Here is a 54,821-nt window from a genome sequence, read left to right as displayed (position 1 = left end):
CGACCAGGTCGAAGACCGGGGCGGGGGTCCAGGTGGAGCGGTCGACGACCGCGTGCAGCCCGTCCGGGATCACGCGCGCCAGGTTGGCGGCCAGGCCGCCGCCGGTGACGTGGCTGAACGCGTGCACGTCCGCGGTGCGGATCAGGGCCAGGCAGTCCAGCGAGTAGATCTTGGTGGGCTCCAGCAGCTCCTCGCCGAGCGTGCGGCCGAGCTCCTCGACGTGCGCGTCCAGCGAGAGTCCGGCCTGGTTCAGCAGCACGTGGCGGACCAGCGAGTACCCGTTCGAGTGAAGCCCGGAGGCCGCCATGGCGATCACCGTGTCACCCTCGCGGATACGGTCCGCGCCGAGGAGCCGGTCGGCCTCCACCACGCCCGTACCGGCGCCGGCGACGTCGAAGTCGTCCTCGCCCAGCAGGCCGGGGTGTTCGGCCGTCTCGCCGCCGATGAGGGCGCAGCCGGCCAGCACGCAGCCCTCCGCGATGCCCTTGACGATGGCGGCGACCCGCTCGGGGTGGACCTTGCCGACGCAGATGTAGTCGGTCATGAACAGCGGCTCGGCGCCGCACACCACGATGTCGTCCATGACCATGGCGACCAGGTCGTGGCCGATGGTGTCGTAGACGCCGAGCTGGCGGGCGATGTCGACCTTCGTGCCGACGCCGTCCGTGGCGGAGGCGAGCAGGGGACGCTCGTAGCGCTTGAGGGCGGAGGCGTCGAAGAGGCCGGCGAAGCCGCCGATGCCGCCGAGGACCTCGGGGCGCCGGGTCTTCTTCACCCACTCCTTCATCAGCTCGACGGCGCGGTCGCCCGCCTCGATGTCGACGCCCGCCGCTGCGTAGCTGGCACCAGTTGTCTCAGACATGGCGATGAGGACTTTCGTGTCGTACGGCAGGTGGAACGGGCCGTCGGTTACGGACGGCGGATCGCGTCGGTGGCCGCCGTGGCGGCGGTCCCGGCGGCCAGCTCGGTCTCCAGCAGCTGCTTGCCGAGCAGCTCCGGGTCCGGAAGGTCCATCGGGTACTCGCCGTCGAAGCAGGCGCGGCACAGGTTCGGCTTGGCGATGGTGGTCGCCTCGATCATGCCGTCGATGGAGATGTAGGCCAGGGAGTCGGCGCCGAGGGAGGTGCCGATCTCGTCGATCGTCATGCCGTTGGCGATGAGCTCGGCGCGGGTGGCGAAGTCGATGCCGAAGAAGCAGGGCCACTTCACGGGCGGCGAGGAGATCCGGATGTGGACCTCGGCGGCGCCCGCCTCGCGGAGCATGCGCACCAGGGCCCGCTGGGTGTTGCCGCGGACGATGGAGTCGTCGACGACGACCATGCGCTTGCCCTTGATGACTTCCTTCAGCGGGTTCAGCTTCAGCCGGATGCCGAGCTGCCGGATGGTCTGCGAGGGCTGGATGAAGGTCCGGCCGACGTAGGCGTTCTTCACCAGGCCGGCGCCGAAGGGGATGCCGGATGCCTCGGCGTAGCCGATGGCGGCCGGGGTGCCGGACTCCGGGGTCGCTATGACCAGATCGGCCTCGACCGGGGCTTCCTTGGCCAGCTTGCGGCCCATCTCGACCCGGGAGAGGTAGACGTTCCGGCCGGCGATGTCGGTGTCCGGGCGGGCCAGGTACACGTACTCGAAGACACAGCCCTTGGGCTTCGCATCCGCGAATCGCGAGGTGCGCAGGCCGTTCTCGTCGACGGCGACGAACTCGCCCGGCTCGATCTCCCGGACGAAGCTGGCGCCGCAGATGTCGAGGGCGGCGGTCTCGGAGGCGACGACCCAGCCGCGCTCCAGCCGGCCGAGGACCAGCGGGCGGATGCCCTGTGGGTCGCGGGCGGCGTAGAGGGTGTGCTCGTCCATGAAGACGAGCGAGAAGGCGCCCTTGACCTGCGGGAGGACGGCGTGGGCCGCCTCCTCGATGGTCAGCGGCTTGCCGTCCTCGTCGACCTGGGCCGCGAGCAGCGCGGTGAGCAGGTCGGTGTCGTTGGTGGCCGCTACCCGGGTCGAACGGCCGCCGGGGTCCTTGGGCAGGTCGGCGACCATCTCGGCGAGCTGCGCCGTGTTGACCAGGTTGCCGTTGTGGCCGAGCGCGATGGAACCGTGCCCGGTGGCGCGGAACGTCGGCTGGGCGTTCTCCCACACGGAGGCCCCGGTGGTCGAGTAGCGGGCGTGTCCGACCGCGATGTGACCCTGGAGCGAACCGAGCGAGGTCTCGTCGAAGACCTGGGACACCAGGCCCATGTCCTTGAAGACGAGGATCTGGGAGCCGTTGCTGACCGCGATTCCCGCGGACTCCTGGCCCCGATGCTGGAGGGCGTAGAGCCCGAAGTACGTGAGCTTTGCGACCTCTTCACCCGGAGCCCAGACACCGAAGACGCCACACGCGTCCTGGGGGCCTTTCTCACCGGGGAGCAGATCGTGATTGAGTCGACCGTCACCACGTGGCACGCCACCGAGTGTAGGCGAGATCGACCACTGGTCCGAATTCGGGTTACTCGCCGGTAGCGGATCAGTCTTCCGCGACGGCCCGGACGGTCGTGCCATTTTCGCTGGTCAGAGTGAGGGTGCCGTGATCCACTCGATAACTCACCGGGCCGCCGAAGAGACGCAGCAGCCTCCGTTCGATGCGCATGAGTGAGGCGTCGCACATCATTCGGGTGCTGACCGGACGACCCAGCGTGACGCGGTCGTCACGAACGGTGGCGGTGGCGCTGAAGCGGTTGCAGCCGAGCCGGCCGCCGACCCTGCCGGTGTGCTGGTCGAGGACGAGGTACGCCCGCCCATGGCTGGGGGGCGAGGTGACGGTCCACCTGGTGCCGTAGAGCGGGGTGGCCGCCGGGCTGCCGCAGGCCATCACGAGCGGGACGAGCGCCGCGACGGCCGCCAGTGTCATGCGCTGCTTGTGCCTGTTCATGCCGGTTTGACGGAACGCGGGAGGGGATCGGTTCCCTCACGACATCAGGGGCAGCAGTCCGCTCAGGTCGGCCCTCTCCCCGCTCGCGCTGAGCTCGGCCGCGTCGAGCGCGTCCCGCCACGCCACCCGGCCGGTGGCGAGCCGGATCCAGGTCAGCGGGTCGGTCTCGACGACGTTGGGCGGGGTGCCGCGGGTGTGCCGGGGCCCCTCGACGCACTGCACGACGGCGTACGGCGGGATGCGCACCTCGGTCGAGCCGCCGGGGGCCTTCGCGGCGAGCGCGTCGGCGAGCAGGCGCGTGCAGGCCGCGAGGGCCTGGCGGTCGTAGGGGATGCCGAGGCCCGGCACGGCGGCGTTCAGGTCGTCGGTGTGGACGACGAGCTCGACGGTGCGGGTGACCAGGTAATCGGCGAGTGTCATGGCGCCCGTCCGGGCGGCGAGCAGGCGGTCGCCGGGGGCGGCGGCGAGGGCCTCGGCGAGGCGCTCGCCGGTGCGGGCGTAGAGGGCGTCCAGGTCGGGGTGGGCGGCGGCCAGCTCGCGGGTGCCGTCGGCGATGTCGGCGGCCCGGGCGGCGGTGGCGAAGGGCCACTCGGTGAGCGTGAGCTCCGCCTTGGCCGGCTCCTCGCGTTCGAGGTTGCGGCTGACCGTCTCCAGCGCCATGGTCAGGTGCGCGGCGAGGTCACGGACGGTCCACCCGCCGAGCCGCGTGGGACCGGCCAACTGCTCGGGGGTGAGGGTGCGCACGGCCTGCCGTACGTTGCCGAACTGGGCGAGGACGGCGGCGCGGATCTTGACGGGGTCGTAGACGCGGGCACGCTTCTTGGCCGGTGACATGTCCGGGAGCCTAGGGCCTGTCCGGCGGATCCTGCCGGACAGGCCCTGGCCGGCGGGCGCGGCCGCCACGCCCGCACGGTGACGGCCGCCGCGCGGGAGACGTGGTGCCAGCCCCGCACCGGAGGGCGACGCGGCAGCGGCAGGCCCGTGCCGGAGAGCGCGGCGGTGGCCCGGTGCCGGGGCGCGTCACATGGCGAAGGCCCCGCCGGAACCTTCGGTCCTGATCGGCGGGGCCTTCGTCCGACGGGCTCAGGCGAGCAGCGCCGGGATGGTGGCCTCGTGGGCCTCGCGCAGCTCGCTCAGGGACAGCTCGAAGGCGCCCTGGAGCTCGACCGTGTCGCCGTCCACGACACCGATGCGGGTGGCCGGCAGGCCGCGCGCGCCGCACATGTCGTTGAAGCGGACCTCTTCCGAGCGCGGCACGGCGACGATCGCGCGCCCCGCCGACTCCGAGAAGCAGAGGGTGAACGCGTCCAGCCCGTCCGGCACGACCAGCCGAGCGCCCTTGCCGCCGAGCAGCGCCGACTCCACGACCGCCTGGATCAGGCCGCCGTCGGACAGGTCGTGCGCGGAGTCGATCATGCCGTCGCGGGAGGCGGAGATCAGGATCTCGGCCAGCAGCTTCTCCCGCTCCAGGTCGACCTTCGGGGGCAGGCCGCCGAGGTGGTCGTGGATGACCTGGGACCAGGCCGAGCCGCTGAACTCCTCGCGGGTGTCGCCGAGGAGGTACAGCAGCTGGCCCTCCTCCTGGAAGGCGACCGGGGTGCGGCGGGCGACGTCGTCGATGACGCCGAGGACCGCGACCACCGGGGTCGGGTGGATGGCGGCCTCGCCGGTCTGGTTGTAGAGCGAGACGTTGCCGCCGGTCACCGGGGTGCCGAGCTGCAGGCAGCCGTCGGCGAGACCGCGCACGGCCTCCGCGAACTGCCACATGACCGCCGGGTCCTCGGGCGAGCCGAAGTTCAGGCAGTCGGAGACCGCGAGGGGCTTGGCGCCGGTCGTCGCCACGTTCCGGTAGGCCTCGGCGAGGGCCAGCTGCGCGCCCGTGTACGGGTCGAGCTTGGCGTACCGGCCGTTGCCGTCGGTCGCGATGGCGACACCGAGGCCGGTGGCCTCGTCGACGCGGATCATGCCGGAGTCCTCGGGCTGGGCGAGGACGGTGTTGCCCTGCACGAAGTGGTCGTACTGCGAGGTGATCCACTTCTTGGAGGCCTGGTTGGGGGAGGACACCAGCTTCAGGACCTGGTCCTTCAGCTCCTCACCGGTCGCCGGCCGCGGCAGCTTGTTCGCGTCGTCGGCCTGGAGCTCGTCCTGCCAGGACGGGCGGGCGTACGGACGCTCGTAGACCGGGCCCTCGTGGGCGACGGTGCGCGGGTCGACGTCGACGATCTTGCCGCCGTGCCAGTAGATCTCCAGGCGGTCGCCGTCGGTCACCTCACCGATGACGGTGGCGATGACGTCCCACTTGTCGCAGATCTCCAGGAACCGGTCGACCTTCTCCGGCTCCACGACCGCGCACATGCGCTCCTGCGACTCGCTCATGAGGATCTCCTCGGGCGAGAGCGTGGAGTCGCGCAGGGGCACGTCGTCCAGGGTGACGCGCATGCCGCCGGAGCCGTTGGAGGCGAGCTCGGAGGTCGCGCAGGACAGGCCGGCCGCGCCGAGGTCCTGGATGCCGACGACCAGCTTCTCGGCGAAGGCCTCCAGGGTGCACTCGATGAGCAGCTTCTCCTGGAAGGGGTCGCCGACCTGGACCGCGGGGCGCTTCGACGGCTTGGCGTCATCGAAGGTCTCGCTGGCCAGGATCGAGGCGCCGCCGATGCCGTCGCCGCCGGTCCGGGCGCCGTACAGGATGACCTTGTTGCCCGCGCCGGACGCCTTCGCGAGGTGGATGTCCTCGTGCCGCATGACGCCGATGGCGCCCGCGTTGACCAGCGGGTTGCCCTGGTAGCAGGCGTCGAAGACGACCTCGCCGCCGATGTTGGGCAGGCCCAGGCAGTTGCCGTAGCCGCCGATGCCGGCGACCACGCCGGGCAGGACGCGCTTGGTGTCGGGGTGGTCCGCGGCGCCGAACCGCAGCGGGTCGACGACCGCGACCGGGCGGGCGCCCATCGCGATGATGTCGCGCACGATGCCGCCGACGCCGGTGGCCGCGCCCTGGTAGGGCTCCACGTAGGAGGGGTGGTTGTGCGACTCGACCTTGAAGGTGACCGCGTAGCCCTGGCCGACGTCGACGACGCCGGCGTTCTCGCCGATGCCGACGAGGAGCGCGTCGGACTGGGGGGCCTTCTCGCCGAACTGGCGGAGGTGCACCTTCGAGGACTTGTAGCTGCAGTGCTCGGACCACATGACGGAGTACATGGCGAGCTCGGCGCCGGTGGGCCGGCGGCCGAGGATCTCCACGATCCGCTCGTACTCGTCCTTCTTCAGACCGAGTTCGGCCCAGGGCAGCTCGACGTCGGGGGTCGCGGCCGCGTGCTCGACCGTGTCCAGAGGCGTCCTGCTCATGCGGTGACCAGCTTCTTGAGGATCGAGGTGAAGAAGGGAAGGCCGTCGGTGCGGCCACTGCCGATCAGCGGCTCGACGGCGTGCTCGGGGTGCGGCATGAGGCCGACGACGTTCCCGGCCTCGTTGCTGATGCCGGCGATGTCCCGGAGCGAGCCGTTCGGGTTGAAGTCGAGGTAGCGGAAGGCGACGCGCCCCTCGGCCTCCAGCTTGTCGAGGGTGTACTCGTCGGCGACGTACCGGCCGTCCATGTTCTTCAGCGGGATGTGGATCTCCTGGCCCTGCTCGTAGTCGCTGGTCCAGGAGGTGCCCGCGTTCTCCACCCGCAGTTTCTGGTCGCGGCAGATGAAGTGCAGGTGGTCGTTGCCGAGCATCGCGCCGGGCAGCAGGTGGGCCTCGGTGAGGATCTGGAAGCCGTTGCAGATGCCGAGGACCGGCAGTCCGGCCTTCGCCTGCTCGACGAGGGGCTCCATCACCGGGGAGAAACGGGCGATCGCGCCGGCCCGCAGATAGTCGCCGTAGGAGAAGCCTCCGCACAGCACGACGGCGTCGACCTGGTGGAGGTTCTTGTCCTTGTGCCACAGGGCCACCGGTTCGGCGCCCGCGAGACGGATCGCGCGCTGCGTGTCCCGGTCGTCGAGGCTGCCCGGGAAAGTGACGACGCCAATACGAGCGGTCACTTCGCGGCCTCCGCGACTTCCTCCACCTTGACGGTGAAGTCCTCGATCACGGTGTTGGCGAGGAAGGATTCCGCAAGATCGTGGATACGGGCGAGCGCGGCCTCGTCGACCGGCCCGTCAACTTCCAGTTCGAATCGCTTTCCCTGACGTACGTCCGAGATGCCGTCGAAACCCAGGCGCGGCAGCGCACGCTGGACCGCCTGGCCCTGGGGGTCGAGGATCTCCGGCTTGAGCATGACGTCGACTACGACGCGTGCCACTGGCACTCCCGGTGTGTGGTGCTGAGCAGGTTCCTTCAGACTACCCGCACAAAATTTCTACGCGGGTAGAGTTGTAGGAAACTACGTGACGGCAGTCACTGCCCCGCCCCTGAGGGGGGGTCCACCGCGAAAAGTTCACGGAAAGATCCCGCATCCTCGCCCGCTTCCCTATTGCGCCGGGACACGCGGGAAGATTTAGTCGGGCTTCACAATGCATTGCCGGGCACTGTACAAATGAAATACCAATAGCCGATACTTTGCCCATTAACTGGCGGACAGTCGGCGCCTTGAGCGACGTCGTGGCACGTCATCGCAGATACAGGTGCCGCACGAAGGGACCGATATTCGTGGCGCAGAAGGTCGTGGTCACTCTCTTTGACGACATCGACGGCTCGGAAGCGGCGGAGACGATCGCCTTCGGACTCGACGGCAAGTCGTACGAGATCGACCTGAACCAAGCCAACGCAGAGAAACTACGCACGGCCCTCGAGCCGTACGTGGCGGCCGGACGCAAGCGGTCGAAGTCCGGCAAGGCGTACCGGGAGACCGAGGTCGCTCCCGACCCGGCGGCCGTCCGGGCCTGGGCCCAGGCCCACAAGATGGACGTCCCGGCCCGCGGCCGCATCCCCAAGAAGGTCTACGAGGCGTTCAGCGCCGCGCAGTGACGCCGGCCGGCGGCCGGCCACCGGCCCCTCGGCGGAACCGACTTGCGCTCCACCCCTCCTGATCAGCTAGAGTCTGGAGCACGCCGAGGGGCGAGGCCGAAAGGCCGGACCCACTCAGTCACGCGGGTGTAGTTCAGTAGCAGAACATCCCCCTTCCAGGGGGAAGGCGCAGTGTGCAATTCCTGTCACCCGCTCTGCACCGCCGGTCCTGAGCACTGTTGTGGATCAGGTAGGCTGGTGCTCGCGCCGATCGGTGGGAGCCGGTCGGAAGCACGCGGACGTAGCTCAGTTGGTAGAGCGCAACCTTGCCAAGGTTGAGGTCGCGAGTTCGAGCCTCGTCGTCCGCTCCAGAGAAACCCCGGTCGTCATGACCGGGGTTTTTTCGTGTGCCGCGATCGCGGACCCGGGCGCCGTCTGACAGAGGCCGATCTCGGCGTGGAACTCCTCGGTGCCCAGGGCGTGTTGACGGCGGCCGGGATCGACTGCCAGGTCACCGCGGACACCGCCGGGCTGCGGGAACGGCTGGCGGCGGTGGACGGGACGCTGGAGGCGGGGCCGGTGGAGGCGGACGGGTTCAGGGTGGTGGCCGAGGTGCCGTTGGCCGCCGTGGATCATGCGGCTTCTGCGGCTGCTTCTGGAGCCGCAGAAGCTTCCGGAGCGCAGGCGAGCGAGGTCGTGTCATGAGTGCTCCGGTACGCCTGTTGCTCGCCGACGACGAGCATCTGATCCGGGGCGCCCTGGCCGCGCTGCTCGCGCTGGAGGACGACCTCCTGGTCGTCGCGGAGGCGGCCACCGGCCCGGAGGCGCTGGCGATGGCGCGGGCCCACGCCCCCGATGTGGCGGTCCTGGATCTGCAGATGCCGGGCGCCGACGGTGTGAAGGTCGCCACAGCTCTGCGTGCCGAACTGCCCGGCTGTCAGGTGCTGATCGTCACCGGTCACGGGCGGCCCGGGCATCTGAAACGGGCCCTTGCGGCGGGTGTGCGGGGATTCGTGCCCAAGACGGTCAGTGCGCAGCGGCTCGCCGAGATCATCCGTACCGTGCACGCCGGGAACCGCTACGTCGACCCGGAGTTGGCCGCCGACGCGATCTCCGCCGGTGACTCGCCGCTGACCGCGCGGGAAGCGGAGGTGCTGGAGCTGGCCGCCGACGGGGCACCGGTCGCGGAGATCGCCGAACGCGCCGCGCTGTCGCCGGGCACCGTGCGGAACTACCTCTCCTCGGCCGCGACGAAGCTGGGGGCGGAGAACCGGCACACGGCGGTGCGTCTCGCCCGGGAGCGAGGTTGGGTATAGTTGCTGTCGCGCCACGGCGCAAGGCGGACGTAGCTCAGTTGGTAGAGCGCAACCTTGCCAAGGTTGAGGTCGCGAGTTCGAGCCTCGTCGTCCGCTCCACGAAAAGGCCCCCGGTTTCCCGGGGGCCTTTCGCGTCATGTCCGGCTCAGCTCCAGGTCATGCCCGTCAGGCGCTCGTACGCCTCGACGTACTTCGCGCGGGTCGCGTCCACGATGTGCTGCGGCAGCGCGGGCGGCGGCTGCTCGCTCCCACGGTCCCAGCCCGACTCCGGCGAGGTCAGCCAGTCACGCACGAACTGCTTGTCGTACGACACCTGCGAGCGTCCCGGCTGCCACTGGTCGGCCGGCCAGAACCGCGACGAGTCCGGGGTGAGCACCTCGTCGGCGATGACGAGGGTCTCGCCCTCGAAGCCGAACTCGAACTTGGTGTCCGCCAGGATGATCCCGCGGTCGCGGGCGATGTCGCGGGCGCGGGAGTACACCGCGAGGGTCACCTGACGCAGCTGCGCGGCGGTGTCCGCGCCGACCTGCCGGGCGACCTCCTCGTAGGAGACGTTCTCGTCGTGGTCGCCGACCGCCGCCTTGGTGGCCGGGGTGAAGATCGGGGCGGGCAACTCGCTGCCGTCGACCAGGCCCTCGGGGAGGGCGAGTCCGCAGACCGTGCGGGACTCGTTGTACTCGGCGAGGCCCGAGCCGGTGAGGTAGCCGCGGGCCACGCACTCCACCGGGACCATCTGGAGCGACTTGCAGACCAGGGTGCGGCCCGCCCAGTCGGCGGGTGCTCCGGCGGGCAGCTCGGTGCTCAGGACGTGGTTGGGGACCAGGTCGGCGAGCTGGTCGAACCACCACAGGGAGAGCTGGGTGAGGATGCGGCCCTTGTCGGGGATCTCCGTGGGCAGCACCCAGTCGTAGGCGGACGTACGGTCGCTGGCGACCATCACGAGGTCGCCGGCCTCGTTCTGGTACAGGTCGCGCACCTTCCCGGTGTGCAAGTGCACCAGGCCCGGCACCTGAAGGGGCTCGGGCTTTTCGACGAATCCGGACACGGTTCCTCCCCGTGGTGATGTCCAAGTGGCTCGATTCTCCCGTATGCCGGAGATCGGTCTTGGCGGGGGTCGGTCGAGCGAGGCTCAGTCACGTTTGCAGATGCGGTCCAGGAGGTTCGCGGTGGCGCGCTGGACGCGCGCGTCGACATGGCCCGGACGGTCCAGGGCCGGGGACCAGGCGTACGTCCCGGACGCGAACACCAGCGCGCCGGACGGTGCCCGGTACAGCGACGTCTCCTGGTGGCGCGGGACGCCGTCGGCGTCGGTGTACGGGGAGTGGGCGAGCAGGATCCGCTCGTCGTGCTCGGGCAGCGGGGTGCGCGGGAAGTAGCGGTCCGCCTCGCCCGCGACCAGGCCGTCGACCGCGTCGCCCTCGCCCGCGCCGGTCGCCTCCCACAGCCAGTGGCGGGCGTTTCGGACGATCAGGGGATGCGGCTCGGGGACCCGGCCCGCGTACTGGATGCCGACGAGTTGCTGCTCCGGGCGGTCGATCTCGCGCCAGAGCGCGGGCCTGCCCGGCCCTCTGCCCTTGCGGCAGGTCAGCAGCCGGTCGGGGACGCCGGACGGGGACGGGCTCAGCTCTGCCTGCCAGTACAGGGTGCCCGCGGAGAGGAAGACGAGCGAGGTGCCGTGGTCACGGGCGCGTTCCACGGTGCGGCGCATGGCGGCCGACCAGTACTCGTCAGGGCCGGGGAAGACCAGGCCGCGGTAGCGGGCCGGGTCGATGTACCCAGAGTGCAGGTCACGGGCGTCGGCGTAGGCCAGGTCGTAGCCGTGGCGCTCGGCGAAGCGGATGACGTCGTAGGCGTGTCCGGCCTGCGGCGGAAGGCCGGCGCCCGCGTACGGGCGGTCGAAGGAGACCGTGGTGGCGGCGTCCTCCTCGCCCAGCAGGCGGCCCTGCCCGTCCCAGGCGTGGTGGAGGCTGGCGCCGGTGCGGCCGTCGTGCGGGTAGAGGTTGTGGGCCTGCCAGGTGATGTCGGGCAGGACCACCAGCAGGTCCGCCGGCTGGTCGTCGCGGACGGTGAAGGGGATGTGCGAGCGGTAGCCGTCGGCGGTGGTGAGCACGGCCACGTACGCGCCGGCGTACCAGTGCGACGGGATCTGCAGGCGCCAGGACAGCCACCAGTGGTGGCAGGAGACCGTGCGGTCCGCGGCCAGCGGCGGGGGCTGGACGATGCCGGACAGCCGGGGACTGGCGGTGACCTTGACGGCGCCGTCGCCGCCGTAGTGACCGATGCGGTAGATGTCGACGCCGAACTCCTGGGGCGGGTAGACGGTCACGTGGAAGTCGACGGCCTCACCGGGGGCGACCGCGCCGGTGGAGGCGAAGCCCTTGATCTGGCCGTGCACGTCGTCGGCGGCGCGAGGGCCGCCGGTGCCCGTCCTCGGCGCGGGGACACGGGGCGTGTCGCCGGGCGGCCGCCGGGCGCCCGGGTCCGCATGCCGGGGCACGAGCTGCGCGGTGGCGTCGGCGTACGTCTCGGTGCCGCACAGCCAGGGGACGGGGGTCGGTCCGAAGGCACCGGTCACGGCGTGCGTCGGCGCTCCGGGCGGCCGACGGCGAATCTGTTTGGACGCCATGGTCGCTCCCCTCCCTCGGGTGTCGGAAGCGCGCGTGTCATGGGCGCGGGCGGTCTCAGCACATCACATTAAGCACGCGGACTGTCACTGTTCGTCGCGAATCGGCCTGAAGTGGAAGCGGGGATCCGGCCGGGACAGCCGCCGGGTGAGGCGCCGGGGGCTCACCGCAGGATTGCGGTGCTCTCACCGCGGGGACAGGACGCCGGGCGCGTGGGCGGGAGGGCGGGGCGTCGGCCGGGAGGGCGGGGGCGTCAGACCAGGCGGACTGGCTTCTCCGGGCGTATGCCGGTCTCCACCAGCCACTCCCGCAGTGGGGCCGGGTCGCCGTCCTCGACGAGACGGAGAACGCGGGGGGTCAGGTCGGCCGCGCGCCGGCCGTGGAGCAGCAGCGAGGGGCCGTCCAGCCAGTCGAGGCCGGGGATGGCGCCCGCGGTGTCCATGGCGGCGCAGCACACCATGGCGGTGACGTGGTCGGCGAGCAGTTCACGGCCGGTGCGCGGTGGCTGGAGGGGGAAGAGGGGCAGCGCGTTCTCGTCCCAGAGCGCGGGCTCGCCTTCCTGCCCGGCGGAGTCCGGCGCGTCGCGTCCCGGCGGGGCCGCCGCCTCTTCGCGGGCCAGTTCGGCGGTGATGCCCGCGGCGAGGGTGGCGGCCGCCTCGCTCACTTCGTCGCCGTCGCCGCCGTCCTCGCCCTCGCCGCCCTCGCCGCCCTCGTCGTACGGCGCGTCGGGGGCTTCCGGGTGGGGAGCGGAGGTCGGCGAGGTGAAGGTGACGGCGGTGTCCTGATCCGGCGAGGCCGGGCTCGGGGGCGTGTGCTGCGGCGGGGTCGTCAGGTGGTCGAGGATGCGGGACAGGGTCGGGCCGTCGGAGGACGGGGCCTCGGGACCACGGGCGGTGAGGCCCTGGGGACGGCCGACGCCGAGTGCGTCGAGGACGCGGTGGAGGCGGGCCGCGTCGACGCGCCACTTGCGGTCGACGACCTCCTCCGGATACTCCCGCCAGTCCACGGGCGCCCAGTCGGGGCCGTTCTCCGCCGGGCCGCCGTGGAAGAGGCGGGCGGCCAGCAGCGAGGCGGCCTCGTCCACCGCCCCGGGCTCCTCGAGCAGGTCGCAGGCGGGGCGCTCGCCGAGGCGGGAGGCGAAACCCTCGGCCAGGCGGTCGCGCCGGGACAGCTCGGTGAGCGCGGCGACGACGCCCGCGTCCAGACGGGAGGGCCAGCGGCCCATGCGCCAGGCGGGCAGCGCCACCCGGGTCAGCAGCCGGTCCCAGCCCGCGTACGCCAGGCCCACCTGCTCCTGCGCGACGATCCGGAGGCCGTAGTCCACGGTCTGTGCGCGCTCCGCGGCGGCGGCCGCGACCCCGCGCTCCATCTCGGCCGCGTGCTCCCGGCAGCTGCGCAGCAGCAGGCGGGCCACCCAGCCGAGTCCCGCGCAGCCCACTCGGGTCAGCGGGCACCGGTCGGGCGCCGCGGAGACGGCGACCGCGGCGTCGAGCCCCCGCACGAAGCGGCGGGCCGCGGCTATGTCCGGGTGCGCCGAAGGTCCCGTACCGGCGACGACGGGGGCGAGGACCGCGCGCAGCTCGCCGACGCGCATCCACCACAGGAAGGGGGAGCCGATGACCAGCACGGGGGCGGCGACGGCGCGGCGGTGGAGGCCGCGTACGCCGGTCATCTCGTCGTGCCCGTCCGGCATCCCGGACGCCCGGCGGCCCGGCCGGACGCCCTCGGGCGGGCCGTGCGCCGGGTGGGTGCGGTCCTCCAGCCAGCTGTCGCAGTCCGGGGTGAGCGCTATCGCCGACGGGGCCGGGACGTCGAGGCGGTCCGCGAGGTCGCGCACCATCCGGTACAGGTCCGGGGCGGACTCCTCGGCGATCGGCACCGTGGGGCTCATGGCGGGGCGGGCCCGGGCCACCACCAGGGCGACGACTCCGGCGGCGAGCAGCGCGAGGGCGGCGAATGGGATCGACACCCAGCGGGCGGCCTGCCAGAAGGGGCCCACCAGGTGCTCCGTGGACACGCCGGCCAGCAGCACGACGGCGACCGCCGCGGGCAGCAGGGCGACGGCCAGCGCCCGGCTGCGCACCCGCAGCACGGCGAGAGCCCTGGCGCGTGCGGCCTGCGCACCCGCTTCCGCACCCGCACCGGTACCGGTCACGAGCGACCTCACCCCCTCCCCGGTTGTCCCGGTCGGCTGGCCTTCCTGGCGTTGCTCATTCCCCCACTGTGGCACTCGGCAGTGACATCGCAATGTCGGCGGGGCCAAGTGCCGGAGCGCTTGCGCGGCACCATAGTTGGGGCCCCGGCCCACGTCAGCCGGATGGGGCATCGGTCACTCGATGGAATGGCTCTGGTCAGAGGTGGGTGACAGAAAGAAAAGATCAGGCCCATGATCGGGGCATGCGACAGGCCCCGTTCCGAAGACGGACACGGGGCCTGCGGGGGTTCATCCGGGCGGCGTCAGATCCCGGCCGCCTTCGCGGCGATGTCCGTGCGGTGCTGGGAGCCGTCGAGGCCGATCCGGGAGACGGCCCGGTAGGCGCGGTCGCGGGCTTCGGCGAGGTCGGCGCCGGTCGCGGTGACGGACAGCACACGGCCGCCGGCGCTGACCACCGCGTCGCCCTGCCGCTTCGTCCCGGCGTGCAGGACGTAGGCGTGCGGGGCATCCTGCGCGGCCACCTGGTCGAGGCCGGTGATGGGGTCTCCGGTGCGCGGGGTGCCGGGGTAGTTGTGCGAGGCGACGACCACGGTGACCGCGGCGTCTCCGCTCCAGCGCAGCGGCTCGAGGTGGGCGAGGGTGCCGTTCGCCGCGGCGAGCAGGACACCGGCCAGCGGGGTCTTGAGGCGGGCCAGCACGACCTGGGTCTCGGGGTCGCCGAAGCGGGCGTTGAACTCGATGACCCGCACCCCGCGGGAGGTGATCGCGAGTCCGGCGTACAGGAGACCGGAGAAGGGGGTGCCGCGACGGCGCATCTCGTCGACCGTCGGCTGCAGAACGGTCTGCAGGACCTCCTCGACCAGCTTCGGCTCGGCCCACGGCAGCGGCGAGTAGGCGCCCATGCCGCCGGTGTTCGGACCCTCGTCGCCGTCCAGCGCCCGCTTGAAGTCCTGGGCGGGCTGGAGCGGGACGACGGTCTCGCCGTCGGTGATCGCGAAGAGGGAGACTTCGGGGCCGTCGAGGTACTCCTCGATGACGACCCTCTCGCAGCCGGCGGCGTGCGCGATGGCCGCGTCGCGGTCCTCGGTGACGACGACGCCCTTGCCCGCGGCGAGACCGTCGTCCTTGACGACGTACGGAGCGCCGAAGGCGTCGAGGGCCTGCCCGACCTCCTCGGGGGTCGTGCAGACGTACGAGCGGGCGGTGGGGACTCCGGCCGCCGCCATCACGTCCTTGGCGAAGGCCTTGGAGCCCTCGAGCTGCGCGGCCTCCCCGGAGGGGCCGAAGACCGGGATGCCGGCCTCGCGCACGGCGTCGGCGACCCCGGCGACGAGCGGCGCCTCCGGGCCGACGACGACGAGCCCGGCCTCCAGCTCGGCGGCCAGCGCGGCAACGGCCTTGCCGTCCAGGGCGTCGACCTGGTGCAGCTCGGCGATCTCGGCGATGCCGGCGTTGCCGGGCGCGCAGTACAGCGCGGTGACGGCGGGGTCGAGGGACAGGGAGCGGCACAGGGCGTGTTCGCGGGCGCCGCTGCCGATGACGAGGACCTTCACGGGGTCAGCCTAACCGGCGGAAGCGTTCTGCTTGTGCGGGCTTCCGAAGGGCGGACGGCGCGCACGTGGTGCGTTCCTCCAAACTGGCGTCCGGCCGGAGGCCGGGGAGGAGGCACGCGGGATCCTCGGCCACCGGTGGCGGACGGCCGGTGGCGGACGGCCGGTGGCGGACGGCCGGTGGCGAACAGGTCCGCGCCCGCGGGCGCCGGGCCGGGCCGAGCGGGGCCGCGGCACCCGTGTCACTCCTGTCCCTATGCCACTCGTTATGTCACTCGTTCGAGAACTCCTCCACGACCGTCGCTCCCAGTTCCCGCACGATGAGTTCGTGGCCCGAGAGGGCCGACTCGTTCAGGTCGGGGTCGTCGTCCTCGGGGATGTCGTCCTCGGGGGCGACCGGAGGCGGCGGCTCGGGGGCGGCCGGCCGGGACATCTGCCCGGGGGCGGCAGGGGACGGTGCGGCAGGGGGCGGGGTGGGGGTGGCCGGCCGGGGTGCCGGGGAGGGCGGTCGTTGCTGCTGGGGAGCGCCGCCGGGGCCGCCGTAGCCGCTGTTGAAGCCGGAGGGGCCGGAGTGGCCGCCGGCGGGGGCGGGGGGCGCGGAGCCGCCGGACGGGTCGACGACCGCCTCGATCTTCCACTGGACGTGGAACTGCTCGGCCAGCGCCTGGCGCAGCACGTCCTCACTGCCGCTGCTGGTGAAGTTGTCCCGGGCGCCCGCGTTGACGAAGCCGATTTGGAGGGTCGCGCCGTCGAAGCCGGCCACCTGGGCGTTCTGGCTGAGCAGGATCCAGGTGAAACGGCGGCGGTTCTTGACCGCTTCCAGGATGTTCGGCCAGAGCGTGCGGGGGTCGAGGCCGCCGCTCGGCGGTGCGTAGGCAGGTGCGGGCGCCGCCGGCGCGGGGGCCGTCGCGGGCACGGGCGCGGCGGCCGCGGGGGCCGGCGCGGGCTGTCCGGCCCCGGCGGGGGTAGCCGTGGGCCAGCCACCGGGGCGACGGCCTCCGCCGGCCGGAGCCGCGGTGGGCCAGGCCCCGGGCGCGGGGGCGGCCGCCGGGGGCGACTGCGGCTGCTGAGGCCGGCCGGGGGGAGGCGTGACGGGCGCGGGCGCAGGCGCGGATGCGGGTGTCGGCGCGGGTGCGGGTGCGGATGCCGCGGCGGGCAGGCCCGCGCCCGCTCCGTGCGCCTCAGCACCGGCTGCCGGCGGGCCACCAGCTGGACCCGCGCCCGGCGCCCCGGAGCCTCGTACGGCAGCCCGGGCCGCGGCGGGGCCCCCGCCGGGCGGGACCGGCGCTCCGGCGCCGCCGGGCACCGCTCCCCCGGGCGCGTGCGCGTCCGGTCCGGGCACGTAGCCCATCGCGGGCGCACCGCCGCCTCCGGAGAAGCTCACCCCGCGCTCGATCCGGTCCAGCCGGGCCATCACGGAACGCTCGTCCCCGTAGGCGGCCGGCAGCAGCACGCGGGCGCAGATCAGTTCCAGCTGCAGGCGGGGAGAGGTCGCGCCCCGCATCTCGGTCAGCCCCTGGTTGACGAGGTCGGCGGCGCGGCTGAGCTCGGCCGCGCCGAAGGTGCCGGCCTGGGCCTGCATCCGCTCGACGACGTCGGCGGGCGCGTCGATGAGGCCCTTCTCGGCCGCGTCGGGCACCGCGGCGAGGATCACGAGGTCGCGCAGCCGTTCCAGGAGGTCGGCGACGAAGCGCCGCGGGTCGTTGCCGCCCTCGATGACACGGTCGACGACCTCGAAGGCGGCGGCGCCGTCACCGGTGGCGAAGGCCTCGACGACGGAGTCGAGCAGCGAACCCTCGGTGTAGCCGAGCAGGGAGGTGGCCATGGCGTACGTCACACCGTCCGCCCCCGCACCGGCGAGCAGCTGGTCCATGACGGACATGGAGTCACGCACGGAACCGGCGCCGGCGCGCACGACGAGCGGCAGCACGCCGTCCTCGACGGGGATGTCCTCCTTCTGGCACACCTCGGCGAGGTAGTCCCGGAGGGTGCCGGGCGGCACGAGCCGGAACGGGTAGTGGTGGGTCCGCGACCGGATGGTCCCGATGACCTTCTCCGGCTCGGTGGTCGCGAAGATGAACTTCAGATGCTCGGGCGGCTCCTCCACCACCTTGAGCAGCGCGTTGAAGCCGGCCGACGTGACCATGTGGGCCTCGTCGATGATGTAGATCTTGTACCGGCTGCTCGCGGGGCCGAAGAAGGCCTTCTCACGCAGCTCACGGGCGTCGTCCACACCACCGTGGGAAGCGGCGTCGATCTCGATGACGTCGATCGATCCGGGCCCGTTCCTCGCCAGGTCACGGCAGGACTGGCACTCCCCGCACGGCGTCGGCGTCGGCCCCTGCTCGCAGTTCAGGCACCGGGCCAGGATCCGCGCGCTGGTCGTCTTGCCGCACCCGCGCGGCCCGCTGAACAGGTACGCGTGATTGACCCGGTTGTTGCGCAGCGCCTGCTGCAGCGGGCCGGTCACATGCTCCTGCCCGATGACCTCGGCGAACGACTCCGGGCGATAGCGGCGGTACAGCGCGAGAGACGACACGCATACGAGGTTATAGGCGCCCACTGACAACCCAACCGCCCCGCCGACGCAAGCGCCCCCCACGCACCCGCCAGAGCCGACCTACCCTTGCTGCCTTCCGGCCCTGGGGGAGTTCAGTCAGATAGCGCCGCGTGAGGGGCTGTGCACAGAGTACCTGATCGCGGCAGCCGGGAACGAGTTCGCGAGCACTCCTCTCGGTCATGTAATGTTTCCGACGGAGGATTCGCCTAGAGGCCTAGGGCGCACGCTTGGAAAGCGTGTTGGGGGCAACCCCTCACGAGTTCGAATCTCGTATCCTCCGCCAGCTCAGAGGGCCGGACCGCGCAAGCGGTCCGGCCCTCTGGCGTTCGCCCGTCTTGTGTTCGCCCGTCTGGTGGGCGGGGTGCACGGTGGGAGATCACCGGGTCGACGACCAGTCAGGAGTGACCGCCACCGCTGGAAGAGTGGTGACTGTGGCCGCTCCCGCCGACGGGTTCGTGGGAGCTCCCTCGGTGGGAGGCGGCGTGCTGGTTCAGGACCTTCATGATCTCCGAGGCCAGCGCATCCGCCAGGGTGGGTGCGAGGGATTCCGCCATTGCGGTCGCCAAGGCCTGCGCGAACAGTACCCTTTCCAGTTCCGAGGAACGGGAAGGCGGCCGGGCAAGGAACTCCACGGCCGCTTCCATCAAAGCTCCAGCCAGTGGGGCTTTTCCATGCTTGACACCGGTGCCGTTGTGCGTAATGCCGGCATCGCGCACCATTTCCTCGAAGACCTCGTCGATGAAGGCCTCCACGGGATCCCGTTCCGATTCTCCGCCGGACTCAGCTGCCATTGTCGTTCCTCAAGTCTTCGATTGCCTTACGGGACCTGCCCCCCCGGCGCCGACCACGCCGACGACCGGAAGGGCAGGGATGTCGCCTTTTCCTGTCAGCGGCGCATGAGCGCGGCCAGCAGCAGCGGGTGCTCGATGCCGGACTCCTCGCCACCGCGCTCCCCACGACGGCGCATCAGCGCGGCGAGCAGCAGCGGGTTCTGGATGATGGACTCGCCGCCCCGCTCCTCACGACGGCGCATCAGCGCCGCGAGCAGCAGCGGGTGCTGGATGATGGACTCCTCGCCACCGCGCTCCTCACGACGGCGCATGAGGGCCGCGAGCAGCAGCGGGTTCTGGATGATGGACTCGCCGCCCCGCTCCTCACGACGGCGCATCAGCGCGGCCAGCAGCAGCGGGTGCTGGATGATGGACTCCTCGCCACCGCGCTCCTCACGACGGCGCATCAGCGCGGCGAGCAGCAGCGGGTGCTGGATGATGGACTCGCCGCCCCGCTCCTCACGCCGACGCATCAGCGCGGCCAGCAGCAGCGGGTGCTCGATGATCTGCTCCTCACCGCGGTCCTCACGGCGGGCCAGCATCGCTGCCAGCAGGAGCGGGCCGAAGGCGGATTCCTCGCCGAACTCTTCCTGGCCGGCCTCGGCCTTTTCACGAGTGGGAGTCTCCGTCGTTGCCGTCATGGTTCCCTCTTTCTTCGACGCATGTTCAGCGGAGTTCTCGGCCTTTACCGGCCCAGCGCTCCGCCCTTCACCGCCATCGTCGAGGCGCACGGCGTCGGCCGCACTTCGATCATGCGCCAGATGGCTGGCGAATTCCCGAAAACGCGCGCACGTCGAATGCGGGAGTTATAGCGGCAGCAAATGCGGGAAGAGTTCTCGTTCCGGCCCGCCCCGCGGGCCTCGGCGCCGCGGGCCCCGGCCCGTACGTCAGCGGACCACCGTCATCACGATGACCACCGCTGACGCCGTGCCCGTCACCTCCACGCCCGCCACACCGGTGCCCGCGGCCGGCGCCGGCGGCGGCTTCCACTGATCACCCGACCGGCCCACCGGGTTCCCGGTGCCCGGGGCGGGCTGTGGTCGTGGGGCTTGAGGCGGAAGGCTGGGGGCACCCGGCGCCCATGAATCGACCGCTCGAACCCAGGCATACGCGTCACCCGGCACATCCCGGTCCACGCGATCCGGATTCCGGCCAGGAGCGGGCGGCGGACACCTCCGAGAAGCCCTCTGAGGAGTCTTCCGAGGAGTCGTTCGGGCCGGCGCCCGAGGTCGAGGAGCGCGCTCCGGACACACCGGTCGACCTGCCCGGACAGCGCTGGGGCGCGGCGGTGAAAGGCACCTTGAAGGAGTTCAAGGACGACGAGCTGACCGACCGGGCGGCCGCGCTGACGTACTACTCGGTGCTCTCGCTCTTCCCGGCCCTGCTGGTGCTGGTGTCGCTGCTCGGTCTGGCCGGCAGGTCGGCCTCCGAAAAGGTGCTGGACAACGTCAACCGGCTCGCGCCCGGCTCGGCCCGGGACATCCTCACCCGCGCCGTCCGCCAGTTGCAGGACAACGGCGGTCTCGGTTCGGTCATGGCCGTCGTCGGTCTGGTGCTGGCGGTGTGGTCCGCCTCCGGGTATGTCGCGGCGTTCATCCGCACCGCCAACGCGGTCTACGACATCCCCGAGGGACGCCCGGTGTGGAAGATCCTGCCGGTGCGGCTCGGGGTGACCGTCACGCTCATGGTGCTGGCCGTCATCAGCGCGCTGATCGTCGTCTTCACCGGCGGCGTCGCCCGGCAGGCGGGGAAGGCGCTCGGCATCGGCAACACGGCGCTGACCGTCTGGTCCATCGCGAAGTGGCCGGTGCTGATCCTGCTGGTCACGATCATGATCGCGATCCTGTACTGGGCGACGCCGAACGCCAAGGTGCGCGGCCTGCGGTGGGTCACGCCGGGCAGCTTCCTGGCCCTGCTGATCTGGCTGGCCGCCTCGGCCGGGTTCGCGGTCTACGTCGCCAACTTCGCGTCGTACAACAAGACGTACGGCACGATGGCGGGGGTGATCGTCTTCCTGATCTGGCTGTGGATCGGCAACCTCGCCATCCTGCTGGGCCTGGAGTTCGACGCGGAGACGGTACGGCAGCGGGCCCTGGCCGGTGGGCATCCGCCGGACGAGGAGCCGTACGCCACGCCGCGCGACACCCGCGCCTGGGACGAGGAGGACCGCCGCCGCCTGCGCGGCACCACGTGACGGCGCCGCCTCCCCGACCGCACCGGTCAGTACTGTCAGCCGACGATGCGTACCGGCTTCGTGACGGTCACCTGGTCGACGTCGGAGACCCGGACCGTGACCCTCATCGTCCAGGTCCCGGCCAGGGGGAGGGTGAGGGAACCGGTGCCCCAGTAGCCGCCCCGGTCGGTGAGCCGGGCGTCGACCGGGCCGATCCCGCGGGCGGGCAGCGTGAGCGACATCCGCAGTTCGGGGACGGTGGAGATACCGCCGTCGGACCCGTAGACCACGGCCTGCACGGAGTTGCCGCCCACCCGGCCGGGGTCGAGGGTGATCTGCACCTTGCCGCGGCCGCCGGGGGTGCCGACGTCGAAGGGGACCGTCGTGACCGAGGCCACCGGCAGACCGCCCGCGGTGGTCGCCGGACCTCGGGCCGCCTCGGCCTCGGCGCGGCCGGGCAGGGTGCCGGTGAGCACGGTGGTGATCACCAGCACCACCAGCCCGACGGCGACCTCGGCCAGCACGCAACGGCGCAGGAGGCGGCGGTCGTCGCCGGACACCTCGCCGTCCGCCTCGCCGGGCACCTCGGCTGCTGCCTCGCCGGCCGCCTCGACCGCATCGGTCACCCCGGCGGGCTCCGGCGGCAGGGACGGCAGCGACGGCGGGCCGCCCACCGGCTCGGAGACCCGCTCGGAGACCCGCTCGGCCACGGCCGCCTCCGCCCGCGCCGCCGGCAGCCGCGCCGTTCCGCGCCGGGACAGCCCGGCCGCCGCCACCAGCAGCACCACCGCCGCCAGCTTCGCGGTCAGCAGGCGGCCGTACGTGGTGCCGGTGACCTGGTCCCAGGAGCCGAGGCCCCGCCAGGACTGGTAGACGCCGGTGACCACGAGGACGGTCACGCAGGCGAAGGCGACGCGGGAGAACCGGGCGACGACGGCCGCCGGGACCCGGTGGTGGCTCAGCGTGCGCAGCAGGGCCGTCAGGCCGCCCAGCCAGACCGCCATGGCCAGCAGGTGCAGCACCGACGACGTCATCGCCGCCGGCACCTGGATCCCGGCCGACGCGTGCTCGGCGGACGCCCAGGTCAGCGCCAGGCCCACGGCGAGCACGGCGCCCGCCGCGAGCGCCCGGCGGGACCACGCCCCGGGCCCGCGCCCGCGCAGCCACCGGGCCCACACAGCCGCCGCCACCAGCAGCAGCGCGAGCCGGGCCAGCAGGGCCAGGCCCGGGCGGCCCGTCAGGGTGCGGGTCAGGGTGGAGGGGTCGAAGGCGGCTGACGGGCCCGCGCCCGTCTCGTAGGGGCCGCGCAGCACCAGCAGGGCGAGCGTGGCGGCGAGCAGCGTCCACCAGCCCGCTGCCAGGGGCCGCCGCAGCGCGCCCCACTCGGGCGGCCGGCACAGCACCACGAACGCGGCCGTGCCGATGAGCAGGGCCGCGGCCAGGTACGCCAGGTAGCGGACGATGGTGAAGAGGCTGCCGGTGACCGGGTCCTCGACCGGGCCGGTGCCCACGGGCGCCGTGGTCGCGGAAGGCCGGCCGATGGAGAAGGTGAAGGCGCCGGACACCGGGTGGCTGTCGGCGGAGACGACCCGCCACGCCACGACGTACGTGCCCTCGGACAGGTCGGCGGGCAGCGGCACCCGCACCGTGTCGGAGCCGCCGGGGCCGTGCTGGGCGCCGCCCGTGCGGATTCGCCGGTTGCCGGGGTCCAGGAGGCGCACCGAGTCGTCGAGCAGTGCGACGGACTCGGTGAAGGTCAGGGTGAGGCGGCGGGGGGCGGAATCGAGGACGGTGCCGTCGGCGGGGTCGCTGGAGCGCAGGGCCGCGTGGGCGGACGCCGGGACCGCGCCGCCGAGGACGAGCAGGATCAGCAGGGCGCCGAGCAGGGCGAGGCGCGGCGGTCGCCGCGGCCCCCGGCGGGCTGATCCGAGGCGCCGGGGCCCCCGGCGGGCCGGCCCGGCACGGTGCGCTGTGTCACCCGTCACGTCGTATGTCGAACTGATCGCCACGCTCCGTCACTCTCCGCCGTCCGGTCGTCCCGTCTTGGCCCTTCCGTAGAGGTACGCACGCGAGTGCCCGCCCGCTCACCACGTCGGCCGCGCCGACACCCCGCCGTCGACGACGAGGTCGTGCCCGGTGATCCAGGAGGCGAGCGGGGAGGCGAGGAACACGCAGGCGTCGCCCACGTCCTCCGGCCGTCCGAGCCGCCCCGCGGGCGCCGCCGCCCGCCATCGCCGCACCCCCTCCGGCCAGTCCTCGGCCAGTCCCGGGCGGTCGATCAGGCCGGGCGAGACCGTGTTGACCCGGATGCCGTGCGGGCCGTACTCCAGGGCGGCGGAGCGGGCGTGCATCACGACCGCCGCCTTGGACGCGCTGTAGTGCGCGTGCAGCGGGGCGGGCTGCCGTCCCTCGATGGAGGCGATGTGCGTCACGGAACCCCCGCCGGCCTGCTTCCGCATGATCTCGGCGGCGGCCTGCGTGCAGGCGAAGACGCTCGACAGGTTGGCGTCGACGACCGACCGCCACTCGGCCGCCGTCATGCCGGGCAGTTCCCGGACCGGCTGCACGCCCGCGTTGTTGACCAGCGCCGTGAGCCGCCCGCCGCCCCACTCGGCCGCCTCCCGCACGACCCGCGCGCACGTCTCCTCGTCGGTGAGGTCGCCCCGCAGTACGACGGCCCGTCCGCCCGACGCCTCGATGCGGCGGGCCACGTCGCGCGCCGCGTCCACCGCCGTACGGCAGTGCACGGCGACCGCCGCGCCCTCCTCCGCCAGCCGCACCGCGATGCCCCGCCCGAGACCGCCGCTCGCGCCCGTGACCAGGGCGACCTGGCCCGCCAGCAGGGAGGTCATGGGCGGCACAGCCGCGCGATCCGCGCCGCCTCGGCGGGATACCGCGCGGTCAGCGCGGCCGCGTCGCCGTGCTCGTAGTCGGCGTAGGTGAAGCCGGGCGCCATCGTGCAGCCGAAGAACGTCCACGCCCCGCCCGCGGCGACCCGTCCGCCCATCCAGGTGCCGGCCGGGACGGTCAGCTGGGGCTGCTGGCCGTTCAGGACGTCCGGCCCGAGGACGGCGCCGGCGGAGGCGCCGTCCGGGGCGAGGAGCAGCAGTTCCAGCGGGTCGCCCAGGTAGAAGTGCCAGATCTCGTCGGTGGGCAGCCGGTGCAGGGCGGAGAAGTCGTCCGCGGTCAGCAGGGCGACGATCGCGGTGCCCTCCGGTCGCCCGTCGGCGCGCTCGGGGCCCGCCCAGGTACGGCGGAACAGGCCGCCCTCACGCGGGATCGGCTCCATCCGGTAGTGGGCGACGAGGTCTTCCGGAGTCATCCGGCGAGGCTACCGCCCGCCCTCGGCCCGCTTGTGGAGGAACGCCAGCCGGGCCGTCTTGGCGGGCAGGTACACGTCCGGGAGGTCGACCTCGGGGAGCACGACCACCGGGCCCGCCGTGAAGCCCTGGCGAAGGAAACGGGCGACCGCCTTCTCGTTGCGCACGTCGGGGTCGACCACGATCCGGCGCCGGTCCGGGCCGGTCAGGAGGTGGGCGGTGACGACGCCGAGCAGCGCCGCCGTCCAGCCGGGACGCGGGCCGCCCGGCCCGGCGGGTGCGAGCAGCAGGTGCAGGCCGACGTCGCCGGGGCGCACCTCGTAGCACTCGCCGACCCGGTCGGCCCGCGGGTCGTACGTCTGCACCAGCGCGGCGGGTTCGCCGTCCTTGACGATCAGGAAGGCGTGGTGGGTGTCGAGGCCGGCCAAGTGGGCGTAGATGTCGGTCACCTGGTCGCGCGTCAGGCCGTTCATGCCCCAGAAGGCGGCGCGTTCCTCGCGGACCCAGCGGTGGACCGTGGCGGCGTCGCCGTACGGGTCGAGGGGCCGGATGCGGACGGTGCCGAAGCCGTCGACGGTCTCCTCGTGGACCGGGGCGGGCGGGATGTCAGGCATGGCTCTCCTTCTCGAGGCGGGCGAAGTCGGTGACGACCGGGACGAGGTCTCCGGTGAGCCACCGGGGGAGCTGGTCGCGGTGGTGGGGCGAGCCGGGGACCCCGGAGGCGCCGAACGGGACCACCCACCGGCTGTCCTCGCGCCGGGCCAGGTCCCACACGTAGCGGGCGGCCGGACCGCGCGCGGCCCGATCGGTCACGCCGGGCACGCCGGAGGTGCACAGCACGCAGTCGTGGTCGCCGGACAGGGCCGGTTCGCCGTACCCGGAGGCGGGAGTGGGCAGCGCCCGCCAGGGGGCGAGGCGGTGGGTGTCGCCCCAGGTGCCTTCCGGACCGGTGGCGGCCACCTCCTCCAGGGCCGCGCGGACCATGGCCGGGCGGTCGACGCCGTACAACTCCTCGGCCCGCAGCAGGTGTTCGAGGGCCAGGCCGATGCGCGGCGGCAGGGCGAGCCAGGGAAGGAAGACCTCCGGGTAGGCGGGCGGCACGCCCAGCGCGGCGAACGCCGGGTGCGCGGCGAGCCGGCGTACGACCGCCCCGCGCACCGCCGCGTAGCCGGCCGCGTCGGCGCTGTCCGCGTCCATCCGGCGGTCCCAGCGCAGCAGGCGGTCGCGCAGGGCGGCGGCCTCGGGGGACAGGCCGTCCAGGGCCGCGAGGAGGTCCAGCAGGGGCGCGGCGGAGGCGAGGTGGGTGTCCATGTGGATCGCCGCCATGTCGCCGGGTGCCCACCGGTCCTTTTCCGCCAGCAGGGCGGTGATGCGGTCGGCGCGGTGCGGCGGGGCGAACTCGACGCCGAGGGCCGCCGCGGGGCCGCGCTGGTTGGCCATCACCGCGACGCCGTCGGTCAGGCCGGCCCGCGGGGGTTGGTGCCAGCCCCGCCACTCGTGACCGGGCTCCCACGCGGGTACGAGCCGGACGCGGTTCGCCGCGGAGCGCACGGGCACCCGGCCCGCCACCCGGTGCAGCACGCCGCCCTCGGTGTCGCCGGCCAGTACGACGTTGACCGGCTCGGCCCACAGGTCGACGGCGCGGTCGACGTCACCGACCCGACGCGCCCTCAGCAACGGGAGCAGGGCGCTGAAGCCGAGGTCACCGGTGACCCGGGGCGGGTAGCGCAGCGCCAGGGCGAGGGGGACGGGGATGCCGGGGGCGCCTGCAGTCGGCGGTGTCCCGGCCTCCGTCCCCCCGCCGTCCTGGCCCTCCGGCACACCGCCGTCCAGGCCCTCCGGGCCGCCGATGATCACCGGTCCGCGGGCGGTTTCGAGGATCTCGATCTCGATCGGTTCCTCCCCGGCCACCTCGACGGTCTCGGTGTGGCGTGAGGCGCGGTGCCAGGCGCCGTCCGGGCCGAGGGCCTGCACGCCCGCGCCGGTGCGTCTGAGGCGCTCCCGGTACAGGTCCTGGTAGTCGGCCATGGCGTTGGTGATCGCCCAGGCGACCGTGCCCGTGTGGCCGAAGTGGGCGATGCCGGGAACGCCGGGGACGGCGAGGCCGACGACGTCGAACTCGGGGCAGGAGAGGTGGATCTGCTGGTAGACGCCCGGGTCCTCGATGAAGCGGTGGGGGTCGCCCGCGAGGACGGCGTGCCCGGTCGCGCTCCGCTCGCCGCTCACCAGCCAGCCGTTGCTGCCCGAGGTGCCCGGCCCGTCGGCGGCGAACAGGCCGACCGCCTCGGGCCCGAGGTGCGCCAGGGCCTGTTCGCGCCAGAGCTTGGCCGGGAAACCCGCGAAGAGGATGTGCGTGGCGAGCCAGACGCCGAGCGGGGTCCACGGCTGCCAGCGGCCGGGGCGCAGGCCGGTCGCGGCGAACTCGGGCGCCGCGGCCCGCGGGAGTTCCGCGTTGACCCCGTCGACGTACGCCAGGACCCACTCGGCGGTCTCCGGGTCCTGTTCCGCCAGGCTCGCCCAGCAGCGGCGGGCGGTGTCGTCGAGGCGGGCGCGGCGGGCGAACACGTCCCAGGGCAGGGCCGCGGCGCCGAGGAAGGACGCCGAGGTGCCCTGGGCGCGGTGCCGCTCGACCTCCAGCTGCCAGGCCCGGTCGCGGGCGGTGACGACGCCCTGGGCGCGGGCGAGTGCGCGGGCGTCGTCGGCGCGCAGATGCGGGATGCCCCAGGCGTCGCGACGGATCTCGGCTGCCATCCGCGACCCCCTTTCACTTAAGTAAGCCTTGCCTAACCAATCGGACGGAATCGTACGTCAGGGGGTGAAGGCGCCATACGGCCGGAGCGTCCTACCGTGCCGGGAAGGCCATACGGCCGGAGCGCCGCACCGTGCCGGGAAGGCCATACGGCCGGAGCGCCGCACCGTGTCGGGAGGGGCACACGGCCAGGAGGGCCGTACGGCCGGAAAGGCGCACCGCGCGCGGCCACGATCGGTCCGCGGGATCATCGACCCATGGACGTCACCCTGCACCTCGCCCAGGACCCCGAGGCCGACGAGCTCCTCGGGCGCTCCCCGCTCGCCGCGCTCGTCGGGATGCTGCTGGACCAGCAGGTCCCCATGGAGTGGGCGTTCAAGGGACCCCGCACGATCGCGGACCGGCTCGGCGCCGACGACCTGGACGCGCACGACATCGCCGTGCAGGACCCGGAGGCGTTCGCGGCCCTGCTGGCCGAGAAGCCGGCCGTGCACCGCTATCCCGGCTCCATGGCCAAGCGCGTCCAGGAGCTGTGCCAGTACCTGGCCGAGCACTACGACGGCAACGCCGAGCTGGTCTGGAAGGGCGTCACCGACGGACGCGAGCTGCTGCGCCGCCTGCAGGAGCTGCCCGGGTTCGGCAGGCAGAAGGCGCAGATCTTCCTGGCCCTGCTGGGCAAGCAGCTCGGCGTGCGCCCGGAGGGCTGGCAGGAGGCCGCCGGCGCGTACGGCGAGCCGGGGTCGTTCCGCTCCGTCGCCGACATCACCGGGCCGGAGTCGCTGGCCAAGGTGCGCGCCCACAAGCAGGAGATGAAGGCGGCCGCAAAGGCGGCGAAGAGCGCCCGCGGCTGAACGGTCGAACGGGACGGTCGGGCGAGCGAGCGGGACAGTGGAGCGAGACTGTCGGGCGAGCTGGACCATCGGGCGGCCGGACGGCCGTAAGCCGACCGGCCCGCCTCCGGTGGCGGCCCGGCCGGGGCCGGTCCCAGCATGGACCATGAACGAGGCACCGACCGGCTCCCCACAGGGCCCTCACTACGACGACCGCAAGGTCCACGCCGCAGGCCACGTACCGGGCCCGCACGAACCCGAGCCGCCCCTCGAAGGACCCCTGCACGCGCTGTCCCATGCCGCCTGGCAGGTCGTCCTGCTCACCGGTGTGGCGTCCCTCGTCCTGGGCGTCCTGCTGCTGGTCTGGCCGGGCCCCTCGCTGCTCGCCGTGGGCATCCTGTTCGCCCTGTACCTGCTGATCAGCGGCGTCTTCCAGCTGGTCGCCGCGTTCGGCACGCACCGGACGACGTCCCTGCGCGTGCTGGCCTTCGTCAGCGGCTCCCTGTCGATCCTGCTGGGTCTGTTCTGCCTGCGCGGGCCCATGCGCTCGATCCTGCTGCTCGCCCTGTGGATCGGGATCGGCTGGCTCATCCGCGGGATCACCCAGACCCTCGCCGCCGCCTCCGACCGGTCCATGCCGGCGCGCGGCTGGCAGATCTTCCTCGGGATCCTCGCCTTCCTGGCCGGGATCGTGCTGATCGTCTCGCCCTTCGCGTCGGTCGCCGTGCTCACCCTGGTCGGCGGGATCTGGCTGGTCGCGGTCGGCGTCGTGGAGATCGTCACCGCGCTGCGCATCCGGGGCGTGGCCCGGCAGGTACCGCGCGCCCTGTGACCGGCCCCCGGTACGCCGAACGGGCGGATTCCGCGTCCGCATGACGCACACCGGGCGTGCCGGGGGAAGCCACCCGGCGTGAGCACCGCACGACGCCTCCCGCGCGGCCGCGCCTGGCCGCGGCTGCTCGTGCTGCTGTTCGTCCTGCTGGTGCCGGCCGCGCACACCGACGTCCTGACCCCACCGGCGATGTCCGTGCAGACCGCCGAGTACGACGCCCCGGACACGGCCGTACGGCCCCCGGCACCCGCCGCTCACCGTCCCGCCGCGCCCCCGCGCCCGGCCCCCGTCCCGGCCGCCGCGCCCGCCGCGCGCGCCGTGCCCGGGGCCCGCCCGGGCGCCGCGCCGCCGCTGCCGCCGTACGCCCTGCGGGCCCGGCGCTCCGTGGTCCTGCGCTGCTGACCGGCCCTCCTCCCCCGGCCCGTCGGCACCAACGCAAGGAGCACTCCCATGCCCACAGACATGCCCACCGACCCGTACGCGGTCCTGCGCGCCCTGCTGCGCGCGGAGGCCGTGCGCAGCGCGTCCCGGCCGCAGCGCACGGAAGCGGAACCGCGGCCGGCCGAGCAGCAGCGGCGCGGCTGACCGCGGGGCCGGGCGCCGCCGGACGGCGCCCGGCCCACCCCGGCGGCTTTCGGTCATCCATGCGGACATGTCCCGGCAAGCCGGTCGCGACCACCCCCTTTGACCGACATGGCCGGAATCTTCGTCTACTTGTCCCGCCCCGCCCCGGCCCGGAGGCTGCGCCCGGCGAGGCTTGCCCGGTAGGCTTTCCGTGTGATCTTCAAGCGCATCGGAAACGGCCGGCCGTACCCCGACCACGGCCGGGAGAGCACCCGGCAGTGGGCGGACGTCGCGCCACGCCCGGTCCGCCTCGATCAGCTCGTGACGACCAAGGGGCAGCTCGACCTGGAGACCCTCCTGGCCGAGGACTCGACCTTCTACGGCGACCTGTTCGCCCACGTCGTCAAGTGGCAGGGCGACCTGTACCTGGAGGACGGACTGCACCGCGCGGTGCGGGCGGCGCTCCAGCAGCGCCAGGTACTGCACGCGCGCGTCCTGGAGCTGGACTGACGCCCTCCCGCGCACCGGGTTGGACCTTTCGGGTTGACTGAGCGGCGTCCAATGATCATCTAGTAGGAATCACCGCCCGGGCGCACTACGCTGCGCCCATGAGCATGCTGACTCCCCCGGGCATGGGCGGGAAGTACCGGATCACGGGGGACACGTACCCGCGGATGCGGCCGCGCCGACGGCACGGAAGGCTCCTGGTCGCCGCGACGGCGTCGGTCGCCGTGCTCGGTCTGCTCGGCTGGGGCACCCTGCAGCTCATCGACGTCTTCACCGGCGGCGGAGAGAAGGACTCGGGGGCCCGCACCAAGGCGGCCTGCGCGGCCCAGGCGCGGCCGTCGGCCACCCCGGCCGCGCTGCCCCGACCCGCGCAGATCACGGTCAACGTGTTCAACGCCACGCCCCGCAGCGGGCTGGCCAAGGAGACCGCCGACGAACTGAAGAAGCGCGGCTTCAAGATCGGCGACATCGGCAACGCGACCAAGGAGTACGACAAGAAGGTCAAGGGCACCGGGCTGCTGCTCGGCCCGGCCGCGTCGCTGAAGACCTCGCTGCCCGTGCTCGCCACCCAGATCGCCTCCGCCGAGCAGCGCGCCGACGCGGCCCGCAAGGGCACCGACGTCGACCTGATCATCGGCAGCGGCTTCAAGGCGCTCACCAAGAAGGCGGACGCCGACAAGGCACTGGCCACGCTGGCCGAGCCCCGGCCGACGCCCGCCCCGAGCAAGAAGAAGGGCTGCTGAGCCCGGCGGACGCGGCGCTGAGCCCGGCGAGGGAGAGCCGCTGAACCCGGTGGGCCCTCCTCCGCCGAACCCGGCAGGCTCCGTGGGCGGGGAGGCCACCCGGGGCCGGGCCCGCCCGGGGACCGGCCCGCCCGGGCCTATTCGGCGGCGCCGTAGAGCCGGTCGCCCGCGTCGCCCAGGCCCGGCACGATGTAGCCCTGCTCGTTGAGGTGGTCGTCGACGGCGGCCGTCACCACCGTCACCGGGGTGCCCGCCAGCTCGCGCTCCATGACCTCGACGCCCTCCGGGGCGGCCAGCAGCACCACGGCGGTCACGTCGTCGGCGCCGCGCCTGATCAGCTCCCGGATCGCGGCGACCAGCGTGCCGCCGGTGGCCAGCATCGGGTCCAGGACGTACATCTGGCGGCCGGAGAGGTCCTCGGGCATGCGCGTGGCGTAGGTGGAGGCCTGCAACGTCTCCTCGTTGCGGATCATGCCCAGGAAGCCCACCTCGGCAGTCGGCAGGAGCCGCATCATGCCGTCCAGCATGCCGAGCCCGGCGCGCAGGATCGGCACGACCATCGGACGCGGGTGGGACAGCTTGACCCCGGTGGTCGCCGCGACCGGCGTGTTGATGTCGACCTGCTCGGTGCGCACGTCGCGCGTGGCCTCGTAGGCGAGCAGGGTGACCAGCTCGTCGGCGAGACGGCGGAAGGTCGCGGAGTCGGTGCGGCGGTCGCGCAGCGTGGTGAGCTTGTGGGCGACCAGAGGGTGGTCGACGACGTGGAGACGCATGACCACACAGTAACCGGGCCCGCCGGGGCCGGCGTCCTCACCAGGCACAAGCCGCCACACCGGCATTCACTCCGGAGCCGGCATCAAACCACTCACCCGAGGGAAAGCGGGAGGGACGGACCAGGGTGGTGAACCGATGCCTGAGCTGTCTGAGCTGTCTGAGCTGCCGGAAAGCGGACCGGAAGCCGAACCGGAGGGCGAACCGGAAACAGAATCCGAGCCGGAGTCCACCGCGCGGGACACCTCCGCACGGGACACCTCCGCACGGGAGACCTCCGAGCGGGAGACCTCCGAGCGCGAAACCGATGCCGAGCGCCGCAGGCGCCGCGCCCAGTTCCTGCGCGACCTCGCCGAGGCCCGTGAGCTGCGCGCCCGGGTCCAGCCCCGGCGCGCCAAGGCGGCCCGGCTGCGCCACGCGCTGCGCATGCGGACGTTCCGCTGGTAGGACCAGCCGCTCCGCCGCGCCGGGAAGATCTTCGGGGCACACGGGTGTTGACCGGGTGGCCGTGCATGGACTCGGGGGAAAGCCGCGTACGATCCGCTGGTGGCGGCAACGAGTGTGCTGGTGAGTGCTTGACCGACGCGCCCGCGGACGCGCGGTCGAAACTGCCGGACACAGGGAGCCGAAGACGTCCCCTGAACGCCTTGTTTCTGCCACGATTCCGAGTGGGTGGGGCTCGGAGCCCGAGCTCTCCCCGCCCGTAGCCTCCGCCGGGGGGATCCCCAACCGGCACGCCTAAGAACAGTGGGAGAGTCACGGTGTACTTCGCCGCACTGCTCGCGCGCACCGAAGACGGGTGGGAAGCGAGCGACACAGAACTCCTCGACAACGTGGAGACCCTGTCGGATCTGGCCGACCTCGCCCGGGAAGCCTCCGCCGACGAGGACACGGTGCTCGTTCTCATCGAGCAGGAGGACGAGTGGTTCGGCGTCGTCCGGATCGACGGCGAGGACGACCCTCGTATCTACGTCTCGGACGCCGCAGCCGCCGCCCGCAGCAGTTACGGCGAGATCCTGCTCACCGACGAACTGCTCGGAAGGGAGCCCGGCGACGACGGCCCCGACCTGGACTCCCTGGACCTCGACGGCACGGAGGACGGAGAGGACGAGGACGGCGACGAGGACGCCCCGTCCGCCGAGTCCGTGCCGCACGGCCCGGTCGGCGACAGCGAGATCCTCGACGACCTCGGCGTCAGCGCGAAGGAGCTGCGGCTGCTCGACGAGGACGCCCTGACCGCGATCGCCGAGGCCCTGGGCGCCTCGGAGGTACTGGAGACCGTCCGCTGACCTCACCGACCGCACCCCGTACGGCCGACCCGGTACGCGATCCCTGGCGGGCCGCGATGCGGCTCGCCCTGGCCGAGGCCGAGCAGGCCGGCCGGGGCGGGGACGTGCCGGTCGGCGCCGTCGTGCTGGCCCCGGACGGTACGACGGTGCTCGCCGCCGGGCACAACGAACGGGAGGCCACCGGCGACCCCACCGCCCACGCGGAGGTGCTGGCGATCCGCCGGGCCGCCGCCGGGCTCGGCGGGTGGCGGCTGACCGGCTGCACGCTCGTCGTCACGCTGGAGCCCTGCACGATGTGCGCGGGCGCGCTCGTGCAGTCCCGCGTGGACCGGGTCGTCTACGGCGCCCGCGACGAGAAGGCCGGCGCGGCCGGTTCCCTGTGGGACGTGGTGCGCGACCGGCGGCTCAACCACCGTCCGGAAGTGATCGAGGGCGTGCTCGCCGACGACTGCGCCCGGCTGCTCACGGACTTCTTCCGGAACCGCTGAATACCGATTTCTGAGCTGGGCCGGTCTTGCTGTAGGGTCTCCCTCGGTAGCGTGTCCGAGCGGCCGAAGGAGCTCGCCTCGAAAGCGAGTGTGGCGCAAGTCACCGAGGGTTCAAATCCCTCCGCTACCGCTTGCGGAAGGGCCCCGTCGTGAGACGGGGCCCTTCGTGTGCTTACGGACGGACCCTCAAGTGCGCGTCGCCGACGGGGGAGAACAGCGGCGCACACCCCGCAGTGGGGTCCGTCCGGGCCCTTGGGACTCCTGCCAGATCCGCCGGGCTTGGTTCCATGGTGGCCCCCGGCGGCGCCGCGCGGACCCGGCGAAAGCCCCTGATACGCGGGCCGTTGGTCCCTAAAGACGATGTGAGGAAGACGACCCGGGGGTTACACTCGCCGCCGGCAACAGGGGGCCCTCGGGGCACAGCAGTCACAGGGGAGGCCGCGGTGGCGGTGAACTTGAAGAAGATCGCCGTCTACCTGCTCGCGGTCTTCGCGCTGTACGTGATCATCACGGACCCGGCCCGGGCGGCCGACTACGTCCAGATAGGCTTCGAGGGCATATCGGACGCCGCCAAGGCTCTCGGCGACTTCGCGACCTGGGTCGTCAACGGAGGTAAGTCATGATCCGCCATCTGGTCCTCTTCAAGCTCGACGAGGGCGTCGAGCGTGACGACCCGCGCGTCGTGGAAGGCTACGACGCCTTCCGCTCGCTGGAGGGAAAGATCCCCGAGATCCGGTTCTGGGAGCTCGGCTGGAACCTCAGCGACCGGCCCATCGCCTACGACTTCGCCATCAACTCCGGCTTCGACGACATCGCCGGCCTGCGTCGCTACGTCGAGCACCCGGAGCACCAGGCGGGGGTCGCACTGTGGAAGCAGTTCTCCACCTGGGTGATCGCCGACTACGAATACTGAGCCCGGCGTCTTCCGAGCCCTCCGCCGCGACGGCGGGGGGCTTTCTCGCGTTCACCGGCCAACTCGTCCCTCAACACGGCGTTATACGGTGCTTGCACACAGTGCACATGTCTTGTGATGCTATGACCGCTTTTGACGGATGAGTTGACCGATGTATGACCGATGAAGAGGTGGCGTTGACCGTGTCGGCCAGTACTGCGCCTCCCCAGGACGTCACCGATCCCGCGCCCGCTCCCGACCCCACTCCCGACCCCGCCCCCGACCCCGCCCCCGACTCCGCGCCCGCCGCCGACCGGCGCAGCCGCGGCGCGGACACCCGGGCCCTCACCCAGGTGCTCTTCGCCGAGCTCAAGCAGTTGCGGCCGGGCACCCCCGAGCACGACCGGGTGCGCGGTGCGCTGATCGAGGCCAACCTCCCGTTGGTGCGCTACGCCGCCGCCCGCTTCCGCTCCCGCAACGAGCCGATGGAGGACGTGGTCCAGGTCGGCACCATCGGGCTGATCAACGCCATCGACCGCTTCGACCCGGACCGGGGCGTGCAGTTCCCGACGTTCGCGATGCCGACGGTCGTCGGCGAGATCAAGCGGTACTTCCGCGACAACGTCCGCACCGTCCACGTACCGCGCCGCCTCCACGAACTGTGGGTGCAGGTCAACAGCGCCACCGAGGACCTGACGACCGCCTTCGGGCGCAGCCCGACGACCGCCGAGATCGCCGAGCGGCTGCGCATCACCGAGGAGGAGGTGCTCTCCTGCATCGAGGCCGGGCGGTCGTACCACGCGACCTCCCTGGAGGCCGCCCAGGAGGGCGACGGGCTGCCGGGGCTGCTGGACCGGCTCGGCTACGAGGACCCGGCGCTGGACGGCGTGGAGCACCGCGATCTGGTCCGGCATCTGCTCGTCCAACTCCCCGAGCGGGAACAGCGAATCCTTCTTCTGCGGTACTACAGCAATCTCACCCAGTCGCAGATCAGCGCGGAACTCGGCGTGTCACAGATGCACGTCTCACGGCTACTCGCGCGTAGCTTTCAGCGGCTGCGGTCCGCGAACCGCATCGAGGCATAAGAGGCGCACGGGAGCACACCGGGAACACGTCAGGAACTCCGCAGTTCGCAAGCAGGATCGACGGGTCACCGATGCGAGCGAATCGCCCACCAGCACTCTTCCCGACAGTTTCGCGCTGAAAAAGCCTCAGACCCCCTCTTTCCAGGGCCGATTCGACTCTTACGTGTCGACATGTCACTACAGCGTGTTGCCGACATGTGACATTCTTCCGGAAGCGCGTTTGCCGCGGCTTCGGCTCCGGTATTCAGGTGAAGGCTGCGTTCCTCGATGGGACGTTCGCCGCGACCGTCCCGCGACCCAGAGGGGGTGGCATGTCCGTAGAACAGGGCAGCTCCAAGGTGCTCACGCTCACGAAGAGCGAGGTGGCGCCCGCAGAGCCCGACGTGCTCGACGACGTGGTGGCTCTCGAGGCCGCGCCGGCCCCGGCCCTCCCGGCCTCGGAGACCATCGACACCCGCACCCTGTCCCGCTCCCTCTTCCTGCGGCTGGCCGCCCTCGACGAGAACAGCCCCGAGCGCGCGTACGTCCGGGACACCCTGATCGAGCTCAACCTCCCGCTGGTGCGCTACGCGGCCGCCCGCTTCCGCTCGCGCAACGAGCCGATGGAGGACATCGTCCAGGTCGGCACCATCGGCCTGATCAAGGCGATCGACCGCTTCGACTGCGAACGCGGCGTGGAGTTCCCGACGTTCGCGATGCCGACGGTCGTCGGCGAGATCAAGCGGTTCTTCCGCGACACCTCGTGGTCGGTGCGCGTGCCGCGCCGCCTCCAGGAACTGCGGCTGGCCCTGACGAAGGCCAGCGACGAGCTCTCGCAGAAGCTGGACCGCTCGCCGACGGTCACCGAACTCGCCGGCGCGCTCGGCGTCTCGGAGGAGGACGTCGTCGACGGCCTCGCGGTCGGCAACGCCTACACCGCCTCCTCGCTGGACTCCCCGGCGCCCGAGGACGACGGCGGCGAGGGCTCCCTCGCGGACCGCCTCGGCTACGAGGACAGCGCCCTGGAGGGCGTCGAGTACCGCGAGTCCCTCAAGCCCCTGCTGGCCAAGCTCCCGCCCCGGGAGCGGCGGATCATCATGCTGCGCTTCTTCGCCAACATGACCCAGTCGCAGATCGGCGAGGAGGTGGGCATCTCCCAGATGCACGTCTCGCGACTGCTGACCCGGACCCTGTCCCAGCTCCGCGAGGGGCTCATCTCCGACTGAGGGGTTCCGTCCAGTTCTCAGACAGGGGTTCCCTTCCGGGGGGTTCTCTTCTGACGGGGCGTCAGCCACACTGGCGCGATGCTTCGCGGGTCTTCTCGGACTACGACGACATGGACACCCGGCCGTCGGCGCGCCCTGATCGGCGCGTCGGCGGCCGTCGTCTGCCTGGGCGGCGTCCTGGGCGCCTGCGCCGGCGACGACGGGGGCGGCGGATACGTCGCGACCGGTGCGGCGGGCGGGCCGCCGGCGGCCTCGGGCGCGGCCGCGGCGCCGACGGGCGGGGTGCGGCTGGTTCCGCTCGACGGGGACGGCGGGAACGGCGGCGCCTCGAGTGACGGTGGCGGCGAGGGTGACCGGCGGGCGGCGGGTGCGAGTCCGGCCGCGGATGCGGGCGGCTCAACGGCTCACGGCGGTGCTCCGGACCCCGGTGGCACTCCCCGGGACACGCCGACGACGGCGTCCGGCACGCACGGCGGTACCGGCGGGCCGGGCGACGGCACGCCCTCCTCCGGGGGTGGGCCGGCCGGCCCGGGCTCTCCGGCGCCGACGCCCGCTCAGCCGACTCCCGGTCAGCCGACGCCCGCCGGCCCCGCCGTGCTGAGCTGGGGCGAGCCGGAGCGGGAGGCGACGGACCGGCGGTGGTGCGAGAAGGTGACCGTCGCCTTCGACAACTCCGGCGGCAGCGCGGTGCGTTCGGGCACCGTCACGTTCGGCACCCATGTCGTCGGCGCGCTCGGCGTCGACTGGGGGACCGTCGAGTCCACTGTGGGACTTCCGGCGCCGATCGGGGCCGGCACTCGGACGGAGCGGACCTGGACGGTGTGCGTGGACTGGTGGCGGGTGCCGCTCGGCATGCACATCGAGACGCGGGACGTCTCCGTCCGGTGGGAGTAGCCGGGCAGCCCGGCCGCCGGGGGCGGCTCGGGCGCGGTCCGTTCTACTTGAACGCCAGCCAGGCCACCGCGGCGACGATCGCGACGGCGACCACGATGCCGACGATCAGGCCGACGCGCGGGCCGGACGACGCGGCCGCCTGCTGCTGGGCCGGCGGCGCCTCGTCGACGAAGGCACGGAACATCTGGGTGCTGCCTGCGGGGTCGTGGTTGCCCTGGGGGCCCTGGGGGTTAGCCATAGCCCGGAACACTAGCGAATACCGGGTGGGGACCCAAGTGCGGGGCGGCCCATCACCACGGACGCCCCCACCTGCGCGTTTACGTCCGCAATACTTGCCTTTGCCAAGTTTTTGGGCCGCGCCCGCCGATTTTGTTTGCCTGCAGCAACCAACAACTCCTATGGTTGCCCTAAGCAACGAACGTGGGAGGTGTCATGGCCGAGCGGGCGCAGTACGAGGAACTGATCCGCCAGTTCAGCGCCTTCGGTGCCGTGAAACGGGAGCTGGGGCGCATCCTGCCGCACGACTGCCCCAGCGGTTCCGCCGCCGTCCTGACGCTCCTCGGACGCCACGGCGACATGCGCATGAGCAAGCTCGCGGAGCTGCTCTCGGTGGACATGTCGGTCACCAGCCGCCACGCCGCGCACCTCGCCGACCAGGGCTGGATCGACCGCTCCCCCGACCCGTCGGACAAGCGGTCCCGGATCCTGCACCTCACACCCGCGGGCCGCGCCCAGCTGGAGGCGCTGTCCGAGCGCACCGCTCAACTGCTCGCCGACCGCCTGAGCGACTGGAGCGACGACGAGGTCGCACAGCTCACCCGGCTCATGGCGCGGCTCAGGTCGAGCTTCGACGACTGCCGCTCCACCGCGCCCCGGCACGCGCCGCCCACACTCGCACCGACCACCCGTACACCCGCAAGCACGTAAGAGAAGGAAGCCCATGGCAACGACCACACCAGCCGGTGTGCGGGCCCACGCCAAGCACGGGGGAGCCTCCTCCGGCGGCGCTCCGATGACGCACCGGCAGATCATGGAGGCGCTCTCCGGGCTGCTGCTCGGGATGTTCGTGGCGATCCTGTCGTCGACGATCGTCTCCAACGCCCTTCCGGAGATCGTCGGCGACCTCGGCGGCGGTCAGTCCGCCTACACCTGGGTCGTCACCGCCAGCCTGCTGGCGATGACGGCGACGACTCCCCTGTGGGGCAAGCTCTCCGACCTGTTCAGCAAGAAGGCTCTCGTCCAGGTCGCCCTGATCGTGTACGTCCTGGGATCGGCCGCCGCGGGTCTGTCGCAGAGCTCGGGGATGCTGATCGCCTGCCGTGTCGTGCAGGGCATCGGCGTCGGCGGTCTGTCGGCCCTGGCCCAGATCGTCATGGCCGCCATGATCTCCCCGCGTGAACGCGGCCGTTACTCCGGCTACCTCGGCGCGACCTTCGCCGTCGCCACCGTCGGCGGCCCGCTGCTCGGCGGTGTCATCACCGACACGTCCTGGCTGGGCTGGCGCTGGTGCTTCTACGTCGGCGTGCCCTTCGCCGTCATCGCGCTGATCGTGCTGCAGAAGACCCTGCACCTGCCCGTCGTCAAGCGGGACGTGAAGGTCGACTGGGCCGGCGCGTTCTTCGTCTCCGCCGCGGTCTCGCTGCTGCTGCTGTGGGTCACCTTCGCCGGTGACAAGTACGACTGGCTGTCGTGGCAGACGTACACGATGATCGCCGGGTCCGTGGTGCTGGGGCTGATCTTCCTGCTGGTCGAGTCGAAGGCCGCCGAGCCGATCATCCCGCTGCGGCTGTTCCGCAACCGCACCATCACCCTGTCGTCGCTCGCCTCGCTGTTCGTGGGTGTGGCGATGTTCTCCGGCACGGTCTTCTTCGCGCAGTACTTCCAGCTGGCCCGGGACGAGTCCCCGACCATGTCCGGCGTCCTGACGATCCCGATGATCGGCGGCCTGTTCGTCTCCTCCACCGTCTCCGGGCAGTTCATCACCCGCACCGGCAAGTGGAAGGCCTGGCTGGTCAGCGGCGGCGTGCTGGTCACCGCGGGGCTGGGCCTGCTGGGCACCATCCGCTACGACACGCAGTACTGGAAGACCGCCGTCTTCATGGCCCTGCTGGGTCTCGGCATCGGCATGATGATGCAGAACCTGGTGCTGTGCACGCAGAACCAGGTCGACCCGCACGACCTCGGCGCGGCCAGCTCCACGGTCACCTTCTTCCGGTCCCTCGGCGGTGCGATGGGCGTCTCCGCGCTCGGCGCCGTCATGGCCAACCGCATCACCGACTACGCCCGGGACGGCATCGCCGGCCTCGGCCCGAAGTACGCCGCGCTGGCGTCCGGCGCCGGCTCCTCCAGCCAGATCCCGGACATGGACAAGCTCCCGGCGCCGCTGCGCACCGTCATGGAGAGCTCCTACGGCCACGGCATCGCGGACGTGTTCCTGATCGCGTCGGGCCTGGCGCTGGTCGCCTTCCTGATCACGCTGTTCATCAAGGAGGTCCCGCTGCGGACCAAGGGCGGACTGGCGCAGGCCGCGGAGAGCGAGACGCCGGCCGGGGCTCCCGCCGAGGCCGCGCCCGCCGTCGAGGCCGCGCCCGCTTCCGTCTCGGCCGTCGAGGCCGGGACTCCCGGCGCCGGGACGGCCGCGGGCCGGGCGGTGTCCGACACGGAGCCGGCGACCGAGGGCGGACGGCAGCTCGCGGCCGTCGCCACGGCGGCCCGCCCCGAGGAGACCTCGGGCGCCCCGGGTGCCCCGGGCCACTCCGACGGCATACCGGTGCGCGGGTTCGTGCGCGGCGCCGAGGGCGTGCCCGTGCCGCAGGCCGCCGTCACGCTGATCTCGCTGACCGGACGGCAGCTGGGCCGGTCGGTCGCGCAGGCCGACGGCTCCTACGCGCTGGACGCGCCGGGCACGGGCTCGTACGTCCTGATCGCCGCCGCCGACGGCTTCCAGCCGCAGGCGTCCACGGTCGTGGTGGGCGGCGAGCCGCTCTCCTACGACGTCCTGCTCAGCGGGACCAGCGGGCTGAACGGTCTGGTGCGGGCCGCGCAGACCGGTGCGCCGGTGAAGGGCGCGATGGTCGTCGTCACCGACGTGCGCGGGGACCTGCTGGCCACCGGGACGACCGGGGAGCAGGGCGAGTTCGGCTTCACGGAGCTGGTGCCGGGTGCCGTGACCGTCGCGGTCAACGCCTCCGGATACCGGCCGCGGGCGCTGCCCGTCGAGGTGGGCGGCACCGGCGTCACCCGGATCGAGGTCGACCTCGACGCGGGCGCCCAGGTCCAGGGCGTCGTACGGTCCCCGCACGGGCCGCTGGCCGACGCCCGGGTGACGCTGGTCGACGCGGCGGGCAACGTGGTCGGCACGGCCACCACCGGGTCGGACGGCGCGTACGCCTTCGCCGACCTGGACGGCGGCGAGTACACGGTGATCGCGACCGGCTACCCCCCGGTGGCCACCGCGCTCACCGTCAGCGGCCGCGGAGTCGACGACCACGACATCGAACTGGCCCACCCGGGCGAGTAGTTCGGAACCGACCCCGGCCCGTGGCGGTGGCGCACTGTGAGCGGCGGTGCGCCCGCCACGGGCCGGTCTCTTTCACGACCACGTGCTGTTGCAGGGAGAAAACGGGATGGGACTGACCGCGAGGATCCGCACGCGGGACGGATGGGCCGTGTCGCACGCGGTCGTCACGGTGACCGACATGACCGGCGCGCAGGTGCTGCGGGCCGAGGCGGACGCCGAGGGAACCGTACGGGACACGACCGGGCTCGCTCCCGGGCCGTACACCGTCATCGTCACGGCCGTCGGGTACGCGCCCGCCGCCGTGACCGCGATCGTCACCGCGAGCAGGCGGGCGGAGGTCGGCACGGTGACGCTGGCCCCGCAGGGCGGCACCGAGCTGCCGGCGCCCGGGCCGTGGACCATCGACCCGGCGCACTCCGCGGTGACCGCCGTCGCCCGGCACCTGGGGATCTCCAGTGTCCGCGGCCGGTTCACCGAGTTCGCCGGACGCGTCGAGATCGCCCCGGACGAGGTGGAGAAGTCGAGCGTCGAGGCCGTCATCCGGGCCGCGTCCATCGACACCGGCAACGGCATGCGCGACGGCCACCTGCGCTCGCCCGACTTCCTGGACGTCGAGAAGTACCCGGAGATCGTCTACCGCTCGACGGGCCTGACGGCGGCCGGGCCGGACCGCTGGACGGTGCACGGCGAGCTGACGCTGCACGGCGTCGTACGGCCCGTCGACCTCGACCTCGCCTACCTCGGCACCGGCGCCGACCCGTGGGGCGGCACCCGCGTCGCGTTCCGCGCGACGACGGAGCTGCGCCGCGAGGACTTCGCCATGCACTACAACCAGGTCGTGCAGGCGGGCATCGCCGCGATCGGCACGACGCTGAAGGTGGAACTGGACATCCAGGCGGTACAGGGCGAGATCCTGCCCCAGCAGTAAGCGGTACGGGGCGAGGCCCTGCCTCAGCCGTACCCCGGCCGCCGCGCGCCGGAGACCCGGCACCACACGGCCCCGCAGCGGCCGCAACCGGCGCGGGGAAGCCGGCACGGGGCCGACCCGACGCAGACCGGCCGGGTGCAAGGCATTCCAGCGCGGGCCGGACCGGCGCGGAGCAGCCCGGCCCGGGGGCAGCCCGGCGCGGCACAGGGCACTCCGCCACAGACCAGCCCGCGTGGCCCGGGGCCGACGCGGACCGGAGCAGGCGGGCGGGGCCATGTGTGCCTCCACGCCGGCCTGCCGGACACGCGGCAATCCGGCGCACGCCGGCCGGCACAGACCGGCCCGACGCACGCCAGCCGACACAGGCCGGCCCGGCACACGCCGGCCCGCGCGGAGCAGCCCGGCGTGGAGGCCCGGCGCAGGGAGCCGGCTGCCGTCGGCTCGACGCGGACCAGACGGGCGCGCACCGGTCCGACCCGCACTGGTCCGACACGGTCCGACCCGGGCCGGCTCGCGCAGACGGGCCCGGTGGGGGCCATGTTCGGCGCCCGCCTGCTGAACGCGGGGCGATCCAACGTCGGCCCCGTACAGGCCGGTGCGGGACACGGCAGCGGGCCCGGTGCGGCCGGGCGCGTGGGGTGGTGTCGGGGTGGGCGTCAGTTGCCCGCGGTGCGGGTGACGAGTTCGGCGCAGAGGTCGCGCAGCTTCATGTTCGCGTTCTGGGAGACGCGGCGCAGGCGCTCCATGGCCGTGGCGGCGTTGATGTGCTCCTGGGCCATGAGGATGCCGATCGCCTGGTCGATGACGCTGCGGGAGAGCAGGGCGGTGCGGACGTCGGCGACGGAGTCCGCCTCGCGTTCCACGCGCAGCGCGAGACTGACGGCGTCCGCGGCCTGCGCGGCGAAGGCGCGGGCGGCCCGCCGGCCGGTGCCCAGGGCGCCCGGCTCGACGCCGTAGAAGTTGACGGCGGCGCCCCCTTCGTCATGCACGACGAGCGGCAGGGCCAAGACGCAGCGGACGCCGACGGAGCGGGCGTAGGCCGTGTAGCGCGGCCAGCGGGTCTCGGCGGCGAGGTCCGGCGCGTACTGTTCCAGGCCGGTGTCGGCGGCCTCGACGCAGGGGCCCGAGCCGTTCTCGTACTGGCGCTGGTCGAGACCGTTGACCAGGTCGCTGCTGCCCGCCAGGGTCAGCAGGCGGTCGCCCCGGCGCACGGTGACGCTGCACGCGGCGGCGCCGGGCACCGCCCGGACCGCTCGGTCGGTCAGGTCCCGCAGCAGCGTGTCGAGTCCGCCGCTGCGGGCGATCGCCATCTCCAACGTGTCGGAGCCGGATGTGCCGGGCGTGTCAGGACTCATGAGAGTACTGATAACCCGGAAGGCCGCGGACAAGCACGGACCGGACCGTGGCGGACGCCGCACCGCCGCCCGCGCTCCCGCACCCTCAGGCCGGCCGGTTGCTCGCGTCGACGATGCGTCGGGCCAGGTCGCGCAGCTTGACGTTCTCCCGCTGCGAGGCCCGCACCAGGCTGTCGAACGCCTCGGCCGCGTCCATGTTCATGCGCTCCATGAGGATGCCGGTGGCCTGGCCGATCAGGTCGCGGGTGCGCATCGCCTCGGTGAGCTGCTCACGCACCGTCGTGGAGTCCAGGGCCAGGCTGACGTGTGCGGTGAACAGGCGGCCGATGCGGGTGGCGGCCTCGTCGAAGGCCCGGGGCCGGCGCGCGTACGCGGTCAGCACGGTCAGCCGCCGCCGGTCGGTGCGCAGCCGCAGCGCGAGCGCGGAGCGCAGCCCCAGGTCCGCCAGCCCGCCGCCGCCCTCCTCGGTCTCGCTGTCGTCCAGGCGGACTACGGGCCGGTGCCAGAGCCCGTCCCAGTACGACTGCTGCCGGTCCCCGTCCGCGCTCGACGCCTCCGCGGCGCGGACGATCTCGTCGGTCCAGGCGACCGTGCGCGGGTGGCTGTCGCCGTCGAGCACGGAGACGCCGGCGTGCTCGGCGCCCGGCAGCAGCCGCACGGCCAGCCGGGCCGCGGTGCGCATGGCGCTGTTGGGGGTGACGGTGTCGTGCAGTTGCTGTGCCGCCACCGTCAGGGCTTCGGCCAGCTCGAAACCCACTGGAAAGGGGGGCAAATCAGAAAATTCAGGCGCAGTCACCACGAACCTCTTCGGCATGCACGGCCGACAAGCCGTGCGCAGGAGAGCTCCGCAGCACATTCCTGACTGCGAGCACAGTACGGACAGCACTTTATCCGTTCTCCCGCACGCCGATCACGTTCTCCCGCACGCCGGTCCCGTCCGCCCGGCCATCGCTACGACCGCCTTTCCAAGGATCCATGAGGCATGGTGGAATGACGGCAGGTCGGGAAGTGGCCTCCCCCGGATTCCGGACGTCCGTCTGCCGTCTGCCAGGTGAGTGCGATGACCTTCCTGCTGGCCCTCTGCCAGGTCGATGACCTGCCCAGATGCACACTGATCACCCTCCCCGACGAGATCGACCTCGCCAACGGGGCCCTGCTGCTCGACGCCGTGGCCGCCGCCGTGGCCCCCCGCCTCGACCGGATGGACCTGCTGGTGCTGGACCTGACCGGCACCGGCTTCATGGACTCCCAGGGCGCCCGCCTCGTCGGGGACGTCCACCGCTTGCTGGCCGGCCGCGCCCCGCTGCGGGTCGTGGCGGCGCCGGGCGGCCTGCCCAGCCGCGTCCTGGAGCTGACCGGCATACGCCGGGACGTGCCCGTCTTCGACAACCTGCCGGAGGCACTCTCGGGGTGAGCGGCGCGGCGCGGAACCGCGCGACACGCCCGGGCCGGCGAGACATCCTAGGCTGACGCCATGGCACCCAACATCGCGACCAACACCCGCGTCTCCCTCGACGAGCTGCTGGACTTCGTACGGCCCCGCCACCGCGCGATCCTGCTGACCCGGCGTGCCGACGGCAGCCCGCAGGGCTCCCCGCTGACCTGCGGCGTCGACGACTCCGGCCGGATCGTCGTCTCCACCTACCCCGAGCGCGCCAAGACACGCAACGCCAAGCGGGACCCGCAGGTCAGCCTGATCGTGCTGAGCGACGACTGGAACGGGCCCTGGGTCCAGGTCGACGGCACCGCCGAGGTGATCGACACCCCCGACTCCGTCGAGCCGCTGGTCGAGTACTACCGCAACATCGCCGGCGAGCACCCGGACTGGGACGAGTACCGGGCGGCCATGCTGAAGCAGGGCAAGTCGATCATCCGGGTCACGCCCGAGAAGTGGGGTCCGGTGGCCACCGGCGGCTTCCCGGCCCGGCTGGCGTCCCAGGAGTAGCGCGGCCGGCGGACGGGCGGTGACGCGGCCGGCGCGCAGGGCAGCGTGGCCGGCGCCCAGGAGCGGTCAGCCCCGGGCGACCATCGCCTCGATGCCCGCCACCAGCAGTTCCAGGGCGTAGGTGAAGTCCCGCTCCCGCATGTCCTGCACCGTGTCGCCGCCGCGGGCCGCCATCAGCTCGGCGGACTCGTGGACGACCTCGGCGGCTTCCGGGGCCCGGGTCGCCGCGCTCATCGCGTGCCGGAAGTACTCGTCCTGGGTCATGCCCGCGGCGGCGGAACGGGCGATGAAGTGGCCCTCGACCGTGCCGTAGCCGTACACGAACTGGAAGACGGCGGAGATGGCGCCGGTCAGACCGTGCACGGGCAGGCCGGTCCCGCGGACGACCTGCTGGACGGCGCGGGAGAACGACAGCGAGTTCGGGCCGATGTTGAGGAACGTGCCGGCCAGCGGGGACAGCCAGGGGTGGCGCACCAGCAGGGCGCGGTACTCCCGGGCCAGCGCCCGCAGCTGGTCGCGCCAGTCCTCGCCGGCGTCCGGGCCGGGCAGGGCCAGCTCGCCGAAGGCCTCGTCGAGGGCGAGTTCGAGCAGGTCGTCCTTGGTGTCGACGTACCAGTAGACGGACATCGCGGTGACGTTCAGCTCGGCGGCCAGGCGGCGCATGGAGAATCCGGCCAGCCCCTCGCCGTCCAGCAGCCGGACCGTCGCCTCGGTGATCCGCTCCCGGTCCAGCCCGGACGGCTGACCGCCGCCGCGCCCGCCCCGGCGGGCCTTGCCCTCCAGCCAGACGCTGGTCCGCCCGGCCCGCTCGGCTGCCCTCACCATGGCGTACCTTCCTCGACGTCGTTCGCCGGCCAGGATGCCAGGTGGCGGCATCCGCCCGCCCGGCTGCGGGCGGCCACCACCCCGAGTCTGCCCGCTCCGCCCCGCGCGCCAACGCGGTGTGAGCCGCGGGACGTTTCCCGCGCTGGACGACAGAACGGAGCAGGGGGGTGGCCGTGGCCACCGCCCTGCTCCGTCCGACGGACCGTCAGTCGCCGGTCTTCTGCGTGAGGTCGTAGAAGGTGGCCGAACCGGCCGTCACCTTCTTGAAGTTGGCCTCCACCCAGGAGGTGATCTGGGAGGACGTGCCGCTGTTGCCGCCCATGCCGCCGCCCATGCCGCCGCTCGCGATGAAGTAGTGGATCTTCCCTTCCGCCACGTACTTCTTGAACTGGGCCAGCGTCGGGGACGGGTCGGTGCCGTTGAAGCCGCCGATCGCCATCACCGGTTCGCCGGTGGAGAGCTGGTAGCTCGCCGCGTTCTGCGAGCCGATGGCCGCGGCGGCCCAGGTGTACTTGTCCGCGTCGGTCTCCAGCAGCTTCTTGGCCTCGGAGCTGACGCTCGCGCCGTTCAGCAGGCCGCCGGCGCCACCGCCGCCGCCCATGCCGCCGCCCTCGCCCATCTGGCCGCCGGGCATGCCGCCCTGCTGGTTCTGGCCCTGGCCCTGGGTGTTGCCGTTGCCGTTCTGCTGGCCCTGCTGGCCGGGCGTGCCGCCCGGGAAGCCGCCGGTGCCGCCGCCGGGGAAGCCGTTGCCCTGCTGCCCCTGCGTGTTGCCGTTGCCGTTCTGCTGGTTCTGCTGCCCCTGCTGGCCCTGCGTGCCGCCCGGGAAGCCGCCCCGCATGCCGCCACCGCCGCCGGGGCCGCCGCCCATGCCGGCGCCCGCCGGACCGGCCGTCACGATGGAGCCGGTGTGCGCGCTGTCGACAGTGCTCAGGGTGTACGCGGTCGGGCCGGCCAGCGCGGCCACCAGGCCCAGGCCCGCCGCCGCGAGGGCGAGCCGCCGGGTGACGCGGCCCGCGAAGATCAGACCGAGCGCGGCGGTCAGACCGCCGATCAGGACCAGCCACTTCAGCCAGGGCAGGTAGTCCGAGGTGCGGTTGAGCAGGACGTAGCCCCAGGCTGCGCTCGCCACGACCGAGGCCGCGAGGGTGAGCGACGCCCACGTCTCGCTCCGCCTCTCCCACAGCAGCGCCGAGCCCATGCCGACCACGACCGCCAGGTAGGGGGCGAGGGCGACCGTGTAGTACTGGTGGAAGATACCCGCCATGTAGCTGAAGACGACCATGGTCGTCAGCAGCGAGCCGCCCCAGACCAGGAACGCGGCGCGGGTCGCGGAGGTGCGCGGCAGCTTGCGGGTGGCCACCAGACCGGCGGCCAGCAGGGTCAGCGCGGCCGGCAGCAGCCAGGAGATCTGGCCGCCGACCTCGGAGCTGAACATCCGGTTCCAGCCGGTCTCGCCCCACATGCCGGTGCCGCCCCCGCCGCCCCCGCCGCCGACGCTGCCGGTCTCGTCGCCGTTCAGGCGGCCGAGGCCGTTGTAGCCGAAGGTCAGCTCCAGGAAGGAGTTGTTCTGCGAGCCGCCGATGTAGGGGCGCGAGGAGGCCGGCCACAGCTCGACGATCGCGACCCACCAGCCACCGGAGACGACCAGCGCGAGCGTCGCCGCCGCCAGTTGTCCGAACCGCTTCTTCAGCGACACCGGCGCGCACACCGCGTACACGATCGCCAGTGGCGGCAGGATCAGGAAGGCCTGCAGGGTCTTGGTGAGGAACGCGAAGCCGATCGCGACCCCGGCCCACAGCAGCCACTTGGTCCGGCCGTCCTCGACCGCGCGGACGACGTAGTAGCAGGCCAGCGACATCAGCAGGGCCAGCATCGCGTCCGGGTTGTTGAACCGGAACATCAGCGCGGCGACGGGAGTGAGCGCGAGCACCGCGCCGGCGATCAGTCCGGCCGCGGGGCTGAACCGGCGGCGCACGGCCGCGTACACGACGGCGACCGTCGCGACGCCCATGAGGACCTCGGGGACCAGGATCGCCCACGAGTTCAGCCCGAAGATCCGCACCGACAGCTCCATCGGCCACAGCGAGGCCGGGGGCTTGTCGACGGTGATGGCGTTGCCCGCGTCCAGCGAGCCGAAGAAGAACGCCTTCCAGCTCTTGCTGCCGGCCTGGACGGCCGCCGAGTAGAAGGAGTTGGCGTAGCCGGAGGCGCTGAGGTTGTAGAGGTAGAGCAGGCCGGTGGCCAGCAGCAGGCCGAGGAGGGCCGGGCGCGCCCAGCGGGGGTCCTCGGGCCGGCCGCGCCACAGTCCGCGGCCGAGCGGCTGCTTCGGTTCGCCCGCCGCGGGGGCGGGCGGGAGCGGCGGCGCCACGGGCTCCTGGGAAGCAGGGGTGAGCGTGTCCGTCACCGGCGCGCTCACCGGCGATGCGCTCGTCGTCGGTGGTCCCCAGGAGGAGGGACCCGGTCCGCCCTCGTGGCTGGTCCGGTCGTAGTCGGTGGTCATCGGAAGTCCCTCGGGTCGGTGTCGGTGGGGCGCACCGGCTGAAGCCGGACGGTGGCGTCCCCCCAGGTGCGGGTGCGGTCCGCGGCTTCACCGGCGCGGACCGGGGCCGGCGTCGGCTGCCGGTACGGCAGCGGCGGGCGCTGGGGCTCGGGCCGCGGCTGCTGAGCGTGGGCCGGCGCGGACGGGGTGTGCGAGGCGATCACGGCCGAGTGCCGCTCCTCCTGGCGGTCGGGGAACACCCACGCCCGGAACAGCAGGAACCGCAGCACCGTCGCCGCGAGGTTGGCGGCGATCAGGACGGCCAGCTCGGTGGAGTGGGCCGGGTCGGACGTCGCCGCGTTGAGAGCGGCGAGCGAACCGCTGGTGAGCGCGAGGCCGATGCCGAAGACGACCAGGCCCTGCGCCTGGTGCCGGACCGCGCCGCCGCGCCCGCGCACCCCGAAGGTCAGGCGGCGGTTGGCCGCGGTGTTGGCGACCGCCGAGACCAGCAGGGCGAGCGCGTTGGCCACCTGGGAGCCGGAGAACATGCGGAAGCCGCTGTAGAGCAGCAGGTAGAACAGCGTCGACAGACCGCCCACCACGCAGAACCCGACGAGCTGGCGGGCCAGCCCCATGGGTACGTCCTTCAGGTCGCGGTCGCGCGGATCGTCGCCGAAGGGACGGGCGAGCCGGTCCAGCGGCAGCGAACCGGTGGCCAGGGCCCTGCCCACGCGCCACACCCCCTTGAGGTCGTCGGTCGCCGTCTTCACGATGTGCACCGTCGAGTCCGGGTCGTCGACCCAGTCGACCGGCACCTCGTGGATGCGCAGGCCCGCACGCTCGGCGAGGACCAGCATCTCGGTGTCGAAGAACCAGCCGGTGTCCTCCACCAGCGGCAGCAGCACCTGGGCGACGTCACGGCGTATCGCCTTGAAGCCGCACTGCGCGTCCGAGAACCGGGCCTGCAGCGAGCCGCGCAGGATGAGGTTGTAGACCCGGCTGATGAACTCCCGCTTGGGACCCCGTACGACGCGGGAGGAACGGGCCAGCCGGGAGCCGATCGCCAGGTCGGAGTGGCCCGAGATCAGCGGCGCCACCAGCGGCAGCAGCGCGTTGAGGTCGGTCGACAGGTCCACGTCCATGTAGGCGAGGACCGGGGCGTCCGAGGCGGACCAGACGGTCCGCAGCGCGCGGCCGCGGCCCTTCTGCTCCAGCCGGAAGGCCCGGACCTCGGGGATGTCCGCCTCCAGCCGCCGGGACACCAGGGGGGTGGTGTCCGTCGAGGCGTTGTCCGCAATCGTGATGCGGAACGCGTACGGGAAAGTGCGCCTGAGGTGCTCGTGCAGTCTCAGCACGCACGGCTGGAGGTCCTTCTCCTCGTTGTAGACGGGGATCACTACGTCCAGAACAGGCGTACCGGCGTCGCCGGCCGGGAGGTGCTCCCGCGCCGGCAGGGTGCCGGGAGAGGAATCGGTTCGCATGGCATCGACTCTCGTCAAGTGCCCTGTCGCACCCATGTGGTGGCGCTGTGCTGTGCCTGTGAGTGCGATTGCCAATTCGTTTCGGGGGCGGGCTGGGGCGTCGCCGGGACGAGGGCCGGCAGATGCACGGTGAACACCGTGCGTCCGGGCATGCTGTCCACGGTGACGGCACCGCCGTGCGCGGTCGCCACGGCCTGCACGATCGCAAGCCCCAGGCCGGTCGAGCCGGTCGTACGGGAGCGCGCCGAGTCGCCGCGGGCGAACCGCTCGAAGACGTGCGGCAGCAGCTCCGGCGGGATGCCCTGGCCGTTGTCCTCGACGTCCACGCACATCCACGGCCCGCGCCGCTGCACCCGCGCGGTGACGGTCGTACCGGGCGGGGTGTGCTTACGGGCGTTGCCGAGCAGGTTGACCAGCACCTGCTGGACGCGGGCCGCGTCGGCCGACACCAGGGCCGGCTCGTCGGGCAGGTCCAGGCGCCAGTTGTGTTCCATGCCGGCCGCGCGGGAGTCGCTGACGGTGTCGACGACGAGGGGGATGAGGTCGGTCTGCTCGAACTGCAGCGGACGGCCCGCGTCCAGCCGGGCGAGCAGCAGCAGGTCCTCCACCAGCAGCGTCATCCGGCCCGCCTCGGACTCGATGCGGCCGAGGGCGTGCCGGGTGTCCGGGCCGACCTGTTCACGGCCGCGTCGGGTCAGCTCGGCGTACCCGCGGATGGAGGCGAGGGGCGTGCGCAGTTCGTGGCTGGCGTCGGCGACGAACTGCCGTACCCGCATCTCGCTCTGCTGGCGTGCGTGCAGGGCGCCGTGGACGTGGTCCAGCATCCGGTTGAGCGCGGCGCCGACCTGGCCGACCTCGGTGTGCGGGTCGGTCTCGGACTCCGGGACGCGCTCGCTGAGGTTGACCTCGCCGGTGTGCAGGGGGAGTTCGGAGACCCGGGTGGCGGTGGCGGCGACCCGGCGCAGCGGGCGGGTGGCGACGCCGACCAGCACGTAACCGGCGATGACGGCGGCGCCGAGACCGGCGGCGGTGACGCTGACCTCGACGAGGATCAGGGTGTTGACGGTGCTGTCGACCTCGCTGGTCGGGAGGGCGACGTAGTACGAGTCGCTGCCGTTCGTGACGTACCGGACGCGGTAGTCCCCGAGGCCCGGGATCGACACGGAGTGCTCGGTGTTGTCCTTCGCCACGGAGGCGAGGGCCGCCTTCTGCGCCGTGCTGAGGCTGCCCGCCTTCATGTCCTTGAACACGCCGTTGCTGTCGCTCGTCTGCTCCGCGACGGCCGCACTGACGATCTTGCCCTTCTGCACGTAGGCGGCGATCGTCCCGAGCTGCGTCGGGGGTTGCTTGACGAACTTGGTCGCCTTCTCACTCGCCGGGATGTCGTCGTCCCGGTCGCCGAGCTGGCCCGCGACCCCGGAGGAACTACTGTTCGAGCCGCCGATCTGACCGCCGGGCGGCTGCTTGCCGTCCATCCGGCCGCCGACCGCGCGCATGGCGACGTCCGCCACCTTGGTGTCGAGCTGGTCGTACAGATGGGACTTCAGCGCCAGCGTCGTCACCGTGCCGATCACCGCGCACACCACGGCGATCAGCGCCACGGAAGCGACGACGAGCCGCGCCCGCAGGGTGCGCGGCTGTCCCGCTCGACGCTTCTGCGGACGCGTTCGTCGTCGCCCGCTCATGACGCGGCGGGCTTGATCAGGTACCCGGCACCCCGGCGGGTGTGGATCATGGGCTCGCGCCCGGCGTCGATCTTCCGGCGCAGGTAGGAGATGTACAGCTCGACCACGTTGGCCTGGCCGCCGAAGTCGTAGGACCACACGCGGTCGAGGATCTGCGCCTTGCTGAGCACGCGCCGCGGGTTGCGCATCAGGAAGCGCAGCAGTTCGAACTCGGTGGCGGTGAGGTGGATGTTCTGGCCGGCCCGCGAGACCTCGTGGCTGTCCTCGTCGAGGGTGAGGTCGCCGACGACCAGCACCGACTCGGAGCGCCGGTCGGCGGCGCCGGAACGGCGGATCAGTCCGCGCAGCCGGGCGACGACCTCCTCGAGGCTGAACGGCTTGGTCACGTAGTCGTCGCCGCCGGCGGTGAGACCGGCGATACGGTCCTCGACCGCGTCCTTGGCGGTGAGGAACAGGACCGGCACGTCGGGCAGCTCGCGGCGCAGCCGCCCCAGGACGGTCAGCCCGTCCATGTCGGGGAGCATCATGTCGAGGACGACGGCGTCGGGGCGGAACTCCCGCGCGGTCTGGACGGCTCCCGTGCCGTCACCGGCACTGCGTATCTGCCAGCCCTCGTAACGCAGGGCCATGGACAGCAGTTCGGTGATCGACAGTTCGTCGTCCACCACCAGGACTCGGACGGGGCTCCCGTCCGGCCTCAGCAGTTCGGTGCGCCCCTGGGGCGAGGTCGTGGTCATGGTGCACACACTGTCGGGGCGCTCTGAGAGCACCCTTTCGGCAACCTGTGATTTCCCTGAGAAACTCACAGGCGCCTCTCAGGCGGCGCCTGGGCGGTGCTTGGGCGGTCCTTGGGCGGCCCTGGGGGTCCCTTACCGCTTCCCCGGCAGGACGCTGACGTGAGGTCACAGCCCGAACAGCCGCGCCCCGTTGTCGTGGCACACGGCGCGCAGCCACGCGTCCCCGAGCCCCAGCTCCTCCAGGGCCCGCAACTGGTGGAGGTAGGGGTAGGGGATGTTGGGGAAGTCACTGCCGAGCAGGATCCGGTCGCCGAGATCGGCCAGCCTGGGCAGCGCGCGCTTCGGGAACGGCGCCAGCCGCTCGCTGAAGTCGGTGAACGCCATGGTGGTGTCCAGCCGCACCTCGTCGTACCGCTCGGCCAGGGCGAGGAAGTCCTCGTACTCCGGCATGCCCATGTGCGCGACGACGAGCCGCAGCCGGGGGTGACGGGCCAGCACGCGGGCGACCGGTTCGGGACCGGTGTGCTTGCCGGGCGCGGGACCGGAACCGCAGTGGATCACCACCGGCGTACCGGCGTCGGCCAGCAGCCCCCACGCCGGGTCGAGCAGTTCGTCGGCCGGGTCGTACGCCCCCACCTGCACGTGCGCCTTGAAGACCCGCGCGCCCGCCTCGACCGCGTCCCGCACGTACGCCTCGACCCCGGGCTCGGGGAAGAGCGTCGAGGTGTGCAGACAGTCCGGGGTGCGGCGGGCGAACTCCACGGCCCAGCCGTTGAGCCACTCGGCCATGCCGGCCTTGTGCGGATAGAGCATCGCCGTGAACGCGCGCACGCCGAACACCCGGATCAGCGCGACCCGTTCGGCCTCCTCGGCCCGGTAGGTGATGGGCCACTCGACACCGCCGGTCAGCGGACCGAGCGCGTCGAAGTACCCCCAGACCTTGCGCAGCACGCGCTCCGGCATGAAGTGCGTGTGGACGTCGATCAGCCCCGGCACCCCGAGCCGCTCCCAGAACCGCCGGACTTCGGCGGCCTCGCCGATGGCGGGCTCGGCGGGGGCGGGCTCTCGGTGATCGCTCATGCCTTCACCCTCACCCGCACAGGCAGGTCAGAACAACCCGTCCGGCAGGTCAGAACAACCCGTCCTGAACCCCCGTGTCCTCCCTGAACTCCCGCACCGGGACGGTGAACCCGCTCCCGTCCGGGGCGGGCACCAGGTCCCAGCCGGTCATCAGCCGGGTGTCCAGCACGACGACCCCGCGCCCGGTCGCGAGATGCAGGTCGGGCCCGGCCGCCGCCAGCAACTCGCCGGCCACCGACCCGCCCGCGACCAGCTCACCGACCTGCCCTGCGGCGGCCGGCAGCCCCGCGATCCCGAACGCCTCCACGTGATCCACCACCCGGCACGGCTCGGGCGCCAGCGACTCCGGCCAGCCGGCCAGCCCCACCGCCCGCGCGTGCAGCGCCGCCACCTCGGCCGCCCGCTCCGCCGCCGACGCGGGCAACCGGGACCGCACCGCCCGCTTCTCGCCGTACGGGATCCGGTCCGGCACCTGAAGCGCGGCCCGCAGCAGTTCTTCGGTCCGCCGGGCGGCCATCAGCGGCCCGGCGCCGAGCCAGCTGAAGCAGACCGCCCCCTGTTCCAGCAGCCGGGCCGAGCCCCGCTCCACCGCGGTGATCCCGACCTTGACCATGCCGGGCCCGAACCACGCCAGGTACACGCGGTACGGCCGCGGGTCGTCCGCGATCGTGTCGGCGGCGACGGAGTGCGCCCGGTCCAGCCGCGCGCACTCCTCGCACCGCGCCCCCGTGCTCCGCCCCGGCACGCCCGCCCGCACCGGACACGGATTCCCCCTGGCTCCCACGCAGGTCCGCCCACCCCCGTCCACGACCGCGAAAGCCACGCGCTTCCCCGGCACCAGCGCGCTGCGCCGCCCGCCGTCCCAGACCAGCACGGGACGACCCCGCGCCCAGCGCAGCCCCGCACACTTCCATGCCTGTGCCATCACTCACGAGCGTAGGCGGAGCCACTGACATTGAGCCTGGCAGTTCCTGTTACTCAGATTCCGGTGGTCGTGGCTCTGCCACTGACCGGCGTCCTGCTGGACTGGCTTCCGGCTGCATCCGCACGGCGCGCTCCGCGCCCCGCCAGCCGACATCCCGCGCACCCCGGATGCCCCTCCCGGGCGGTGAGGTCCCGCACCCGCCAGTCCCACTGGTCCCTGGGCCGCGGCCCCGACGGCTTGCCCCACCCGGCGAGGTGCAGCACCCACATGACCAGGACGCTCGCCGCCACGACCGCGAGCCCCCCGGCCAGCACCGCGCCGGACGCCACGCAGACTCCCACCCCGGTCACCGCCGCCCCGACGACCGCGCCCCCGAAGCCGGTCCACCCCGCGACGGTATGCCCCTCGTCATACTGATGTGCGCCCACCCAGCACTCCCTCCCTGCGGGACAGGCCCGCACGCCGTCCTGACGGACTGGTTCACCCGGGCCAGCGCACTGGCCGCGGACTACCTGGAGGAACACTGCCGGACGGACTGAAGCACCCGCCTGATCCGGGGCCGGGGCCGGGGCCGGGGCCGGGGCCGGGGCCGGGGCCGGGGCCGGGGCCGGGGCCGGGGCCGGGGCCGGGGCCGGGGCCGGGGCCGGGGCCGGGGC

At 72.8% G+C, this 54,821-nt stretch carries 53 protein-coding genes, 5 tRNA genes, 1 other RNA gene and 1 pseudogene (1 of these 60 running past the window's edge); 28 read left to right on the top strand and 32 right to left on the bottom strand.

Annotation, left to right across the window (positions count from 1 at the left end; genetic code table 11):
* The 7 genes from purM to purS all read right to left on the bottom strand — a co-directional run.
* Positions 1-862, bottom strand: partial view of a phosphoribosylformylglycinamidine cyclo-ligase gene (gene purM / locus ACZ5GT_RS18545; RefSeq protein WP_469024638.1) — the 5' portion only. 206 nt of this gene lie to the left of the window's left edge; only the first 862 of its 1,068 coding nucleotides appear in the window; its start codon is at positions 860-862; its stop codon lies off the left edge, out of view.
* 47 nt (positions 863-909) lie between these two features.
* Positions 910-2,439, bottom strand: a complete 1,530-nt coding sequence (gene purF / locus ACZ5GT_RS18540; RefSeq protein ID WP_469024631.1) for an amidophosphoribosyltransferase — start codon at positions 2,437-2,439, stop codon at positions 910-912.
* Between the two features lie 61 nt (positions 2,440-2,500).
* On the bottom strand, positions 2,501-2,905 hold the full coding sequence (locus ACZ5GT_RS18535; RefSeq protein WP_469024624.1) for an META domain-containing protein: 405 nt from the start codon (positions 2,903-2,905) through the stop codon (positions 2,501-2,503).
* A 36-nt stretch (positions 2,906-2,941) separates the two neighbouring features.
* Positions 2,942-3,739 (bottom strand): maleylpyruvate isomerase family mycothiol-dependent enzyme, encoded by a 798-nt coding sequence (locus tag ACZ5GT_RS18530; RefSeq protein ID WP_469024619.1) that lies wholly within the window; start codon positions 3,737-3,739, stop codon positions 2,942-2,944.
* Positions 3,740-3,988: 249 nt separating this feature from the next.
* Positions 3,989-6,247: a phosphoribosylformylglycinamidine synthase subunit PurL gene (gene purL, locus ACZ5GT_RS18525; RefSeq protein WP_469024616.1), complete on the bottom strand. Its 2,259-nt coding sequence runs from the start codon at positions 6,245-6,247 to the stop codon at positions 3,989-3,991.
* Entirely contained in the window at positions 6,244-6,924 is a 681-nt protein-coding gene (gene purQ / locus ACZ5GT_RS18520) for a phosphoribosylformylglycinamidine synthase subunit PurQ (protein WP_469024611.1), read from the bottom strand. Before purQ ends, purL begins: the two co-directional genes overlap by 4 nt.
* Positions 6,921-7,184 carry a phosphoribosylformylglycinamidine synthase subunit PurS gene (purS, locus tag ACZ5GT_RS18515; protein ID WP_007383088.1) on the bottom strand — a complete coding sequence of 88 codons (264 nt, stop codon included), beginning with the start codon at positions 7,182-7,184 and terminating at the stop codon, positions 6,921-6,923. Before purS ends, purQ begins: the two co-directional genes overlap by 4 nt.
* 347 nt (positions 7,185-7,531) lie before the next feature.
* Between purS and ACZ5GT_RS18510 the strand changes: the two genes are divergently transcribed.
* The 6 genes and pseudogenes from ACZ5GT_RS18510 (at position 7,532) to ACZ5GT_RS18485 (ending at position 9,243) form a co-directional block, all read left to right on the top strand.
* The gene (locus tag ACZ5GT_RS18510) at positions 7,532-7,849 is read left to right on the top strand and encodes a histone-like nucleoid-structuring protein Lsr2 (RefSeq protein ID WP_324783071.1); all 318 of its coding nucleotides are present in this window, start codon (positions 7,532-7,534) and stop codon (positions 7,847-7,849) included.
* A gap of 122 nt (positions 7,850-7,971) precedes the next feature.
* Positions 7,972-8,043 (top strand) — tRNA-Gly (locus tag ACZ5GT_RS18505).
* Between the two features lie 80 nt (positions 8,044-8,123).
* Positions 8,124-8,199: transfer RNA gene (locus tag ACZ5GT_RS18500), tRNA-Gly, on the top strand.
* Positions 8,200-8,257: 58 nt separating this feature from the next.
* Positions 8,258-8,533: pseudogene (locus ACZ5GT_RS18495) on the top strand (ATP-binding protein); the annotation flags it as partial.
* Entirely contained in the window at positions 8,530-9,144 is a 615-nt protein-coding gene (locus tag ACZ5GT_RS18490; protein ID WP_469024606.1) for a response regulator, read from the top strand. The pseudogene ACZ5GT_RS18495 and the gene ACZ5GT_RS18490, both read left to right, overlap by 4 nt.
* Positions 9,145-9,167: 23 nt before the next feature.
* Positions 9,168-9,243, top strand: a tRNA-Gly gene (locus ACZ5GT_RS18485).
* A 46-nt stretch (positions 9,244-9,289) separates the two neighbouring features.
* Here ACZ5GT_RS18485 and ACZ5GT_RS18480 read toward each other — a convergent pair.
* The 6 genes from ACZ5GT_RS18480 to ffs form a co-directional block, all read right to left on the bottom strand.
* Positions 9,290-10,189, bottom strand: coding sequence for a phosphoribosylaminoimidazolesuccinocarboxamide synthase (locus ACZ5GT_RS18480; RefSeq protein WP_469024603.1), 900 nt, complete (start codon positions 10,187-10,189; stop codon positions 9,290-9,292).
* An 84-nt stretch (positions 10,190-10,273) separates the two neighbouring features.
* Complete coding sequence (locus ACZ5GT_RS18475) at positions 10,274-11,770, bottom strand: N,N-dimethylformamidase beta subunit family domain-containing protein (RefSeq protein WP_469024600.1); 1,497 nt, start codon at positions 11,768-11,770, stop codon at positions 10,274-10,276.
* 251 nt (positions 11,771-12,021) lie between these two features.
* On the bottom strand, positions 12,022-13,923 hold the full coding sequence (locus ACZ5GT_RS18470; RefSeq protein ID WP_469024596.1) for a hypothetical protein: 1,902 nt from the start codon (positions 13,921-13,923) through the stop codon (positions 12,022-12,024).
* 302 nt (positions 13,924-14,225) lie between these two features.
* Complete coding sequence (gene purD, locus ACZ5GT_RS18465) at positions 14,226-15,476, bottom strand: phosphoribosylamine--glycine ligase (protein ID WP_469024592.1); 1,251 nt, start codon at positions 15,474-15,476, stop codon at positions 14,226-14,228.
* A 268-nt stretch (positions 15,477-15,744) separates the two neighbouring features.
* Positions 15,745-18,012, bottom strand: coding sequence for a DNA polymerase III subunit gamma and tau (locus ACZ5GT_RS18460; protein WP_469024587.1), 2,268 nt, complete (start codon positions 18,010-18,012; stop codon positions 15,745-15,747).
* Positions 18,013-18,057: 45 nt separating this feature from the next.
* Positions 18,058-18,156, bottom strand: an RNA gene (gene ffs / locus ACZ5GT_RS18455) — signal recognition particle sRNA small type.
* A 72-nt stretch (positions 18,157-18,228) separates the two neighbouring features.
* Here ffs and ACZ5GT_RS18450 point away from each other — a divergent pair.
* Positions 18,229-18,316: transfer RNA gene (locus ACZ5GT_RS18450), tRNA-Ser, on the top strand.
* 112 nt (positions 18,317-18,428) lie between these two features.
* Here the strand turns inward: ACZ5GT_RS18450 and ACZ5GT_RS18445 are convergent.
* Both ACZ5GT_RS18445 and ACZ5GT_RS18440 read right to left on the bottom strand, forming a co-directional pair.
* The gene (locus tag ACZ5GT_RS18445; RefSeq protein ID WP_469024583.1) at positions 18,429-18,824 is read right to left on the bottom strand and encodes a hypothetical protein; all 396 of its coding nucleotides are present in this window, start codon (positions 18,822-18,824) and stop codon (positions 18,429-18,431) included.
* Positions 18,825-18,919: 95 nt separating this feature from the next.
* The gene (locus ACZ5GT_RS18440; RefSeq protein WP_469024577.1) at positions 18,920-19,504 is read right to left on the bottom strand and encodes a hypothetical protein; all 585 of its coding nucleotides are present in this window, start codon (positions 19,502-19,504) and stop codon (positions 18,920-18,922) included.
* A 440-nt stretch (positions 19,505-19,944) separates the two neighbouring features.
* On the opposite strand from ACZ5GT_RS18440, the gene ACZ5GT_RS18435 reads away from it, so the two are divergent.
* Positions 19,945-21,057, top strand: coding sequence for a YihY/virulence factor BrkB family protein (locus ACZ5GT_RS18435; RefSeq protein ID WP_469024566.1), 1,113 nt, complete (start codon positions 19,945-19,947; stop codon positions 21,055-21,057).
* 35 nt (positions 21,058-21,092) lie between these two features.
* On the opposite strand, the gene ACZ5GT_RS18430 is transcribed toward ACZ5GT_RS18435, so the two are convergent.
* The 5 genes from ACZ5GT_RS18430 to ACZ5GT_RS18410 all read right to left on the bottom strand — a co-directional run bounded on the left by ACZ5GT_RS18430 (position 21,093) and on the right by ACZ5GT_RS18410 (position 27,107).
* On the bottom strand, positions 21,093-22,922 hold the full coding sequence (locus ACZ5GT_RS18430; RefSeq protein WP_469024761.1) for a copper resistance CopC/CopD family protein: 1,830 nt from the start codon (positions 22,920-22,922) through the stop codon (positions 21,093-21,095).
* Between the two features lie 198 nt (positions 22,923-23,120).
* Positions 23,121-23,888 carry an SDR family NAD(P)-dependent oxidoreductase gene (locus ACZ5GT_RS18425; RefSeq protein ID WP_469024561.1) on the bottom strand — a complete coding sequence of 256 codons (768 nt, stop codon included), beginning with the start codon at positions 23,886-23,888 and terminating at the stop codon, positions 23,121-23,123.
* Positions 23,885-24,358 carry a cupin domain-containing protein gene (locus ACZ5GT_RS18420; protein ID WP_469024558.1) on the bottom strand — a complete coding sequence of 158 codons (474 nt, stop codon included), beginning with the start codon at positions 24,356-24,358 and terminating at the stop codon, positions 23,885-23,887. The genes ACZ5GT_RS18425 and ACZ5GT_RS18420 overlap by 4 nt, the downstream gene beginning before the upstream one ends.
* A 9-nt stretch (positions 24,359-24,367) precedes the next feature.
* Entirely contained in the window at positions 24,368-24,970 is a 603-nt protein-coding gene (locus ACZ5GT_RS18415; RefSeq protein ID WP_469024555.1) for a GNAT family N-acetyltransferase, read from the bottom strand.
* Entirely contained in the window at positions 24,963-27,107 is a 2,145-nt protein-coding gene (locus ACZ5GT_RS18410) for a penicillin acylase family protein (RefSeq protein WP_469024552.1), read from the bottom strand. Before ACZ5GT_RS18410 ends, ACZ5GT_RS18415 begins: the two co-directional genes overlap by 8 nt.
* A gap of 255 nt (positions 27,108-27,362) precedes the next feature.
* On the opposite strand from ACZ5GT_RS18410, the gene ACZ5GT_RS18405 reads away from it, so the two are divergent.
* The 6 genes from ACZ5GT_RS18405 (at position 27,363) to ACZ5GT_RS18380 (ending at position 30,581) form a co-directional block, all read left to right on the top strand.
* Positions 27,363-27,956: an HhH-GPD-type base excision DNA repair protein gene (locus ACZ5GT_RS18405; RefSeq protein WP_469024548.1), complete on the top strand. Its 594-nt coding sequence runs from the start codon at positions 27,363-27,365 to the stop codon at positions 27,954-27,956.
* A gap of 145 nt (positions 27,957-28,101) precedes the next feature.
* Positions 28,102-28,767, top strand: coding sequence for an HdeD family acid-resistance protein (locus ACZ5GT_RS18400; protein WP_469024542.1), 666 nt, complete (start codon positions 28,102-28,104; stop codon positions 28,765-28,767).
* Between the two features lie 78 nt (positions 28,768-28,845).
* Complete coding sequence (locus ACZ5GT_RS18395; RefSeq protein ID WP_469024538.1) at positions 28,846-29,169, top strand: hypothetical protein; 324 nt, start codon at positions 28,846-28,848, stop codon at positions 29,167-29,169.
* 48 nt (positions 29,170-29,217) lie between these two features.
* Positions 29,218-29,352: a hypothetical protein gene (locus tag ACZ5GT_RS18390; protein WP_469024771.1), complete on the top strand. Its 135-nt coding sequence runs from the start codon at positions 29,218-29,220 to the stop codon at positions 29,350-29,352.
* 192 nt (positions 29,353-29,544) lie between these two features.
* Entirely contained in the window at positions 29,545-29,841 is a 297-nt protein-coding gene (locus ACZ5GT_RS18385) for a type II toxin-antitoxin system VapB family antitoxin (RefSeq protein ID WP_003999914.1), read from the top strand.
* 122 nt (positions 29,842-29,963) lie between these two features.
* Complete coding sequence (locus ACZ5GT_RS18380) at positions 29,964-30,581, top strand: LytR C-terminal domain-containing protein (RefSeq protein WP_469024758.1); 618 nt, start codon at positions 29,964-29,966, stop codon at positions 30,579-30,581.
* 137 nt (positions 30,582-30,718) lie between these two features.
* Here the strand turns inward: ACZ5GT_RS18380 and upp are convergent, their stop codons facing one another.
* The gene (gene upp / locus ACZ5GT_RS18375) at positions 30,719-31,354 is read right to left on the bottom strand and encodes a uracil phosphoribosyltransferase (RefSeq protein ID WP_324790207.1); all 636 of its coding nucleotides are present in this window, start codon (positions 31,352-31,354) and stop codon (positions 30,719-30,721) included.
* 136 nt (positions 31,355-31,490) lie between these two features.
* Between upp and ACZ5GT_RS18370 the strand changes: the two genes are divergently transcribed.
* From ACZ5GT_RS18370 to ACZ5GT_RS18330, 9 genes are all read left to right on the top strand, one after another.
* Complete coding sequence (locus ACZ5GT_RS18370; RefSeq protein WP_469024767.1) at positions 31,491-31,799, top strand: hypothetical protein; 309 nt, start codon at positions 31,491-31,493, stop codon at positions 31,797-31,799.
* 314 nt (positions 31,800-32,113) lie between these two features.
* Positions 32,114-32,641, top strand: coding sequence for a tRNA adenosine deaminase-associated protein (locus ACZ5GT_RS18365; protein ID WP_360746349.1), 528 nt, complete (start codon positions 32,114-32,116; stop codon positions 32,639-32,641).
* Positions 32,642-32,697: 56 nt separating this feature from the next.
* On the top strand, positions 32,698-33,129 hold the full coding sequence (gene tadA, locus ACZ5GT_RS18360; RefSeq protein WP_398280280.1) for a tRNA adenosine(34) deaminase TadA: 432 nt from the start codon (positions 32,698-32,700) through the stop codon (positions 33,127-33,129).
* A 45-nt stretch (positions 33,130-33,174) separates the two neighbouring features.
* A tRNA-Ser gene (locus ACZ5GT_RS18355) sits at positions 33,175-33,259 on the top strand.
* A 313-nt stretch (positions 33,260-33,572) separates the two neighbouring features.
* Entirely contained in the window at positions 33,573-33,752 is a 180-nt protein-coding gene (locus tag ACZ5GT_RS18350; protein ID WP_469024522.1) for a hypothetical protein, read from the top strand.
* On the top strand, positions 33,749-34,042 hold the full coding sequence (locus ACZ5GT_RS18345) for a Dabb family protein (protein WP_469024519.1): 294 nt from the start codon (positions 33,749-33,751) through the stop codon (positions 34,040-34,042). Before ACZ5GT_RS18350 ends, ACZ5GT_RS18345 begins: the two co-directional genes overlap by 4 nt.
* 155 nt (positions 34,043-34,197) lie before the next feature.
* Positions 34,198-35,106 carry an RNA polymerase sigma factor SigF gene (locus tag ACZ5GT_RS18340; protein WP_469024516.1) on the top strand — a complete coding sequence of 303 codons (909 nt, stop codon included), beginning with the start codon at positions 34,198-34,200 and terminating at the stop codon, positions 35,104-35,106.
* A 311-nt stretch (positions 35,107-35,417) separates the two neighbouring features.
* Positions 35,418-36,311, top strand: a complete 894-nt coding sequence (locus ACZ5GT_RS18335) for an RNA polymerase sigma factor SigF (RefSeq protein ID WP_398280289.1) — start codon at positions 35,418-35,420, stop codon at positions 36,309-36,311.
* 78 nt (positions 36,312-36,389) lie between these two features.
* Positions 36,390-37,205, top strand: coding sequence for a hypothetical protein (locus ACZ5GT_RS18330; protein WP_469024511.1), 816 nt, complete (start codon positions 36,390-36,392; stop codon positions 37,203-37,205).
* A 43-nt stretch (positions 37,206-37,248) separates the two neighbouring features.
* Here the strand turns inward: ACZ5GT_RS18330 and ACZ5GT_RS18325 are convergent, their stop codons facing one another.
* Positions 37,249-37,443, bottom strand: coding sequence for a hypothetical protein (locus ACZ5GT_RS18325; RefSeq protein WP_469024506.1), 195 nt, complete (start codon positions 37,441-37,443; stop codon positions 37,249-37,251).
* 194 nt (positions 37,444-37,637) lie between these two features.
* Between ACZ5GT_RS18325 and ACZ5GT_RS18320 the strand changes: the two genes are divergently transcribed.
* The 3 genes from ACZ5GT_RS18320 to ACZ5GT_RS18310 all read left to right on the top strand — a co-directional run bounded on the left by ACZ5GT_RS18320 (position 37,638) and on the right by ACZ5GT_RS18310 (position 41,653).
* Positions 37,638-38,132, top strand: a complete 495-nt coding sequence (locus ACZ5GT_RS18320) for a MarR family winged helix-turn-helix transcriptional regulator (RefSeq protein ID WP_469024754.1) — start codon at positions 37,638-37,640, stop codon at positions 38,130-38,132.
* 85 nt (positions 38,133-38,217) lie between these two features.
* Positions 38,218-40,725, top strand: coding sequence for an MFS transporter (locus ACZ5GT_RS18315; RefSeq protein ID WP_469024751.1), 2,508 nt, complete (start codon positions 38,218-38,220; stop codon positions 40,723-40,725).
* Between the two features lie 106 nt (positions 40,726-40,831).
* On the top strand, positions 40,832-41,653 hold the full coding sequence (locus ACZ5GT_RS18310) for a YceI family protein (protein ID WP_469024501.1): 822 nt from the start codon (positions 40,832-40,834) through the stop codon (positions 41,651-41,653).
* 656 nt (positions 41,654-42,309) lie between these two features.
* Here the strand turns inward: ACZ5GT_RS18310 and ACZ5GT_RS18305 are convergent.
* On the bottom strand, positions 42,310-43,008 hold the full coding sequence (locus ACZ5GT_RS18305; RefSeq protein ID WP_469024495.1) for a GAF and ANTAR domain-containing protein: 699 nt from the start codon (positions 43,006-43,008) through the stop codon (positions 42,310-42,312).
* An 85-nt stretch (positions 43,009-43,093) separates the two neighbouring features.
* Positions 43,094-43,822, bottom strand: coding sequence for an ANTAR domain-containing protein (locus ACZ5GT_RS18300; protein ID WP_469024492.1), 729 nt, complete (start codon positions 43,820-43,822; stop codon positions 43,094-43,096).
* 246 nt (positions 43,823-44,068) lie between these two features.
* Here ACZ5GT_RS18300 and ACZ5GT_RS18295 point away from each other — a divergent pair, with 246 nt between their 5' ends.
* Both ACZ5GT_RS18295 and ACZ5GT_RS18290 read left to right on the top strand, forming a co-directional pair.
* Entirely contained in the window at positions 44,069-44,422 is a 354-nt protein-coding gene (locus tag ACZ5GT_RS18295) for an STAS domain-containing protein (protein ID WP_469024488.1), read from the top strand.
* 60 nt (positions 44,423-44,482) lie between these two features.
* Positions 44,483-44,953 (top strand): PPOX class F420-dependent oxidoreductase, encoded by a 471-nt coding sequence (locus tag ACZ5GT_RS18290; RefSeq protein WP_469024482.1) that lies wholly within the window; start codon positions 44,483-44,485, stop codon positions 44,951-44,953.
* A gap of 66 nt (positions 44,954-45,019) precedes the next feature.
* Here ACZ5GT_RS18290 and ACZ5GT_RS18285 read toward each other — a convergent pair whose 3' ends face one another.
* The 8 genes from ACZ5GT_RS18285 to ACZ5GT_RS18250 form a co-directional block, all read right to left on the bottom strand.
* Positions 45,020-45,778 (bottom strand): TetR/AcrR family transcriptional regulator, encoded by a 759-nt coding sequence (locus ACZ5GT_RS18285; RefSeq protein WP_469024478.1) that lies wholly within the window; start codon positions 45,776-45,778, stop codon positions 45,020-45,022.
* A gap of 205 nt (positions 45,779-45,983) precedes the next feature.
* The gene (locus tag ACZ5GT_RS18280) at positions 45,984-48,278 is read right to left on the bottom strand and encodes a glycosyltransferase family 39 protein (protein WP_469024475.1); all 2,295 of its coding nucleotides are present in this window, start codon (positions 48,276-48,278) and stop codon (positions 45,984-45,986) included.
* On the bottom strand, positions 48,275-49,738 hold the full coding sequence (locus ACZ5GT_RS18275; RefSeq protein ID WP_469024472.1) for a bifunctional glycosyltransferase family 2/GtrA family protein: 1,464 nt from the start codon (positions 49,736-49,738) through the stop codon (positions 48,275-48,277). Before ACZ5GT_RS18275 ends, ACZ5GT_RS18280 begins: the two co-directional genes overlap by 4 nt.
* Positions 49,739-49,752: 14 nt before the next feature.
* Positions 49,753-51,423: an ATP-binding protein gene (locus ACZ5GT_RS18270; protein WP_469024469.1), complete on the bottom strand. Its 1,671-nt coding sequence runs from the start codon at positions 51,421-51,423 to the stop codon at positions 49,753-49,755.
* Entirely contained in the window at positions 51,420-52,160 is a 741-nt protein-coding gene (locus ACZ5GT_RS18265; RefSeq protein WP_398280322.1) for a response regulator transcription factor, read from the bottom strand. The genes ACZ5GT_RS18270 and ACZ5GT_RS18265 overlap by 4 nt, the downstream gene beginning before the upstream one ends.
* Positions 52,161-52,325: 165 nt before the next feature.
* Positions 52,326-53,240: an amidohydrolase family protein gene (locus ACZ5GT_RS18260; protein ID WP_469024464.1), complete on the bottom strand. Its 915-nt coding sequence runs from the start codon at positions 53,238-53,240 to the stop codon at positions 52,326-52,328.
* A 49-nt stretch (positions 53,241-53,289) separates the two neighbouring features.
* On the bottom strand, positions 53,290-54,165 hold the full coding sequence (locus ACZ5GT_RS18255; protein WP_469024457.1) for a DUF2797 domain-containing protein: 876 nt from the start codon (positions 54,163-54,165) through the stop codon (positions 53,290-53,292).
* Between the two features lie 53 nt (positions 54,166-54,218).
* Complete coding sequence (locus ACZ5GT_RS18250) at positions 54,219-54,593, bottom strand: HGxxPAAW family protein (protein WP_469024449.1); 375 nt, start codon at positions 54,591-54,593, stop codon at positions 54,219-54,221.
* Positions 54,594-54,821 lie beyond the last annotated feature (228 nt).

It is taken from the genome of Streptomyces sp. NPDC031340 (assembly GCF_055569945.1).
This window is presented reverse-complemented; position numbering and strand designations above follow the sequence as displayed.

What these genes read in the sequence shown, in the direction of transcription:
- ACZ5GT_RS18535 (WP_469024624.1), bottom strand. Translation starts at nt 2,905, where the DNA reads ATGAACAGGCACAAGCAGCGCATGACACTGGCGGCCGTCGCGGCGCTC.
- ACZ5GT_RS18530 (WP_469024619.1), bottom strand. Translation starts at nt 3,739, where the DNA reads ATGTCACCGGCCAAGAAGCGTGCCCGCGTCTACGACCCCGTCAAGATC.
- purL (WP_469024616.1), bottom strand. Translation starts at nt 6,247, where the DNA reads ATGAGCAGGACGCCTCTGGACACGGTCGAGCACGCGGCCGCGACCCCC.
- ACZ5GT_RS18490 (WP_469024606.1), top strand. Translation starts at nt 8,530, where the DNA reads ATGAGTGCTCCGGTACGCCTGTTGCTCGCCGACGACGAGCATCTGATC.
- ACZ5GT_RS18475 (WP_469024600.1), bottom strand. Translation starts at nt 11,770, where the DNA reads ATGGCGTCCAAACAGATTCGCCGTCGGCCGCCCGGAGCGCCGACGCAC.
- ACZ5GT_RS18445 (WP_469024583.1), bottom strand. Translation starts at nt 18,824, where the DNA reads ATGGCAGCTGAGTCCGGCGGAGAATCGGAACGGGATCCCGTGGAGGCC.
- ACZ5GT_RS18440 (WP_469024577.1), bottom strand. Translation starts at nt 19,504, where the DNA reads ATGACGGCAACGACGGAGACTCCCACTCGTGAAAAGGCCGAGGCCGGC.
- ACZ5GT_RS18435 (WP_469024566.1), top strand. Translation starts at nt 19,945, where the DNA reads ATGAATCGACCGCTCGAACCCAGGCATACGCGTCACCCGGCACATCCC.
- ACZ5GT_RS18425 (WP_469024561.1), bottom strand. Translation starts at nt 23,888, where the DNA reads ATGACCTCCCTGCTGGCGGGCCAGGTCGCCCTGGTCACGGGCGCGAGC.
- ACZ5GT_RS18420 (WP_469024558.1), bottom strand. Translation starts at nt 24,358, where the DNA reads ATGACTCCGGAAGACCTCGTCGCCCACTACCGGATGGAGCCGATCCCG.
- ACZ5GT_RS18415 (WP_469024555.1), bottom strand. Translation starts at nt 24,970, where the DNA reads ATGCCTGACATCCCGCCCGCCCCGGTCCACGAGGAGACCGTCGACGGC.
- ACZ5GT_RS18410 (WP_469024552.1), bottom strand. Translation starts at nt 27,107, where the DNA reads ATGGCAGCCGAGATCCGTCGCGACGCCTGGGGCATCCCGCATCTGCGC.
- ACZ5GT_RS18405 (WP_469024548.1), top strand. Translation starts at nt 27,363, where the DNA reads ATGGACGTCACCCTGCACCTCGCCCAGGACCCCGAGGCCGACGAGCTC.
- ACZ5GT_RS18400 (WP_469024542.1), top strand. Translation starts at nt 28,102, where the DNA reads ATGAACGAGGCACCGACCGGCTCCCCACAGGGCCCTCACTACGACGAC.
- ACZ5GT_RS18390 (WP_469024771.1), top strand. Translation starts at nt 29,218, where the DNA reads ATGCCCACAGACATGCCCACCGACCCGTACGCGGTCCTGCGCGCCCTG.
- ACZ5GT_RS18380 (WP_469024758.1), top strand. Translation starts at nt 29,964, where the DNA reads ATGGGCGGGAAGTACCGGATCACGGGGGACACGTACCCGCGGATGCGG.
- upp (WP_324790207.1), bottom strand. Translation starts at nt 31,354, where the DNA reads ATGCGTCTCCACGTCGTCGACCACCCTCTGGTCGCCCACAAGCTCACC.
- ACZ5GT_RS18370 (WP_469024767.1), top strand. Translation starts at nt 31,491, where the DNA reads ATGCCTGAGCTGTCTGAGCTGTCTGAGCTGCCGGAAAGCGGACCGGAA.
- tadA (WP_398280280.1), top strand. Translation starts at nt 32,698, where the DNA reads ATGCGGCTCGCCCTGGCCGAGGCCGAGCAGGCCGGCCGGGGCGGGGAC.
- ACZ5GT_RS18345 (WP_469024519.1), top strand. Translation starts at nt 33,749, where the DNA reads ATGATCCGCCATCTGGTCCTCTTCAAGCTCGACGAGGGCGTCGAGCGT.
- ACZ5GT_RS18340 (WP_469024516.1), top strand. Translation starts at nt 34,198, where the DNA reads ATGACCGATGAAGAGGTGGCGTTGACCGTGTCGGCCAGTACTGCGCCT.
- ACZ5GT_RS18335 (WP_398280289.1), top strand. Translation starts at nt 35,418, where the DNA reads ATGTCCGTAGAACAGGGCAGCTCCAAGGTGCTCACGCTCACGAAGAGC.
- ACZ5GT_RS18330 (WP_469024511.1), top strand. Translation starts at nt 36,390, where the DNA reads ATGCTTCGCGGGTCTTCTCGGACTACGACGACATGGACACCCGGCCGT.
- ACZ5GT_RS18325 (WP_469024506.1), bottom strand. Translation starts at nt 37,443, where the DNA reads ATGGCTAACCCCCAGGGCCCCCAGGGCAACCACGACCCCGCAGGCAGC.
- ACZ5GT_RS18320 (WP_469024754.1), top strand. Translation starts at nt 37,638, where the DNA reads ATGGCCGAGCGGGCGCAGTACGAGGAACTGATCCGCCAGTTCAGCGCC.
- ACZ5GT_RS18315 (WP_469024751.1), top strand. Translation starts at nt 38,218, where the DNA reads ATGACGCACCGGCAGATCATGGAGGCGCTCTCCGGGCTGCTGCTCGGG.
- ACZ5GT_RS18310 (WP_469024501.1), top strand. Translation starts at nt 40,832, where the DNA reads ATGGGACTGACCGCGAGGATCCGCACGCGGGACGGATGGGCCGTGTCG.
- ACZ5GT_RS18305 (WP_469024495.1), bottom strand. Translation starts at nt 43,008, where the DNA reads ATGAGTCCTGACACGCCCGGCACATCCGGCTCCGACACGTTGGAGATG.
- ACZ5GT_RS18300 (WP_469024492.1), bottom strand. Translation starts at nt 43,822, where the DNA reads ATGCCGAAGAGGTTCGTGGTGACTGCGCCTGAATTTTCTGATTTGCCC.
- ACZ5GT_RS18295 (WP_469024488.1), top strand. Translation starts at nt 44,069, where the DNA reads ATGACCTTCCTGCTGGCCCTCTGCCAGGTCGATGACCTGCCCAGATGC.
- ACZ5GT_RS18290 (WP_469024482.1), top strand. Translation starts at nt 44,483, where the DNA reads ATGGCACCCAACATCGCGACCAACACCCGCGTCTCCCTCGACGAGCTG.
- ACZ5GT_RS18285 (WP_469024478.1), bottom strand. Translation starts at nt 45,778, where the DNA reads ATGGTGAGGGCAGCCGAGCGGGCCGGGCGGACCAGCGTCTGGCTGGAG.
- ACZ5GT_RS18280 (WP_469024475.1), bottom strand. Translation starts at nt 48,278, where the DNA reads ATGACCACCGACTACGACCGGACCAGCCACGAGGGCGGACCGGGTCCC.
- ACZ5GT_RS18275 (WP_469024472.1), bottom strand. Translation starts at nt 49,738, where the DNA reads ATGCGAACCGATTCCTCTCCCGGCACCCTGCCGGCGCGGGAGCACCTC.
- ACZ5GT_RS18270 (WP_469024469.1), bottom strand. Translation starts at nt 51,423, where the DNA reads ATGAGCGGGCGACGACGAACGCGTCCGCAGAAGCGTCGAGCGGGACAG.
- ACZ5GT_RS18265 (WP_398280322.1), bottom strand. Translation starts at nt 52,160, where the DNA reads ATGACCACGACCTCGCCCCAGGGGCGCACCGAACTGCTGAGGCCGGAC.
- ACZ5GT_RS18260 (WP_469024464.1), bottom strand. Translation starts at nt 53,240, where the DNA reads ATGAGCGATCACCGAGAGCCCGCCCCCGCCGAGCCCGCCATCGGCGAG.
- ACZ5GT_RS18255 (WP_469024457.1), bottom strand. Translation starts at nt 54,165, where the DNA reads ATGGCACAGGCATGGAAGTGTGCGGGGCTGCGCTGGGCGCGGGGTCGT.